Annotated in this window: 54 protein-coding genes and 2 riboswitches (1 of these 56 cut by a window edge); of the genes, 32 read left to right on the forward strand and 22 right to left on the reverse strand. The window is 64.0% G+C overall.

Features of this window, described 5'->3' with window-relative positions; genetic code table 11:
• Positions 1-755, reverse strand: a 755-nt coding sequence (locus NMQ16_RS11610) for a phosphomethylpyrimidine synthase ThiC (RefSeq protein ID WP_257080828.1), incomplete at its 3' end; no start/stop codon positions are given.
• A gap of 38 nt (positions 756-793) precedes the next feature.
• A riboswitch (TPP riboswitch) is annotated at positions 794-895 on the reverse strand.
• A 116-nt stretch (positions 896-1,011) separates the two neighbouring features.
• Between NMQ16_RS11610 and NMQ16_RS11615 the strand changes: the two genes are divergently transcribed.
• Positions 1,012-2,559 carry a carbonic anhydrase gene (locus tag NMQ16_RS11615; RefSeq protein WP_257080829.1) on the forward strand — a complete coding sequence of 516 codons (1,548 nt, stop codon included), beginning with the start codon at positions 1,012-1,014 and terminating at the stop codon, positions 2,557-2,559.
• A 183-nt stretch (positions 2,560-2,742) separates the two neighbouring features.
• Here the strand turns inward: NMQ16_RS11615 and ahcY are convergent, their stop codons facing one another.
• Entirely contained in the window at positions 2,743-4,152 is a 1,410-nt protein-coding gene (gene ahcY / locus NMQ16_RS11620) for an adenosylhomocysteinase (RefSeq protein ID WP_257080830.1), read from the reverse strand.
• A gap of 70 nt (positions 4,153-4,222) precedes the next feature.
• Positions 4,223-4,321, reverse strand: a riboswitch (S-adenosyl-L-homocysteine riboswitch).
• 139 nt (positions 4,322-4,460) lie between these two features.
• Between ahcY and NMQ16_RS11625 the strand changes: the two genes are divergently transcribed.
• Entirely contained in the window at positions 4,461-6,002 is a 1,542-nt protein-coding gene (locus tag NMQ16_RS11625) for a C13 family peptidase (protein WP_257080831.1), read from the forward strand.
• Positions 6,003-6,062: 60 nt separating this feature from the next.
• Here NMQ16_RS11625 and NMQ16_RS11630 read toward each other — a convergent pair whose 3' ends face one another.
• The 7 genes from NMQ16_RS11630 to NMQ16_RS11660 all read right to left on the reverse strand — a co-directional run bounded on the left by NMQ16_RS11630 (position 6,063) and on the right by NMQ16_RS11660 (position 14,891).
• Entirely contained in the window at positions 6,063-6,437 is a 375-nt protein-coding gene (locus NMQ16_RS11630; RefSeq protein ID WP_257080832.1) for a hypothetical protein, read from the reverse strand.
• Positions 6,438-6,573: 136 nt separating this feature from the next.
• Complete coding sequence (locus tag NMQ16_RS11635; protein WP_257080833.1) at positions 6,574-7,035, reverse strand: VOC family protein; 462 nt, start codon at positions 7,033-7,035, stop codon at positions 6,574-6,576.
• A gap of 11 nt (positions 7,036-7,046) precedes the next feature.
• Positions 7,047-7,850 (reverse strand): prolipoprotein diacylglyceryl transferase, encoded by an 804-nt coding sequence (gene lgt / locus NMQ16_RS11640; protein ID WP_257080834.1) that lies wholly within the window; start codon positions 7,848-7,850, stop codon positions 7,047-7,049.
• Positions 7,851-7,961: 111 nt separating this feature from the next.
• Entirely contained in the window at positions 7,962-8,522 is a 561-nt protein-coding gene (locus NMQ16_RS11645) for a hypothetical protein (RefSeq protein WP_257080835.1), read from the reverse strand.
• A 157-nt stretch (positions 8,523-8,679) separates the two neighbouring features.
• Positions 8,680-9,864, reverse strand: a complete 1,185-nt coding sequence (locus tag NMQ16_RS11650) for an EAL domain-containing protein (RefSeq protein ID WP_257080836.1) — start codon at positions 9,862-9,864, stop codon at positions 8,680-8,682.
• Between the two features lie 28 nt (positions 9,865-9,892).
• The gene (locus NMQ16_RS11655; RefSeq protein ID WP_257080837.1) at positions 9,893-14,059 is read right to left on the reverse strand and encodes a PAS domain S-box protein; all 4,167 of its coding nucleotides are present in this window, start codon (positions 14,057-14,059) and stop codon (positions 9,893-9,895) included.
• Positions 14,060-14,201: 142 nt separating this feature from the next.
• On the reverse strand, positions 14,202-14,891 hold the full coding sequence (locus NMQ16_RS11660) for a YggS family pyridoxal phosphate-dependent enzyme (RefSeq protein WP_257080838.1): 690 nt from the start codon (positions 14,889-14,891) through the stop codon (positions 14,202-14,204).
• Between the two features lie 86 nt (positions 14,892-14,977).
• Here NMQ16_RS11660 and NMQ16_RS11665 point away from each other — a divergent pair, with 86 nt between their 5' ends.
• Positions 14,978-16,021, forward strand: a complete 1,044-nt coding sequence (locus tag NMQ16_RS11665) for a type IV pilus twitching motility protein PilT (protein WP_069039183.1) — start codon at positions 14,978-14,980, stop codon at positions 16,019-16,021.
• Positions 16,022-16,101: 80 nt separating this feature from the next.
• Positions 16,102-17,235 (forward strand): PilT/PilU family type 4a pilus ATPase, encoded by a 1,134-nt coding sequence (locus tag NMQ16_RS11670; protein ID WP_257080839.1) that lies wholly within the window; start codon positions 16,102-16,104, stop codon positions 17,233-17,235.
• Positions 17,236-17,279: 44 nt separating this feature from the next.
• Here NMQ16_RS11670 and NMQ16_RS11675 read toward each other — a convergent pair whose 3' ends face one another.
• From NMQ16_RS11675 to NMQ16_RS11715, 9 genes are all read right to left on the reverse strand, one after another.
• Positions 17,280-17,657, reverse strand: a complete 378-nt coding sequence (locus tag NMQ16_RS11675) for a diacylglycerol kinase (RefSeq protein ID WP_257080840.1) — start codon at positions 17,655-17,657, stop codon at positions 17,280-17,282.
• 29 nt (positions 17,658-17,686) lie between these two features.
• The gene (gene tpx, locus NMQ16_RS11680; RefSeq protein WP_257080841.1) at positions 17,687-18,190 is read right to left on the reverse strand and encodes a thiol peroxidase; all 504 of its coding nucleotides are present in this window, start codon (positions 18,188-18,190) and stop codon (positions 17,687-17,689) included.
• Between the two features lie 48 nt (positions 18,191-18,238).
• Entirely contained in the window at positions 18,239-19,669 is a 1,431-nt protein-coding gene (locus tag NMQ16_RS11685; RefSeq protein ID WP_257080842.1) for a DUF3426 domain-containing protein, read from the reverse strand.
• Positions 19,669-20,595 (reverse strand): 50S ribosomal protein L11 methyltransferase, encoded by a 927-nt coding sequence (prmA, locus tag NMQ16_RS11690; RefSeq protein WP_257080843.1) that lies wholly within the window; start codon positions 20,593-20,595, stop codon positions 19,669-19,671. The genes NMQ16_RS11685 and prmA overlap by 1 nt, the downstream gene beginning before the upstream one ends.
• The gene (gene accC / locus NMQ16_RS11695; RefSeq protein WP_257080844.1) at positions 20,592-21,953 is read right to left on the reverse strand and encodes an acetyl-CoA carboxylase biotin carboxylase subunit; all 1,362 of its coding nucleotides are present in this window, start codon (positions 21,951-21,953) and stop codon (positions 20,592-20,594) included. The genes prmA and accC overlap by 4 nt, the downstream gene beginning before the upstream one ends.
• Before the next feature lie 137 nt (positions 21,954-22,090).
• Positions 22,091-22,543 carry an acetyl-CoA carboxylase biotin carboxyl carrier protein gene (accB, locus tag NMQ16_RS11700; protein ID WP_257080845.1) on the reverse strand — a complete coding sequence of 151 codons (453 nt, stop codon included), beginning with the start codon at positions 22,541-22,543 and terminating at the stop codon, positions 22,091-22,093.
• A 55-nt stretch (positions 22,544-22,598) separates the two neighbouring features.
• Positions 22,599-23,117: a type II 3-dehydroquinate dehydratase gene (aroQ, locus tag NMQ16_RS11705; protein WP_257080846.1), complete on the reverse strand. Its 519-nt coding sequence runs from the start codon at positions 23,115-23,117 to the stop codon at positions 22,599-22,601.
• Between the two features lie 53 nt (positions 23,118-23,170).
• Complete coding sequence (locus NMQ16_RS11710; protein ID WP_257080847.1) at positions 23,171-23,710, reverse strand: TlpA disulfide reductase family protein; 540 nt, start codon at positions 23,708-23,710, stop codon at positions 23,171-23,173.
• The gene (locus tag NMQ16_RS11715; RefSeq protein ID WP_257080848.1) at positions 23,707-24,264 is read right to left on the reverse strand and encodes a nucleotidyltransferase; all 558 of its coding nucleotides are present in this window, start codon (positions 24,262-24,264) and stop codon (positions 23,707-23,709) included. Before NMQ16_RS11715 ends, NMQ16_RS11710 begins: the two co-directional genes overlap by 4 nt.
• Positions 24,265-24,352: 88 nt before the next feature.
• On the opposite strand from NMQ16_RS11715, the gene mpl reads away from it, so the two are divergent.
• From mpl to NMQ16_RS11755, 8 genes are all read left to right on the forward strand, one after another.
• The gene (gene mpl, locus NMQ16_RS11720; protein WP_257080849.1) at positions 24,353-25,705 is read left to right on the forward strand and encodes a UDP-N-acetylmuramate:L-alanyl-gamma-D-glutamyl-meso-diaminopimelate ligase; all 1,353 of its coding nucleotides are present in this window, start codon (positions 24,353-24,355) and stop codon (positions 25,703-25,705) included.
• Positions 25,706-25,838: 133 nt separating this feature from the next.
• On the forward strand, positions 25,839-26,300 hold the full coding sequence (locus tag NMQ16_RS11725; protein ID WP_257081071.1) for a DUF2244 domain-containing protein: 462 nt from the start codon (positions 25,839-25,841) through the stop codon (positions 26,298-26,300).
• A gap of 172 nt (positions 26,301-26,472) precedes the next feature.
• Positions 26,473-27,525 (forward strand): cytochrome c oxidase subunit II, encoded by a 1,053-nt coding sequence (coxB, locus tag NMQ16_RS11730; protein WP_257080850.1) that lies wholly within the window; start codon positions 26,473-26,475, stop codon positions 27,523-27,525.
• Positions 27,526-27,577: 52 nt separating this feature from the next.
• Complete coding sequence (ctaD, locus tag NMQ16_RS11735; protein ID WP_257080851.1) at positions 27,578-29,164, forward strand: cytochrome c oxidase subunit I; 1,587 nt, start codon at positions 27,578-27,580, stop codon at positions 29,162-29,164.
• Positions 29,165-29,172: 8 nt separating this feature from the next.
• Positions 29,173-29,292 carry a cytochrome oxidase small assembly protein gene (locus NMQ16_RS11740; protein WP_257081072.1) on the forward strand — a complete coding sequence of 40 codons (120 nt, stop codon included), beginning with the start codon at positions 29,173-29,175 and terminating at the stop codon, positions 29,290-29,292.
• Positions 29,289-29,882 (forward strand): cytochrome c oxidase assembly protein, encoded by a 594-nt coding sequence (locus NMQ16_RS11745; RefSeq protein WP_257080852.1) that lies wholly within the window; start codon positions 29,289-29,291, stop codon positions 29,880-29,882. Before NMQ16_RS11740 ends, NMQ16_RS11745 begins: the two co-directional genes overlap by 4 nt.
• Before the next feature lie 2 nt (positions 29,883-29,884).
• Positions 29,885-30,073 (forward strand): DUF2970 domain-containing protein, encoded by a 189-nt coding sequence (locus NMQ16_RS11750; RefSeq protein WP_257080853.1) that lies wholly within the window; start codon positions 29,885-29,887, stop codon positions 30,071-30,073.
• A 27-nt stretch (positions 30,074-30,100) separates the two neighbouring features.
• Complete coding sequence (locus tag NMQ16_RS11755; RefSeq protein ID WP_257080854.1) at positions 30,101-30,967, forward strand: cytochrome c oxidase subunit 3; 867 nt, start codon at positions 30,101-30,103, stop codon at positions 30,965-30,967.
• Positions 30,968-31,138: 171 nt separating this feature from the next.
• Here the strand turns inward: NMQ16_RS11755 and NMQ16_RS11760 are convergent, their stop codons facing one another.
• Complete coding sequence (locus tag NMQ16_RS11760) at positions 31,139-31,333, reverse strand: twin transmembrane helix small protein (RefSeq protein WP_257080855.1); 195 nt, start codon at positions 31,331-31,333, stop codon at positions 31,139-31,141.
• A 51-nt stretch (positions 31,334-31,384) separates the two neighbouring features.
• Here NMQ16_RS11760 and NMQ16_RS11765 point away from each other — a divergent pair, with 51 nt between their 5' ends.
• The 5 genes from NMQ16_RS11765 to NMQ16_RS11785 are packed head-to-tail and all read left to right on the forward strand — an operon-like array spanning position 31,385 to position 35,138.
• Entirely contained in the window at positions 31,385-32,107 is a 723-nt protein-coding gene (locus tag NMQ16_RS11765; protein WP_257080856.1) for an SURF1 family protein, read from the forward strand.
• Positions 32,104-32,661 (forward strand): hypothetical protein, encoded by a 558-nt coding sequence (locus NMQ16_RS11770; RefSeq protein WP_257080857.1) that lies wholly within the window; start codon positions 32,104-32,106, stop codon positions 32,659-32,661. The genes NMQ16_RS11765 and NMQ16_RS11770 overlap by 4 nt, the downstream gene beginning before the upstream one ends.
• A complete protein-coding gene (locus tag NMQ16_RS11775; RefSeq protein WP_257080858.1) occupies positions 32,661-33,677 on the forward strand; it encodes a heme A synthase in 1,017 nt (338 codons plus the stop codon). Before NMQ16_RS11770 ends, NMQ16_RS11775 begins: the two co-directional genes overlap by 1 nt.
• Entirely contained in the window at positions 33,658-34,557 is a 900-nt protein-coding gene (gene cyoE / locus NMQ16_RS11780; protein ID WP_257080859.1) for a heme o synthase, read from the forward strand. Before NMQ16_RS11775 ends, cyoE begins: the two co-directional genes overlap by 20 nt.
• Positions 34,554-35,138, forward strand: a complete 585-nt coding sequence (locus tag NMQ16_RS11785) for an SCO family protein (protein ID WP_257080860.1) — start codon at positions 34,554-34,556, stop codon at positions 35,136-35,138. The genes cyoE and NMQ16_RS11785 overlap by 4 nt, the downstream gene beginning before the upstream one ends.
• A 63-nt stretch (positions 35,139-35,201) precedes the next feature.
• Here NMQ16_RS11785 and rpoH read toward each other — a convergent pair whose 3' ends face one another.
• Positions 35,202-36,089 carry an RNA polymerase sigma factor RpoH gene (gene rpoH, locus NMQ16_RS11790; RefSeq protein WP_069039206.1) on the reverse strand — a complete coding sequence of 296 codons (888 nt, stop codon included), beginning with the start codon at positions 36,087-36,089 and terminating at the stop codon, positions 35,202-35,204.
• A gap of 183 nt (positions 36,090-36,272) precedes the next feature.
• On the opposite strand from rpoH, the gene NMQ16_RS11795 reads away from it, so the two are divergent.
• From NMQ16_RS11795 to gloA, 12 genes are all read left to right on the forward strand, one after another.
• Entirely contained in the window at positions 36,273-36,584 is a 312-nt protein-coding gene (locus tag NMQ16_RS11795; RefSeq protein ID WP_257080861.1) for a hypothetical protein, read from the forward strand.
• A gap of 32 nt (positions 36,585-36,616) precedes the next feature.
• Positions 36,617-37,966, forward strand: coding sequence for a tRNA (N6-isopentenyl adenosine(37)-C2)-methylthiotransferase MiaB (gene miaB, locus NMQ16_RS11800; RefSeq protein WP_257080862.1), 1,350 nt, complete (start codon positions 36,617-36,619; stop codon positions 37,964-37,966).
• Positions 37,963-38,946: a PhoH family protein gene (locus NMQ16_RS11805; protein ID WP_257080863.1), complete on the forward strand. Its 984-nt coding sequence runs from the start codon at positions 37,963-37,965 to the stop codon at positions 38,944-38,946. Before miaB ends, NMQ16_RS11805 begins: the two co-directional genes overlap by 4 nt.
• Positions 38,946-39,398: an rRNA maturation RNase YbeY gene (gene ybeY / locus NMQ16_RS11810; protein WP_257080864.1), complete on the forward strand. Its 453-nt coding sequence runs from the start codon at positions 38,946-38,948 to the stop codon at positions 39,396-39,398. Before NMQ16_RS11805 ends, ybeY begins: the two co-directional genes overlap by 1 nt.
• 168 nt (positions 39,399-39,566) lie before the next feature.
• Positions 39,567-40,367, forward strand: a complete 801-nt coding sequence (locus NMQ16_RS11815; protein ID WP_257080865.1) for an HlyC/CorC family transporter — start codon at positions 39,567-39,569, stop codon at positions 40,365-40,367.
• A complete protein-coding gene (lnt, locus tag NMQ16_RS11820; protein ID WP_257080866.1) occupies positions 40,364-41,830 on the forward strand; it encodes an apolipoprotein N-acyltransferase in 1,467 nt (488 codons plus the stop codon). Before NMQ16_RS11815 ends, lnt begins: the two co-directional genes overlap by 4 nt.
• A gap of 30 nt (positions 41,831-41,860) precedes the next feature.
• Entirely contained in the window at positions 41,861-42,811 is a 951-nt protein-coding gene (gene glyQ, locus NMQ16_RS11825) for a glycine--tRNA ligase subunit alpha (protein WP_257080867.1), read from the forward strand.
• Positions 42,812-42,862: 51 nt separating this feature from the next.
• Positions 42,863-44,968, forward strand: a complete 2,106-nt coding sequence (gene glyS, locus NMQ16_RS11830; RefSeq protein ID WP_257080868.1) for a glycine--tRNA ligase subunit beta — start codon at positions 42,863-42,865, stop codon at positions 44,966-44,968.
• Between the two features lie 3 nt (positions 44,969-44,971).
• Positions 44,972-45,514: a D-glycero-beta-D-manno-heptose 1,7-bisphosphate 7-phosphatase gene (gene gmhB, locus NMQ16_RS11835; protein ID WP_257080869.1), complete on the forward strand. Its 543-nt coding sequence runs from the start codon at positions 44,972-44,974 to the stop codon at positions 45,512-45,514.
• Positions 45,514-46,257: a 1-acyl-sn-glycerol-3-phosphate acyltransferase gene (locus tag NMQ16_RS11840; protein ID WP_257080870.1), complete on the forward strand. Its 744-nt coding sequence runs from the start codon at positions 45,514-45,516 to the stop codon at positions 46,255-46,257. Before gmhB ends, NMQ16_RS11840 begins: the two co-directional genes overlap by 1 nt.
• Positions 46,196-47,005, forward strand: coding sequence for a SprT family zinc-dependent metalloprotease (locus NMQ16_RS11845; protein WP_257080871.1), 810 nt, complete (start codon positions 46,196-46,198; stop codon positions 47,003-47,005). The genes NMQ16_RS11840 and NMQ16_RS11845 overlap by 62 nt, the downstream gene beginning before the upstream one ends.
• A gap of 23 nt (positions 47,006-47,028) precedes the next feature.
• Positions 47,029-47,427, forward strand: a complete 399-nt coding sequence (gloA, locus tag NMQ16_RS11850) for a lactoylglutathione lyase (protein ID WP_257080872.1) — start codon at positions 47,029-47,031, stop codon at positions 47,425-47,427.
• A gap of 13 nt (positions 47,428-47,440) precedes the next feature.
• Here the strand turns inward: gloA and NMQ16_RS11855 are convergent, their stop codons facing one another.
• Both NMQ16_RS11855 and NMQ16_RS11860 read right to left on the reverse strand, forming a co-directional pair.
• On the reverse strand, positions 47,441-50,548 hold the full coding sequence (locus NMQ16_RS11855) for a response regulator (protein ID WP_257080873.1): 3,108 nt from the start codon (positions 50,546-50,548) through the stop codon (positions 47,441-47,443).
• Positions 50,549-50,551: 3 nt separating this feature from the next.
• A complete protein-coding gene (locus tag NMQ16_RS11860; protein ID WP_257080874.1) occupies positions 50,552-51,589 on the reverse strand; it encodes an HD domain-containing phosphohydrolase in 1,038 nt (345 codons plus the stop codon).
• 144 nt (positions 51,590-51,733) lie between these two features.
• Between NMQ16_RS11860 and NMQ16_RS11865 the strand changes: the two genes are divergently transcribed.
• From NMQ16_RS11865 to NMQ16_RS11875, 3 genes are all read left to right on the forward strand, one after another.
• Positions 51,734-53,143, forward strand: coding sequence for a TAXI family TRAP transporter solute-binding subunit (locus NMQ16_RS11865; RefSeq protein WP_257080875.1), 1,410 nt, complete (start codon positions 51,734-51,736; stop codon positions 53,141-53,143).
• Positions 53,144-53,271: 128 nt separating this feature from the next.
• On the forward strand, positions 53,272-54,465 hold the full coding sequence (locus NMQ16_RS11870; protein ID WP_373566784.1) for an efflux RND transporter periplasmic adaptor subunit: 1,194 nt from the start codon (positions 53,272-53,274) through the stop codon (positions 54,463-54,465).
• 14 nt (positions 54,466-54,479) lie between these two features.
• Positions 54,480-56,530: the 5' portion of an efflux RND transporter permease subunit gene (locus NMQ16_RS11875; protein ID WP_257080877.1), read on the forward strand. 1,060 nt of this gene lie beyond the right edge of the window; only the first 2,051 of its 3,111 coding nucleotides appear in the window; its start codon is at positions 54,480-54,482; its stop codon lies beyond the right edge, outside the window.

Raw genomic sequence — 56,530 nt, forward strand, 5'->3', positions numbered from 1 at the left:
TTGATCTTCACGAGGAAGTTGCGGCCGATGATCATCGGCTCGCTCTCCGGGTGATTGATGTTGGCCGGGATGATGGCGCGCCCGCGGGCGACCTCATCGCGCACGAACTCGGGGGTGATTTCGGCAGGGATGGCGGCACCGAAGCTCTGGCCCGGGTGCTGACGACCGAGCAGGGCAGCCATCTTGGCACCGGTCGGGCCGGACGCTTTCAGTGACTCGATGTATTGGCGCCGCTGCAGGTTCTCGCGGATGGCGATGTATTCCATCTCGGGCGTGATGAGGCCCTGACGGGCGTAGTGCATCTGGGAGACATTGCGCCCCGGCAGCGCGCGGCGCGGTGCGCGGTGCAGGCCGGGGAAGCGCAGATGGGCGGTGGCCGCATCCATTGCGCGTTCGGTGCCGAAGGCGGACGAGAGGCCGGAGAGCTGTTCGGTGTCGCCGCGCTGGGCAATCCAGCCCGAGCGCACGCCGGGCCGGCCGGAGCGGATGTCGATGGAGGCGGCAGGGTCGGAGTAGGGGCCGGAGCAGTCATAGACATAGACCGGCGGGTTCTTCTCGGCGCCGAAGGAGGCGGGGGTGTCGGACTGGGCAATCTCGCGCATGGGCACGCGGATGTCCGGGCGCGACCCTTCGATGTAGACCTTGCGCGAATTGGGCAGCGGCGCGATGGCCGCCGAGTCGACGTGCGCCTGCGCGGCGAGGAAGGTGTCGCGGGTATCGCGCGAGTCGTGGGAAAGCGGGTCTTTGGCGTTCATAGAAGCTCCTGTGGGGCGACGGGAACGCCAGCGCCCAGAGGTGGAGCTGCCCGTTTCCCTACGCCGGCATGATCCGGATCAGGTGTTGAGGGTGTGTCTCAGCCGCCAGCCTGCGCCGGGCGGCACCCCTAACGTGTGCAGGCTGAAAGTACCCTGCCCGCTGCGCCAGCGCAAGCGGCGTCGTTCAAGCGGGCGGTCTCGCGTGCCGTAAACCCCTCATCGTCCCGAACGGGACAGGGCTGATACGAGACCTGCCATGCAAAAGATCCACGCTCTGACTTCCTCCGTGATCGCCGCCGCGCTGTGCAGCGCGCTGGGCGTTGCCCATGCGGCTGACTGGCACGTCGTGTCGACCGACCGCGGCAAAACCATCGAAATCGACCGGGACAGCGTGCTGCGTGCCGAAAGCGGCAAGAAGGTGGCGTGGGGACGGCTGGTGCTGAGCGACGCCGACGCCCAGAAAACTGGCTATGCGATGGTGCAGGCGCTGAACCGCTACGACTGCCAGAGCCTGCGCTTTGCCACGATCAAGCGCGTCTACCTGGATGCCAACCACAAGATACTGCGCGAGGAACGCGCTGGCTCGGACAGTGACATCGCGTTGCTGCCCGGCACCCTGGACGAAAAGCTGTTCCGCGAAGTGTGTCAGCCGCCGGGTGCCGAGGAATTGCGGCAGGTCGCCGAGCAGGCGGGTCGCGCCGCACAGACGGCGGCGAACGCGGCCGAGGGGCAGGGCGGTATTCAGCGTACCGAAATGGTCAGCATCAAGCCCGATCTGCGGGAAGCTGCGGCGCAGGCGCGCAGCGAAATGGCTGCGGCACCGAAAGCTGCTGCTCCGAAGCCGGACAGCGCCGAGAAGGTGACTACCCCGGCCGGTCTGAAGGAAAAACTGGCGGCGGCGGACAAGCCGGCGCCAGCCCGGTCGGTCGAACCGGTCGCTGAAAAGGTGGCTGCCCCGGTCGCGAAGCCCGCTCCGCCTGTCACGCGCAGTGAGATTCCCTTGCCGCCGGCGTACCGGCCAAAACCCAGGCCGATGCAGATGGCAGCCCTGGCGCCGGACGTACATGCGGGACCCAAGCCGAAAACCAAGGCAGCGGCGGAAGAAACCCCGCATCCTGCTGCGCACGGCGACATTCACTGGGCTTACGAAGGCGAGTTCGGACCGCAGAACTGGGGCAAGCTCAAGCCCGAATGGGCGCAGTGCAGTGAAGGCCGCACGCAATCGCCGATCGACATCCGCGAAGGCATCAAGGTCGACCTGCCGCCGATCAGCTTCGACTACAGGACGAGTTACTTCACCATCATCGACAACGGCCACACGGTGCAGGTCAATGTCGGCGAGGGCAGCAGCTTTACCCTGTCGGGCAAGCGCTATGACCTGGTGCAGTTCCATTTCCACAAGCCGGCCGAGGAACGCATCAACGGCAAGAGCTACGAAATGGTGGTCCATCTCGTGCACCGTGATGTAGACAACAAGCTGGCGGTGGTCGCGGTGCTGCTCGATCGTGGCGACGAAAGCTCGATCTTCAACACGCTCTGGGCCTATCTGCCGCTGCAGAAAAACGTGGAATCGACGCCGGATGTGAGCATCGACCTCGCGAAGCTGCTGCCGGAAAAGCGCGAATACTTCACCTACATGGGGTCGCTGACGACGCCGCCGTGTTCGGAGGGCGTGACCTGGATCGTGCTCAAGCAGCCGCACCTCGTGTCGGCCGAGCAGATCGGTGTGTTCGGTCACCTGTACAGGAACAACGCGCGGCCGGTGCAGGCCGCGAATTCGAGACTGATCAAGCAATCGCGGTAGAGACCCACGGCGCGAGCGGGCGCCCGCCGTCCCGGCTCTGCGTCGACTCCGGCCCGTGCTGCCTTCAAGGCGATCGGCTTCGTCGAAAACGAAAAAGCCTCCATGACGGGTCCGCTGGAACCGTCATGGAGGCCATCCTTCCGCAGGTCGATCCGGGCCGGGAGCCTCCCGGCCGCCTGTCGATCAGTAGCGGTAGTGATCCGGCTTGTACGGACCTTCGCGATGCACACCGATGTAACGCGCCTGAGCGTCGCTCAGTTCGGTCAGCTGCGCGTTCAGCTTCTTCAGTTGCAGGCGCGCGACCTTTTCGTCGAGATGCTTGGGCAGCACATAGACGCCGACCGGATACTTCTCGGTTTCGGTGAACAGCTCGATCTGGGCGATGGTCTGGTTGGCGAAGGAACTGGACATCACGTACGACGGATGGCCGGTGCCGCAACCCAGATTCACCAGACGACCCTTGGCCAGCAGGATGATGCGACGGCCCGACGGGAAGATGACGTGATCGACCTGCGGCTTGATTTCGTCCCACTCGTATTGCTCAAGCGCAGCGACGTCGATTTCGTTGTCGAAGTGGCCGATGTTGCACACGATGGCCTGATCCTTCATCTTCAGCATGTGTTCATGCGTGATGACGTGATAGTTGCCGGTGGCGGTCACGAAGATGTCGGCGTGTTCGACCGCGTAATCCATCGTGACGACGCGGTAGCCTTCCATCGCGGCCTGCAGTGCGCAGATCGGGTCGATTTCGGTGACCCACACCTGGGCTGACAGCGCGCGCAGCGCCTGCGCCGAGCCCTTGCCCACATCGCCGTAACCGGCGACGACGGCGACCTTGCCGGCGATCATCACGTCGGTGGCGCGCTTGATGCCGTCGACCAGCGACTCGCGGCAACCATACAGATTGTCGAACTTCGACTTGGTGACCGAGTCATTGACGTTGATGGCCGGGAAAGCCAGACGGCCTTCCTTGTGCATCTGATACAGACGATGCACGCCGGTGGTGGTTTCTTCGGTCACGCCCTTGATGTGCTTCAGGCGCTTCGAATACCAGTTCGGGTCACGCTTGAGCGTTTCGGTGATCGAATTGAACAGGCAGACTTCCTCTTCGCTCGCCGGGTGGTGCAGCGCGGTCGGATCGGTTTCCGCCTTGGTGCCCAGATGCAGCAGCAGCGTGGCATCGCCGCCGTCGTCGAGGATCATGTTGCTGAAACCGCCATCCGGCCATTCGAAGATGCGATGGGTGTAATCCCAGTAATCGACCAGCGACTCGCCCTTGACCGCAAACACCGGCGTGCCGGCAGCGGCGATCGCTGCAGCGGCGTGGTCCTGCGTCGAGTAGATGTTGCACGAGGCCCAGCGCACTTCGGCACCCAGCGCTTCGAGCGTCTGGATCAGCACTGCGGTCTGGATCGTCATGTGCAGGCTGCCGGTGATGCGCGCGCCGCGCAGCGGCTGCTGTGTCGCGTACTCTTCGCGGATCGCCATCAGACCCGGCATTTCGGTCTCGGCGATGGCGATTTCCTTGCGTCCCCAGTCGGCCAGCGACGGGTCGGCAATCACGTAATCCTTCAGATCATTGGGGGCATTCATCTACGGGCTCCTTTGCAAGGGCAGGTGTGCTCACCTGCCATCCGCCACCGGACAATTCCGGCACTGCGGGTTCAGGTGAGCGCCGTTACAAATGTGCCCGCGACCGGCGACGGTCTGGCGGGGTCCGAGCCTGGGGGCCTTGCGGCACCTCGCAGCGCTCCTCGGAAGCTTTCGATTATAACGTCGCACTGTTCAGCGGTCCGGGCATTTGCCCGCTCCAGTGATGCGACGCCGGCAACAGAGTGGCGAAAACCGCAATACGTTCCCGCCACGTCCGCATTTACGGTCTTTCCGAACGCAACTTGAGCATGAATCACGAAAATCACGAACTTTCCGGCACCCCGACACCCGTGGAGCCGCCGGGCCCGGCCAGCCATGTCATCGGCGACCTGCTCCGCAACCTCGCCGCCGGGCTGGGCAGTCTGCTGCTGTCCGCCCGCGCGCCGGCCGCTGCGCGTGCCGGCGTACTGGCGTGGATAGCGCTGGAATTTGCCGGTCTGCTCAACAGTCTTGGCTTCGAAGTCGCCCGCACCGGCAGCGATGGACGGATCGACCCCGGCGCGCTGCCCGGTCAGCTGTTTCACCTGCCCTGGCTGCTGCTGTGTGCCTGGCTGGTGACCCGTCGGCAGTATCGGACCGACGCGTTGTTGCAGGCCGTGGTGGTGCTGGCCGCGTTGTGGATATGGATCGACGTGTCGTGGAATCTGGTCGCCATGCTGCCGGCCGGGATCTGGGACAGTCTGGGCGATGACAGCCAGTGGCTGTGGTGGGCGCCGCTGGGCTGGGGCATCCTGGCGTCGACCGTCGCGCTGTGCCGGCTGCAGGGCGCTACCGGCATCCAGCGTGCCGGTGTGCTGGGTGCGGTGCTGCTGGTGCTGGTGGTGCCGCAGATTGCGGTCGGTCCGCAAGCCCCGCTCTGGCTGGCGAGCGAGCCCGCACAGGACCCGGCCGAAGCCGCACGCTGGCAGCAGGCGCGCAGCGAAACCGTGATCTACCGGCAGCCCTTGCTGCTGACCGAGGCGCTGGCACGGCTGGAACCCGGCCAGCCGGGCAGGACCGATCTGTTCCTGCTGGCGGTCGCGGGTCATGGCGCGCAGGACGTGTTCCTGCGCGAGGTGGAGAAGGTCGAGCGCCTGTTTGCGGAACGCTTCGGCACCGGTGGGCGCAGCGTGGTGCTGGCCAATAACCCCGGCACTGTGCTGACCCGCCCGCTCGCCACGGTCAGCGCGCTGGATCGAAGTCTGCAGATCATCGCGCAGCGGATGGATGGCGATGAAGACGTGCTGTTTGTCTTCCTGACGTCACATGGCGCCGAAAACCACCTGTTCGACCTCAGCTTGTGGCCGTGGGAACTGGAACAGCTGACGCCGCAGCGGCTGGCCGGACTGCTCGATGCGGCGGGCATTCGCAACCGCGTCATCCTGGTGTCGGCCTGCTATTCGGGCGGCTTCGTGCCGCCGCTGGCCGGGCCCGACACGCTGGTGATGTCGGCATCGCGTGCTGATCGCAATTCGCACGGTTGCTCGCACGAGGCAGACTGGACCTTTTTCGGTCGCGCCTTCTTCGACGAGGCGCTGCGCGAAACCACCTCGTTCGCCGACGCTTTCGAGCGCGCGCGCGCCGCGGTGGCGCAACGCGAATCTGCCGAGGGGCTGGAGCCGTCGGAGCCGCAGATTGCCGTGGGCGAGACGATCAGGTTGCGGCTCGCCGATCTGGCCGCCGGGTGGCAAGCCAGGCCGGATTTGTCGTCCACGCAGGCCGCGAGCGACGCGAGCATCGACATTTCACAGCCGCCCTGCGATGGCGTGACAGCGCAACGAAAGTGCGCCCACCCTGCTCACCGGCGTTGAATCGGCAGCCGGTCGTGTTCGACTGCCGATCCTGACGGGGGCATGGCCCCCGCCTGACGCTCACTTCTTGCGTGTGGCCTTGAACGGGAAGTCCAGGCCGGACACCCACATGGCCCCGGTGATTTCGTCGCCACTTTCGTGCTGCTTGGCGTCGACCTTCACCTTCATGCCCGAATAGATGAATTCGCCATCGATCTTGTTCGTTTCGCTGTCGAACGTGAATCGATCCATGGCCAGTTCGCTGCCATTGGCCTTCATCAGCACCGAAAAGGACTTGGCATCGGCGTTCGGGCCGGTGATCGTCAGCGTGCCGGTCACGTCGCCTTCCGGCGTTTCGAGGACCTGATAGTCCCACTGCCCGGCCGGCGTGGGTTTCATCGGCGAACAGGCGGCAAGCGCAAGGACGCTGAACAGCAGGCAGAGCAGTTTTTTCATGGTCAGTCAGTCTCCGTCGTTATGAAGGTCACCCTGTCCCGCGGTGATCCGGGCGGCGCGTGTCGCACCGCTGCAGCCTCATGGTGCCGCAGGCTTGACGAAGCAGCAAGCCTGCGTCCTGCACATCGACTTCGTCTCAACCCAGTGCCGCAACGACTTCAGGTGGCGCCTGCACCAGCTCGATCAACACGCCTTCGCCGCAGAGCGGGAACTGTTCGTTGCCCTTCGGGTGGATGAACACGATGTCGAAGCCGGCGGCGCCACGGCGGATGCCGCCCGGCGTGAAACGCATCCCCTGCGCGGTCATCCACTCGACCGCCTTCGGGAGATCGTCCACCCACAGGCCGATGTGGTTCAGCGCAGGTTCGTCGACACGCGGCTTCTTCGACGGGTCGAGCGGCTGCATCAGATCGACCTCGACCCGGGTCGGTCCCGTGCCCAGCACCGCGATGTCCTCGACGACGTTCTCGCGCTCCGACGTGAAGTCGCCTTCCAGACCGAGGCCGAACACATCGACCCACAGATGCCGCAGCTTCATGCGGTCCGGACCGCCGATGGCGATCTGCTGCACGCCGAGGATGCGGAAAGGTCGGTTCATGGATTCACTCCTCAAGTACGGCGATAAGCCAGGATCATCATTACGATGCCTGCCGCGACCATCGGCAGGCTGAGCCACTGGCCCATCGACAGCCCGCCGGCCAGCAGGCCCAGAAAATCGTCTGGCTCGCGGCCGAACTCCGCCAGAAAGCGGAAGCCGCCATAGCCGATCAGGAACATGGCACTGACCGCTGCCATCGGTCGCGGCTTGCGTGCAAACCACCACAGCAGCGCGAACAGCGCGAGCCCCTCGCCGGCAAACTGGTACAACTGCGACGGATGGCGCGGCAGCGCATCGACAGTCGGAAAGATCATGGCCCAGGGCACATCGGTCACGCGCCCGACAAGTTCCGCATTGATGAAATTGCCCATGCGTCCGGCAGCCAACCCGAGCGGCACCAGTGGCGCGATGAAGTCGGTCAGCTGGAAGAAACGCCAGTCCATGCGGCGTGCAAACAGCGCCGCCGCGATCAGCACGCCGAGAAAGCCGCCGTGGAAACTCATGCCGCCGGACCAGACGGCCGGAATCTCATGCCAGTTCTCGAAATAATACGCCGGCTTGTAGAACAGCACGTAGCCCAGCCGTCCGCCCAGCACCACGCCCAGCACGCCGAAAAACAGCAGGTCATCGATCTGCTTCGTGTCGAGCGTGGGCACGCCCTGCGCGGCCAGTCGCCGTGCATGCATGCGACCGAGCAGCATGAAGCCGACAAAGGCCAGCAGATACATCAGCCCGTACCAGCGCACGGCAAGCGGGCCCAGTTCGAAGGCGATCGGGGAAATCGTGGGGTGGATCAGGAAGTCGGAGGCGGGCACGTCGGGTCTTGATCGGGGAAGTGCAACAAAGGGCGCAGTCTAGCCGGTCAGCCCCTTGGACAGTGCGGGCGGGCGCTTACGGCGCTGTGCCGTCGGCGCAGCTGTTCGGCCCTAGCCGTTGCAGCCAAGCGTGAATCGCTCGTCCATCAGGGACTTGCGCCGGGCACGGAAGTGGTCTGCCGCCGATACGTCGTGCGGCTGTCGCGTGGCGGCGTCGATCGTCTTCACGGTGTCATCGATCGACGCACAGCGGTTGTCGGACGATGGGCGGCGGGCGATGTCTGCGCTCGGCGCGGGTTGCGTCGCGGCATGCCGGGCACGCTCCGCGCGCACCCGGGCCAGCTGTTCGGCGTAGCTGCGGTCTGGCGACAGGCCTGCACTGGGCGGAGGAAGTGCGACGGTCCTGGCCTGCTCGCCGCAGGGGGCGTCGGCATACACCGTGCGGCCGGCCAGCGTGCATTTGTAGATCGCGTCGCCGCGAACATCCGGTTCCACCTGCGGCATCGGACGGGCATTCGCCTGTGGCGGCGAAGCGGCAGGTACCGGTGATTCCGGCGCGATTCCGGCCGGCTGTGTGGTGGTATCCGGCCGGTGGGCATGTGCCAGCCATTCGATGGTCAGCCACACGGCCACGACCGTACCGATCGCGGCAATCAGCGCCAGCGTGTGCACGTGGCGGTCGTGAAGCGGAGTCGGTGAATGATCGCTTCGGTGCATGGGCACGGGTATGTGTGGTGAGCGATTCGACTTGCAGCGTGCGACGATAATCGATGTCTTCGGAATATGTCAAAGCGCCTTCGTGGGCCGGTTCAGCAATCCGGTGCGGTGCTCAGGCCGGGCTGGTCGCAGGCTGCCAGTGCCGGGCCGCGTCACCGCTCATCGGGCGGGCAATGAAATAGCCCTGTGCCAGGTCGCAGCCGATCGACGTCAGGTAGTCGAGCGCGCCCTGATCCTCGACGCCTTCGGCGGTGAGGCGCAGGCCGAGGCTGTGGCCGAGGTCGACGATGGAACGTATGACTGTGCGCGATTCCTGCGATGCCATGGCGTTCATGACGAAGGATTTGTCGACCTTCATTTCCGAGAACGGCAGGCGGACCAGCTGCACCATTGATGAGTAGCCGGTTCCAAAGTCATCGATCGACAGCTGAAAGCCGCGCATGCGCAGCCTTGTCAGCAGGTCGAGCGAAGTGACCGGGTCGTCCATCGCACTGGTTTCGGTCAGTTCGAGAATCAGCTGTCCGGGAGACACGCCGCAGGTGGTGCACAGGCTGGAAATGAATTCCGCCAGCTGGAAGTCGGTCAGGCTGCGGGCGGACAAGTTGACCGACAGCGATAGCCGGGTGCCCGGGCAAATACCGGAAAACCATGCCAGTGCCTGTTCGAACACCTGTTCGGTCAGCGGGTCGATCAGACCTGTGGTCTCGGCAAGCGGAATGAAGCGGTCCGGCATGACCAGCCCCGCCTGCGGGTGCTGCCAGCGCACCAGTGCCTCGAAACCCGCGAGCTGGTGGCCGCCGCAGACGATCTTGGGCTGGTAGGCGAGCGCGAACTCGCGGGCTTCGAGCGCCCGGCGCAATTCGGCCCGATCAGGGACGAAGGCCGAGTCACCGGCGGCGGTACCGTCCGGTGTCCTTGCGGTCGGCGGCTCGATGGCGAGCAGGTTGCGCAGCGCCGCTGGCGAAAAGGGCTTGGACACAATGCCGGTCACATTCAGGCCGTGTTCGGTGGCCGACCGCTTGGCGGCATCGAGAATGCGGCCGCCGACGCCGCTGGTGATGATGATCTGGGCGCGGCAGCCCTTGATGGCCAGCACGCGCATGACTTCGACGCCATCCATGTCCGGCATCACGAGATCGATCGCGATATGGGTCGGCTGCCACTGATCGCATGCTTCGAAGAATTGCACCGGTTCGCAGGCGATCCGGGTTTCCAGCCCGGTTTCTTCAGCGATCCAGGCAATCGTCTGTGCGACCGCGAGGTCGTCGTCAAGTACCAGCAGTCGGCCGATCAACATGGTGCGGTGCTTTCGGACAGAAGAGTGTTCATCGCGAGCCGGACAGTGCCAGCCTGACTTTGCGCGCCAGTTCGGCGCGCCGGTACGGCTTGTTCAGCAGGTGTACGCCCTTGTCGAGTCGCCCCTGATGCACGATCGCGTTTTCGGTGTAGCCCGAGGTATACAGCACCTTGAGCTGCGGTCGCACACCGTGCGCCGCTTCGACGAGCTGCGGACCGTTCATGCCGCCCGGCATGATGACATCGGTAAACAACAGGTCGATGTGCGACCGGCCACGGATGATCTGCAATGCATCCGGTCCGTTGGTCGCTTCGATCACCGTGTAGCCGAGGCCGAGCAGCACATTTCTCGCATGCTGACGGACCAGTTCGTCGTCTTCGACCAGCAGCACGGTTTCGTCGCCGCCATGGGCATCGCGGTCGGCACCGGCGTCGGGCGACCTATCCTCCGACCATTCGTCCGACAGGTCGGCGCGCGGCAGGTACATCTTGACCGTGGTGCCCTGGCCGACCTCCGAGTAAACCTTCACGTGGCCGCGTGACTGCTTGACGAAACCGAACACCATGCTGAGCCCCAGTCCGGTGCCCTTGCCCTTTTCCTTGGTGGTGAAGAAGGGTTCGAACACGCGTGCAAGGTGGTCCGGCGCAATGCCGGTGCCGGTGTCCGACACGGCGACCAGCACATACTGACCCGGCGACAGGTCAGGATAGGGGGTGCCGTGCGTGTCATCGAGCCAGGCGTTGGTCGTTTCCATCGTGAGCCGCCCGCCGCCCTTCATGGCATCACGCGCATTGATGCACAGGTTGAGTACGGCGCCTTCGAGCTGCGACGGGTCGACCAGCGCGCGCCACAGTCCGGAGCCGTGGCGGTATTCGATTTCGATGTTTTCGCCCAGCGTGCGGCGCAGCATGTCGTGCATGCCGAGCAGCACGCCATGGGTATCCACCGATCTGGGTTCCAGCGCCTGCCGGCGCGAAAAGGCGAGCAGTCGATGCGTGAGATCGGCGCCGCGCTGGGCGGCCGTACGGGTCATTTCTGCCAGCATGCGCAGGCGATCGTTATCGGCCAGCTTTTCCATCAGCAGTTCGGAATTGCCGAGGATGACGGTCAGCAGATTGTTGAAGTCATGCGCCACGCCACCGGTCAGCTGACCGACGGCTTCGAGCCGCTGCGCCTGTTCGAGCTGCGCTTCCACGGCAAGGCGGTGCGTGATGTCGGTGTTGATCGCCAGTATCGATTTGGGTTTGCCGTCGGCATCGGCCAGCAGCGTCCAATGGCCTTCCACCGTCAGCAAACTGCCATCCTTGCGACGCTGTGTGATTTCGCCCGTCCATTCGCCGGTGGCGATGACCTGCTGCGTGGCGATCCGGAAAGCCGTGTCGTCGAGATAGAACAGATCGCTCACCCGCTGCCCGATCGCTTCGTGAGCCGGCCAGCCGTACAGGCGCTCGGCACTCTTGTTCCAGTACAGCACCCGATGATCGATGCTGCGTACGATGATCGCGTCCTGCGCCTTGTCGAGCAGTGACGCCTGTTCGCGAATGCGCGCATCGGCGTGCTGCCGGTCCAGTTCTGCGGCGGCACGTGTCGAAAAGATCCGCAGCGTCGAGGTCACGAAATCGGTGTCCTCGAGGCGGTGATCAAACAGCACGAACAGACAGCCGATCACCCTTCCTTCGCAATCGACCAGCTGACGACCGATACAGGTTTCCACGCCAGGGGCGATCAGCGATTCGGCCATGCCTGGAAGCGCCGAGATTCCGCTGTGGGTCACCGACAGTTCATCGTCAAGAAGGGCTTCGCAAGGCGTCTGGCGGATGTCGTATTCGGCCGCCGGCATGGCCTGTCCGTCACGCACGCCGGCGATGATGCGTACGCTCGGTGGATCACCGGGTTGCAGGACTGCCATGAAGCCCGCGTCGGCGCCGAGCGCCTCCGTCATGTTGCGCACGAGCTGCTCGAAGAACTCGTTGCCGGAGCTGGCCGACACGGCGGCGGCTACCTTCAGCACCGCCGACTGCAGGCGACGGCGTTCATCCTGCACGCGGATGCTGCAGATGCCGAATGCAAGGTCATTGGCCAGCCCCTGCAGCAGCGCCACTTCTTCGTCGGAAATCAGCCTCACTTCGTCGGCGTAAAGCGAAAGTACGCCGAACGTCCGCCGCTCGTTCTTCAGCGGCAGCCATACGCCACCCTTGTAGCCGCGTGCCGCAGCCGCAGCCGCCCACGTGCGGAAGCTTTCGTCACGGCTCAGGTCATTGCTGAAGATGGCCTCGCCGCCGCGAATCACGCGACCGGCCGGCCCCTTGCCATCGATGCGGTTTTCATCCCATGACAGATGAATGCTGTTCAGGTAACCATCCGTCCAGCCCGCGTGGCATTGCACGCTGACCGGCTTTTCCGGGCTATCCACTGCATAGCCGACCCAGGCCATCCGATAGCCAGCGCCGTCGACCGCGATGTTGCAGATTTCGTATAACAGGTCTTTTTCGTTCTGGACGCGGATCAGCGCTTCGCTGCAGCGGCTGCGCAGATGCAAGGCACGCGTGCGCTGCATCAGCAGTCGCTCGTAACGGTCGCGTTCGGTGATGTCGTGCATCGCCACCACGGCGCCGAGTTTTCGCCCGGACACCGTTGCGATGGCCTGTCCGTTGCACTGGACCAGCCGTGGCGGGCGGCCGACCGGTGCGATCACCATGGCCGCGTCCTTGACGATTTCGCCACGCAGCGCGCGGAACAGCGGAATGTCTGCCGTGGCAAGCGGTGTCACGCCATCGGCCGCGAACAGGTTGTAGCGCGTCCCCCACTCTTCCGGCGGGAGCGCCTCGTGCGGCAGGCCGTGCAGATCGCGGGTCACCCGGTTGAACACTGACAGCGTGCCATGTTCGTCGCAGGCAACGATGCCTTCCGACAGGCTTTCGAGCAGCGCATCGAGAAATTCACGTTCGTGCTCGCGCTCCTGTTCAATCTGCTTGCGCTGGGTGATGTCGCGGAAATAGACCGTCAAGCCGTCCTCCGACGGATAGGCATGGACTTCGAACCAGATGCCCATCGGCGCGTAGAAGCTGTCGAATTCCACCGTCACGTTGTGCGCGATGGCACGCCGGTAAGCGTCGCCGATCTCCGAAGTTTCGCTGCCGGGAAATTCGTCCCACAGCCGCTTGCCGACGACGGCGTTCGTGTCGCGCGCCAGCAGGCGACCTGCTTCGCGGTTCATGTAGGTGAAGCGCCAGTCTTCATCGAGCGCGAACACGCCGTCCGTCATGCTTTCCAGCGTGGCCGACAGTCGGCTGGCCAGCCGCCTCGTCTCTTCGGTAGCACGCTTGCGCGCGGATATGTCCTGGAATGCGCCGTGCACCTGAGCCACGCGACCCTGCTGGTCAAGGCCGGCACTTCCGATGGAACGCACCCAGACCCGCTGCCCGCGGGCCGTGATGATCTGCAGTTCCTCGTCGAATGGCCGACCCTGTTCAAGGCAGGCATCGAAGGCATCCGTGATGAGCGAGCGCCACTCCGGCGCATAGAAATCCAGCGCCTGGCCGACCGTGAACCGGGTACCACGCGGCACTTCGTGGATGGCATACACCTCGTCCGAACAATTCAGCTGCTGCGTCGCAATGTCGAACGCCCAGGTGCCGATTCCGGCCATCCGCTGCGTGGCCTGAAGCTGGTCGGCGAGGCGCTGTCGCTGCGCCTCGATCTGTTTGCTCTGCTGCTGAAGCTCGACGTGCGCCATGATCTGGGCCGCCAGCGTCTCCAGCGCCTCGAGTGCCTCCGGCGAAAGAGTGCGCGGCCGGGTGTCCATCACGGCCAGCGTTCCGACCGCAAAGCCAGTGAGCGTGCGCAGCGGTACGCCGGCGTACATGCGGACATGTGGATCGCCGCGCACCAGCGGGTGGTCTGAAAAACCGGCCGACTGATCGATGTCGGAAACCATGAACGAACTGCCGGTGGCTATCGTGCGCTCGCAGAAGGCGGTTGCGCCGGGAAGCTCGCGCAGTCCGGGAAGTCCGACTGTCGATTTGAACCACTGGCGCGATGCGTCGGTGAAGCTCGTGAATGCGATCGGCGTGCCGCATACCTGGGCAGCGAGCCGGGTCAGCCGGTCTATCTGTGAGTCCGGAGGGGTGTCGAGCACTGCGCAGGCTTTCAGTGCATCAAGCCGGCGGCATTCTGCATGATCGGTCTGGCTCATGGCGCTTCCGTGAATGAATATCGACAGATCCCGCGCCCCGGAATGGAGGGAACGCGCCCCTCGCTTACGCCTAATCTACCTTGAATCGGCCCACTGGCTTCGTGATTTGGCTACGCTCTGCGGCCTGCCATCGCCAGCGGGGTCATACGCGCGCACCAAACAACGCGCTGCCGACCCGCACGATGGTCGCGCCTTCTGCGATGGCGGCTTCCAGATCCTGCGACATGCCCATCGACAAGGTGTCGAGACCATGTCCTGCTGCATTCAGTTCTTCGAGCACCTGCCGTAAATGGGCAAAACGTTGACGCTGGAGAACGACATCGTCGCTCGGTTCGGGAATGGCCATCAGGCCGCGCAGCTTCAGCCGGGGCAGTCGCGCGACCGCGTCGGCGAGCGCGCCCACGTCGGCTGGCGCCACGCCGCTTTTCGACGCCTCGCCGCTGACGTTCACCTGTATGCATACGCAGAGCGGCGGTTTTTCAGGCGGTCGCTGTTCGGACAGGCGCTGCGCGATCTTCTCGCGGTCGATGGCGTGCACCCAGTCGAACCAGGTCGCCACCGGCCGCGTCTTGTTGCTCTGGATCGGCCCGATGAAGTGCCATTCGAGTGCATGGCCCGCGGCGGTCAGCCGTTCCGCCTTGTCGCAGCCTTCCTGCACGTAGTTTTCGCCGAACGCATGCTGACCTGCCGCCGCGGCGGCCAGGATGTCCGAATCCGGTTTGGTCTTGCTGACCGCAAGCAGCGAAATGCTCGCCGGATCGCGACCGCAGGCGTGAGCCGCGGCCGCAATGCGGTGCCGAACTGCTTGCAGGTTGTCTGAAATGTTCATCATAATGCCCTGAATTTCATCGATTTATCTCTGGCCGGAAAGCACCTCTTCGTGCTGCCCGGCGCGTCGCAACAGCTCCGAGGTTACGCATGGACATCACCGAACTGCTCGCGTTTTCCGTCAAGAACAAGGCGTCCGACCTGCACCTGTCGGCCGGCCTGCCACCGATGATCCGCGTGCACGGCGACGTGCGACGCATCAATCTGCCGCCGATGGAGCACAAGGATGTGCACGGCATGATCTACGACATCATGAACGACACCCAGCGCAAGGTGTACGAAGAGCACCTCGAGTGCGACTTCTCGTTCGCAGTGCCCAATCTGGCGCGTTTCCGGGTCAATGCCTTTGTTCAGAACCGCGGCGCCGGCGCGGTGTTCCGGACCATTCCGTCCAAGGTGCTGACGCTGGAAGAATTGAACGCACCCAAGATATTCAAGGAGATCGCCAACACGCCGCGCGGCATCGTGCTGGTGACCGGACCGACGGGTTCCGGCAAGTCCACGACGCTGGCGGCCATGGTCGATTACGTCAACGAAAACGACTACGGCCACATCCTGACGGTGGAGGATCCGATCGAGTTCGTGCATGAATCGAAGCGCTGCCTGATCAATCAGCGCGAAGTCGGGCCGCATACGCTCAGTTTCGCCAACGCGCTGCGTTCGGCGCTGCGGGAGGATCCGGACGTGATCCTGGTGGGCGAAATGCGCGATCTGGAAACCATCCGGCTGGCGCTGACCGCTGCCGAAACCGGTCACCTGGTGTTCGGCACCCTGCACACCTCGAGCGCCGCCAAGACGATTGACCGTATCGTTGACGTGTTTCCGGCCGAAGAGAAGGAAATGGTGCGGGCCATGCTGTCGGAGTCGCTGCGCGCCGTCATTTCGCAGACGCTGCTGAAGACCAAGGATGGCGCCAGCCGCGTTGCGGCGCACGAAATCATGGTCGGCACGCCGGCCATCCGCAACCTCATCCGCGAGAACAAGATCGCCCAGATGTATTCGGCGATCCAGACCGGCCACAACGTGGGCATGCAGACGCTGGACCAGAACCTGACCGACCTGGTGCGCCGCAATGTGATATCGAACGCCGAAGCGCGCACCCGCGCACAGAACAAGGACGCCTTCGCCGGGTGACCGGCGTCGGCCGGACGTGCAGCCGGCTACACTGGACACGTCGGCAGCATCAATCGCGTCAATCGCAGCGGAGAGCGTAGATGGAAAGAGATCAGGCACTGAAATTCATGTACGACCTGCTGCGCCTGATGGCGACCAAACGCGGGTCGGACCTGTTTGTGACCGCAGGATTTCCGCCGGCCATCAAGGTGGACGGCCGCATCATTCCGCAGTCCAACCAGTCGCTGACGCCGCAGCACACGGCCGAACTGGCGCGCGCCATCATGAATGACCGGCAGGCGGCCGAATTCGAATCCACGAAGGAATGCAATTTCGCGATCTCGCCGGCCGGCATCGGCCGCTTCCGCGTCAATGCCTTCGTGCAGCAGGGCAAGATCGGCTGCGTGCTGCGCACCATCAACGCCAAGATTCCGACGCTCGACGAACTGGGACTGCCGACCGTGCTGAAGGACGTGGCGATGGCCAAGCGCGGCCTGACCATCTTCGTCGGCGGCACCGGTACCGGCAAGACCACGTCGCTGGCGGCGCTGGTCGACTGGCGCAACACCAACAGCTACGGTCACATCATCACGATCGAAGACCCGATCGAATATGTGCACGAACACAAGAACTGCGTCGTGACGCAACGCGAGGTCGGGCTGGACACCGCCGACTGGGAAATCGCGCTGAAAAATACGCTGCGCCAGGCGCCCGACGTCATCCTGATGGGTGAAATCCGCGATCGCGAAACGATGGAGCACGCGATCCAGTTCGCCGAAACGGGCCACCTGTGTCTGGCCACGCTGCACGCCAACAGCGCCAATCAGGCGATCGACCGCATCATCAACTTCTTCCCCGAGAACAAGCGCGAGCAGTTGCTGATGGATCTGTCGCTGAATCTGCGCGCGATGATTTCGCAGCGTCTGGTGCCGATGAAGGAAGGCAAGGGGCGCGCGGCCGCGATCGAGGTTATGCTGAACTCGCCGCTGATCGCCGATCACATCTTCAAGGGCAATGTGGGCGAGATCAAGGACGTGATGAAGCGCTCGCGCGAGATCGGCATGCAGACCTTCGACCAGGCGCTGTTCGACCTGTATGAAGCCGGTCGCATCAATTACGAAGACGCGCTGCGCAACGCCGACTCGGTCAACGACCTGCGGCTGCAGATCAAGCTCAACAGCAAGGAAGCGCAGGACCGCAACCTGAATGTGACGTCAGGGCTGGATCTGGTCTGAGCCGGCGCCCGTCGAGGCGTTCGCGCCGCCAGCGCCCGTGATCTTCAGATCCGCTGCACCAGTATCAGTCCCCACACCAGACCCAGGTTCAGCAGCGTCAGCATCACCGCCGCCGAGCCGATGTCCTTGGCGCGCTTGGCGAGACGGTGGTTTTCGAGCGAGATGCGATCGACGGTCGCTTCGATCGCCGAATTCAGCAGTTCCACGATCAGCACCAGCAGCACCGCAAAAGCCATCAGCGAGCGCTCGATGCCGGTATTGCCCAGCCAGATCGCCAGCGGAATCAGCACCATGGCGGCGATCACCTCCTGCCGGAAGGCGTCTTCGTGGCGGAACGCTGCACCCAGCCCTTCGGCGGAGTAACGCGTGGCATTGAGCAGCCGGCGCAGGCCGGTCTTGCCCTTGAACGGACTTTCTTCCATCTGCGGTGACCGGGTGGTTGGGTAGTCGCCTACCTCAGCGCAGCCAGTGCGGCGTCGTAGTCGGGTTCCTGCTTGATTTCCGGCACCAGCTCGGCATGCAGTACCCCGTTGTTCGGGTCGAGCACGATGACGGCGCGGGCGGTCAGCCCGGCCAGCGGTCCATCGAGTATCTCCACACCGTAGTTCGCCATGAACTCGCGACCGCGCAGCGTCGACAACGACACCACGTTGGACAATCCCTCGGTTTCGCAGAAGCGCTTCATCGCGAACGGCAGATCGGCCGAAATGACCAGCACGACGGTATTGTTCATCTGCCCGGCCTGCTCGTTGAAGCGGCGAGTCGATGCCTGGCAGACCGGCGTATCGAGGCTGGGTACGATGTTGAGCACCTTGCGCCGGCTGCCGAAACTGGCCAGCGCAACGTCGGCCAGATCGGTTCCGACCAGCGTGAACGACGGTGCCCGCGACCCCCGCACGGGGAAATGTCCGGCGAGATGGATGGGCGTGCCTGCCAGCAATACGGTCTGGGTCATCGCAGTGTCCTCGGTGTCGGTGTAGGGGCCGGCGCTGACGCGCCGGGGTCAGGGATAGAAGGCGTACAGGCGGTAGCCGCTGGCACCGGATTCCGCCGGGTCGACCAGCACGCCGACCGTCTGTTCCGAAGCCGGAGCGAAACCCTTCGCGCGGGCGTCCGGAGGCAGAAATTCCGACGGCGTCAGCACGCGCCGCACGACGGCGCGGTCGCCGGTATCGGTCAGCGTCAGTTCGAGATGCGGCCATTCCTGCTCGAATGCGGCGGTGTTGCGCAACAACGCCGACAAGCGCAACAGCGGCTCGCGACCAGGTTCCGGCGTCAGTTCCGACGCCTCAATGCTGACCTTGTCCGGTTCGCGCGGCGCCGGCACGCTGCAGCCGATGCGCGCGCACGCCTGCTCGAACAAGGGCTTGAGCGCGGGCTGGGCAACCGCAAGCTCGGTGCGGAAGTGATAGGCCAGCTGGCTCGTTGCGACCAGCGCGAGCAGCAGGCAGCCGGCGGTCCAGAGCAAGGTCTGAAGTCCGCTGCGCGTTGCCGGCTCTTCGTCGCCGTACAGTTCGCGCCGGATGCGCTGCATGGCCGGGTCGCGCACCGGTTCGAGCGCCGGCGGCGGATCGAGCAGCGGGTCACGCGCGGGCGCAGGGGGTGGGGCAGACACCTCGACGGTTGTGTAGCCGCTGGGACCGGGTTCGGGGGCGGTTCCGTCGATGGCGTCGTCTGGCGAGGGGGCCGCAGGGCCTGCAGGCCCCTCAAGGGTTGCCGCGACCAGCGCGTCCTCGGCCGGCAAACTGTGCGAAGGCGGCGCATCCGCCGAATCCGCCGATGGGCCCGGTTCGTCCGCAGGGTCGGGTTGGGGCCCGGCCGCAGCGTCCAGTTCGAAAATGTCGAGCGGCTGCGTGACGTCCGGGTCGAGTTCGTGCGTGGCAGCCGGTTCGGGAAATGTGACGGCCGACGGTTCGGACGGCGAGGGCATGCCCCAGTAGTCGGTGGTGCGCGCGACCAGCGCGTCCATGCTGCCACCCGCTTCGGGCATTGGCTGGCCGGTCGGCTCCGTGAGGTGCGCCGGGTCGGTGAGCAGGTCGGCCGTGACGGCAGACGGTTCGGTGCTCACCCGGACTTCGGGCGCATCGACCACATTCAGCGTGGCATGGCTTTCTTCGCGCGGTGCAGGCGGGCGGTCAGTCTCGTCAGTCGCTGCAACTGCGAAGATGCGTGAATAATCGCTGATAGGCGCGTCGTCGACTACAGGGGTCTTGTCCGCAACGAACGTGGCCGACGCCGGCGACAACGGTGGGGTCTCCGGCGTGATCCCGGTGGCGACCGGCCCGGCCGCACGCAGGGTGGCGATGTCGACCATCGCGTCCAGTGCATCGAATACGGCATGGCAGCGGCCACAGCGCACGCGGCCTTCGCGTGCCCGGATCTGCACCGTATCGACGCGGAAGACGGTGGCGCAGGCCGGGCAGCGGGACAGCATCAGAGGCGTGTCCCGGTCAGCAGCACCCAGCCGTCGCGCTCGCCGGCAACCTCCAGTTCGAAGGCCGGGCGATAGGCGTCGCACACCATGTCGGTCTGGGCGGACAGGATGCCGGACAGCGCGATGCGCCCGCCACCCCGCATCAGGCCGCATAACAGCGGCGCCAGCACGGTCAGCGGGTTGGCGAGTATGTTGGCCACCACGATGTCGGCCTGATGGTCGATGGTTTCGCGCGAATGCATCAGTTCAAGTATGGCGCCATTGCGCTCGGCGTTGTAGCGCGCGGCGTCGAGTGCGTGCGGGTCGATGTCGGTGCCGGTCACCCGCGCCGCGCCGAGCCGCGAGGCCGCCAGTGCAAGGATGCCCGAACCGCATCCGTAGTCGATGACGGTTTCGCCGCCGGTGATTTCGCGGTCCAGCCATTCCAGGCAGAGCCGGGTGGTCGGGTGCGAACCGGTGCCGAAGGCCATGCCCGGATCGAGCGTGATGTTGATGGCCGCCGGGTCGGGCTGGGCGTGCCAGGAGGGCACGATCCACAGTCGGTCCGACACGCGGATCGGGTCGAACTGGGCCTGCGTGATGCGCACCCAGTTCTGCTCGTCGAGTTGCGATGTCGTATAGGGAGGCGGTGCGGTCAGACCTGCCGCCTCGGCTGCTTCGACCATTGCGGAGGCGAGATCGGCGTCGTGTTCGAACAGCGCATGAAGGCGCGAATGCGGCCACAACTCGACCGCCACCGGCAGCCCGGGCTCGCCAAACTGGGGTCTTTCGTCCGGCGTGCCGGCATCGGCGTCCTCGATGTCGACCGACAGCGCGCCGGCGTCGAGCAGCGCGTCCGACAGTGCTTCGGCGTGAAGCGAATCAGCCAGCAGCGTGACGGTGATCCAGCCGCCTGCTGCACCCACGGGCTGGTCGTCGGTGCTCATTTGGCTTTGGCCAGGACCTGATCCGCCAGCTTCTGTTCGAGGTAGTGGATGCTGGTGCCGCCGTCGACGAAGCGCGCGTCCTGCATCAACTCCTGGTGCAGCGGGATGTTGGTCTTGATGCCGCTGACGATCATTTCCGACAGGGCAATGCTCATGCGGCGGATTGCCTGGTCGCGGGTGTCGCCATAGGTGATCACCTTGCCGATCATCGAGTCGTAATAGGGCGGCACGGTGTAGCCCTGATAGACGTGCGAATCGACGCGCACACCCGGGCCGCCCGGCGGGTGATACCCGGTGATCTTGCCCGGGCTGGGTGTGAACTTGTACGGGTCTTCGGCGTTGATGCGGCATTCCAGCGCATGGCCGGTCAGCTTGATGTCGCGTTGCTTGAAGCGCAGCTTTTCGCCTGCAGCCACGCGGATCTGCTCCTGCACCAGGTCGATGCCGGTGATCAGTTCCGTCACCGGATGTTCCACCTGGATGCGGGTGTTCATTTCGATGAAATAGAACTCGCCGTTCTCGAACAGGAACTCGAAGGTGCCGGCGCCGCGATAGTTGATGCGCCGGCAGGCTTCGGCGCAGCGTTCGCCGACGCGCGCGATGATGCGGGCCGGAATGCCGGGCGCCGGTGCTTCCTCGATGATCTTCTGGTGCCGCCGCTGCATGGAACAGTCGCGCTCGCCCAGATAGACCGCGTTGCGGTGTGCGTCTGCCAGCACCTGGATTTCGATGTGGCGCGGGTTTTCGAGAAACTTCTCCATGTACACCGAGGGGTTGTTGAACGCTGCCCCCGCTTCCGTCCGCGTCATCTGTACCGCATTGAGCAGGGCCGCTTCGGTATGTACGGTACGCATGCCGCGTCCGCCGCCGCCGCCGGCGGCCTTGATGATCACCGGATAGCCGATGCCACGCGCGATACGGATGATTTCCTTCGGGTCATCGCCGAGCGCGCCTTCCGAGCCGGGCACCACCGGCACGCCCGCTTCCTTCATCGCATCCTTGGCCGATACCTTGTCACCCATCAGCGTGATGGTTTCCGGGCGCGGGCCGATGAATACGAAACCGCTGCGTTCGACCCGCTCGGCAAAGTCGGCGTTTTCGGACAGGAAACCGTAGCCCGGATGAATGGCTTCCGAATCGGTCACCTCGGCCGCCGAAATGATGGCCGGGATGTTCAGGTAGGACTGGCTGGACGGCGCCGGGCCGATGCATACCGATTCGTCGGCAAGCTTGACGTACTTCGCTTCGGTGTCGGCTTCGGAATGCACCGCCACCGTGCGGATGCCCAGCTCGCGGCAGGCACGCAGGATGCGCAGGGCGATTTCGCCGCGGTTTGCGATCAGTATCTTTTCAAACATGGGTAACCTCCGCGGCGAAACCGCCCTGACGGCCCCTGGCCGTCGTGCGATTTGACTTCGTCGCTGTGCTGCCCGAGGGCAGCTGGTCGCCGCGGTTTGCGATCAGTATCTTTTCAAACATCGTTCTGGGTCCGCGCTCAGCCGATGATGAACAGAGGCTGGCCATATTCGACCGGCTGGCCGTTCTCGACCAGCACTGCCTTCACGACGCCGGCAGCGTCCGACTCGATCTCGTTCATGAGCTTCATCGCTTCGATGATGCACAGCGTTTCGCCGACCACGACAGTCTGGCCGATATCGACAAATGATTTTCCGCCCGGGGAGGACGAGCGGTAGAAGCTGCCCACCATCGGCGACTTGACCACATGGCCTTCAGGCTGAGCCGCCTCGACCGGCAGGACGGGCAGGGAGGCAACGGCAGCGGCCGGTGCCGCCTGCTGCGGCGGCTGGCTCGATACATAGGTGGTCTGCATGGTGGGGGGCATGTGCTTTGCAATACGCACCTTTTCTTCGCCCTCGGTGACCTCGAGTTCCGAAATACCCGATTCCTGTACCAGATCGATCAGCTTCTTGAGTTTGCGCAAATCCATGATTTTCCCCGCAAGAACCGCCCACGTGCGTGGCGCGGTGTTTGTGCATGTTTAATTATTGTGTGGTGTCGAGCCGGCGGAGTGCGAACTCCAGAGCGGCTTCATAACCGTAAGCACCGAGTCCGCAGATGACGCCCACGGCGATGTCCGACAGGTAAGAGTGGTGCCTGAACGCTTCCCGTGCGTGGACGTTCGACAGGTGAACCTCGACGAACGGGATGCTGATCGACGCGAGGGCGTCGCGAATGGCCACACTGGTGTGAGTGTAGGCGGCCGGGTTGATGAGGATGAAATCGATGTGTTCGGCACGCGCGTGCTGGATGCGCGTGACCAGTTCGCCTTCATGGTTGCTCTGGAAACATTCGATGACCACGCCGCGCTCCAGCGCAGTCACTTTCAGCCGGGCATCGATGTCGGCCAGTGTCAGATGACCGTAGATGTCGGGTTCCCGCGAGCCCAGCAGATTCAGGTTGGGCCCGTGCAGGACAAGCAAGCGACGCGTCGTGGCAGGCTTTACGACACTGTCGGGCTGCGCGGCAGTTTTTGACGCCTTGCGGCGAGTTGTAGGCTGCATGGCTGCAAGTTTGCCGGACTTGGCTGCAATTTGTCCAGCCGACGAAAGTGCGCTCAGCGCAACCTTGCCAGCAGGATGGCTTCCAGTTCCGCTTCCTTGTAGGTGCCCAGCTTGCGTTCGACCACGCTGCCGTCGGGTGCGAAGATCACGGTGAATGGCATGCCCTGCGCTGAATTCCCCAGTTCTGCGGAAATCTGTATGGCGTCTGAACCGCCGATGAGCAGCGGATAGTCGATCGCTTCTTCCTGCAGGTATTGGCGCACGTTGTCTGCACTGTCGATGCTGATGCCGACAAATTGCACGCCGCGATCGCGCAGTCGTCCGGCAATGCGCGAAAAACCGGGCATTTCCTCGCGGCACGGCGGGCACCAGGTGGCCCAGAAATTCACCACCAGAAGCTTGCCGCGCCAAGCCGAGAAGGGCATGCCTGTGCCGCTGGCGTCGGCCAGCTGGAGCACTTCGAGACGGTTGGCGCCGATGGCGGTCGACGCTGCGTCCAGCTTCGGTTGCCGCGACATGGCGCTCCATACGCCAGCGGCGCCGGCAGCCAGCACGACGGCGGCGATCAGGGTGCGTCGCAACCAGATGTTCATTCCTCGATCTCCTCGTTGTCCAGCAGGGCGCGCAGCGATTCGGCGCGCAGCCTCTCGCGCCCTCTCGACCGTTCAAGACCGGCCGGGAAAACCGCCAGTTCCACCGGCAGGTCATCCCACTCGAAAAGCAGCGTGGTTTCGGGGCTGTTCCGGTCGGGTCGGCGCGGGTCACGCGAATCGAAATCGACACCGTTGTTGAGCAGGAACAGTTCGACTTCCTTTGCACTGTCGGCGAATACCTGCAGTTCGATCGCCGTGAAGCGTCCTGCTGTCCCATCCACCAAGCCGCCGGTGGCGTAGGGGTTGAAGCGTACGAGTTCGGCCATCAGCGTAATGGCTGCGCTGCGCAGCATGCGCAGCTGTTCCGGCTGTTCGTCGGCCAGATACAGTGACTGGTAGGTGCGCACCGCCTCCTCGATCTCGAGGTTGGTCGGCAGTTCCTCGTTCGGGCCGATGCCGAGCTGACGTGCTGCCTTGCGTTTGGCGAGCCCGTAGTCACGGATGCCTTCTTCGGCGATCAGTCGCGCGGCAGTGCTTGCGATCTGCCGTCTCATGTTGCTGGGGCGCATGGCGGATGCTGCAGAGGATGGGCACGGGCCCGGGTTGATAGAATCTGCGGCCATTCTGTCACATCACCCAGCCATGCACATTCACATCCTCGGCATCTGCGGCACCTTCATGGGCGGTGTTGCCGCACTGGCGCGCGAGGCCGGACATCAGGTCAGCGGTTGCGATGCCGGCGTCTATCCGCCGATGAGCACACAGCTCGAACAGCTGGGTATCAATTTGATCGAGGGCTACGATCCGGCGCAGATCGATCTCGAACCTGACCTGTTCGTCGTCGGCAATGCCGTGTCACGCGGCAATCCGCTGCTGGAAGTTTTGCTGGATCGCGGATTGCCTTATGTGTCCGGGCCCCAGTGGCTGGCGGAACACGTGCTGGCCGGGCGGTGGGTGCTCGCGGTCGCCGGCACGCACGGCAAGACGACAACGACTTCGATGCTGGCCTGGATGCTCGAGGACGCCGGACTGAAGCCCGGTTTCCTGATCGGCGGCGTGCCGCTGAATTTCGGTGTGTCGGCGCGACTGGGCGACGCGCCGTTCTTCGTGATCGAGGCCGATGAGTACGACACTGCGTTCTGCGACAAGCGGTCGAAGTTCGTTCACTACCGGCCGCGTACCGCCATTCTGAACAATCTCGAGTTCGATCACGCCGACATCTTCGCTGATCTGGCTGCTATCGAGACCCAGTTCCACCACCTCGTGCGCACCATGCCTGAAAGCGCCCGCATCATTGCCAATGGCGCCGAAGCATCCCTGCACCGCGTGCTGGCGCGCGGCGTCTGGAGCGAAGTCGAGTGGTTCAACACGCCGTCTGGCTGGCAGGTTACGGGGGCCGGACAGGCGTTGCACGTGCGCGGTCCTGCCGGCGAGGATGTTGCGGGCCGGCTTGAGATGCCCGGAATGCACAACGCGAACAACGCGCTGGCGGCCATGCTCGCGGCGCGCCATGTCGGCGTGCGGCCAGAACATGCGCTCGAATCGCTCGCGACATTCCGGGGCATCCGTCGACGGCTGGAGCGGATTGGCGAGGCGGCCGGCGTGACGGTCTATGATGACTTTGCGCACCACCCGACCGCCATCGAGGAAACGATCCGCGCCCTGCGCACGGAGGTGGGTACGGCGCGCATCCTTGCCGTCATCGAGCCGCGTTCGAACACGATGAAGCTCGGTGTGATGAAGGCACGCCTGCCCGCTGCACTCGAATCTGCCGACCTGACCTTCTGTCTCGGGGGTGATTCCCTGGGCTGGGATGCTGTCGCTGCACTGGCGCCGCTCGGGCAGCGGGCGCGGGTCGCGTTGTCGATCGATGCGCTGCTCGATCAGTTGATGAGCGTGGTGCTTCCCGGCGACCACGTGCTCGTGATGAGCAATGGCGGCTTTGGCGGCGTCCACCGCAAGTTGCTGAATCGACTTGATCCGTCGGCGATGTGAGGAACGCGTCTTGCGTTTTGCGCCGCTGCGATATTGATAAGCGAGGGGGCGTGTGCTAGCTTATCGATTGCCAAGCGGCCCGCAGTGGTCGTATCAGGGGAGCTCCACTTCCGAGGCAGTCCACTTGTCTGCAGTGCTCAGCCAATCCAGCGAGTTCAGCATTGAAGCCCGCCGCAATTGTTCGATGTCGCCGCGCGCGCTACTGACTTTTTTCCTGGTCACCTGTGCGCTGTCGATGGCGATCGCGGCTGCGTGGGCGGCAGTCGGCGTGTGGTGGGTGTTCCCGTTTGCCGGGCTGGAAATCAGCGCGCTCGGGCTTGCGTTCATTGCGTACGGGCGCAGGGTAGGTGACTTTGAACGCATTCATCTCGACGACGAGCGTTTGCTTGTCGAGGTCTGCGAAAAAACGCGTGTGAGCCGATACGAGTTCGCACCGGCATGGGCAAGAGTTGAAACGCGGAAGGTAGGTTTCGGTTCGGAAGTCGTTGTACGGTGTCGCGACAGACAAGTGACGGTCGGTCGCTACCTGGACGAAAAAGGTCGCGCGAAACTTGCGCGTGATCTTGCTGGAAGATTGCGGGAAAGACGTGTTTAGCTGTTTTGCTGTTTGTTGCTCGGCCGTTGTCTGGAATCACCGTTTCACAGAACCAATCACAACATAAATCTGGGGTTGCATTATGGCGCTATCAAGAGGTGGCTTGCCCATTGCCCGTCGGGCTTGGGCAGCGATGGGTTTGTTTCTGCTTTCGGGTGTTTCCCAGGCAGAGATGAAACTGAATCTGCAGGAGCCGATCACGGCGCTCGGTCGCGACGTCTACGACCTGCACCTGCTGATGACCATCGTCTGTGGCGTCATTTTCGTCGCCGTGTTCGGTGTGATGTTCTGGTCTGTGTTTGTGCATCGCAAGTCCGCCGGTTACAAGGCTGCGACCTTCCACGAAAGCACGACGGTTGAAATTCTCTGGACCATCGTTCCGGTTTTCATCCTGCTCGGCATGGCATGGCCCGCGACGAAAACCATTCTCGCGATGCGCGATACCACCAATGCGGACATCACGATTAAGGCGACGGGGTATCAGTGGAAATGGGGTTATGACTACCTGAAGGGCGAGGGCGAAGGCATCAGCTTCGTCAGTACGTTGTCCACGCCGCAGCCGCAGGTGCGCAACGAAGTCGCCAAGGGCGAGAACTACCTGCTGGAGGTCGACAATGAGCTTGTCGTTCCTGTCGGCAAGAAGATCCGCATCCTGACGACCGCAAACGACGTCATCCACGCGTGGTGGGTGCCCGCGCTGGCGGTCAAGCAGGATGCGGTGCCGGGCTTCATCCGCGATACGTGGTTCCGCGCCGAGAAGACGGGCACCTATCGCGGGCAATGTGCGGAGCTGTGCGGCAAGGAACATGGCTATATGCCCATCGTCGTCAAGATCGTGACCGAAGAAGAGTACGCGGCATGGGTTGACGGCAAGAAACAGGCGATGGCTGCCGCCGCTGACGACCCGAACAAGATGTATCTCGTCGAAGAACTGACCCCGCGCGGAGAGAAGGTGTTTGCTGCCAACTGCGCAGCCTGTCATCAGGCCAACGGTCAGGGTCTGCCGCCTGCCTTCCCGGCACTCGTGGGTTCCAAGGTCGTGCTCGGCCCGCAGGACGGACAGATCGACATCCTGTTGAACGGCAAGTCGGGTACGGCGATGGCTGCTTTCAAGCACCTGAGCGATACCGAATTGGCAGCCGTGATCACGTACACCCGGAACAGCTGGGGCAATGCCACAGGTGAAGTCGTTCAGCCGTCGGACATCAAGGTGGCGCGCGAATAAGCGACCGTCTCCGAACCTTCAGTCAACATTCTAGATTTTCAGGAGAGCAACAATGGCTGCGATTCCGGGCGGTGCCGACCACGCACACGATCACGACCACCATCAGCCCAGCGGCATCATGCGCTGGGTGACCACAACGAATCACAAGGACATCGGCTCGATGTATCTGTGGTTCAGTTTCGCGATGTTCCTTGTTGGCGGCGTCATGGCGCTCGTCATTCGCGCCGAGCTGTTCCAGCCCGGCCTGCAGGTGGTTGATCCCGACCGCTTCAACCAGATGACGACGCTGCACGGTCTGATCATGGTGTTCGGCGCGATCATGCCGGCCTTTGTCGGCTTCGCGAACTGGATGATTCCGCTGATGATCGGCGCATCCGACATGGCGTTCGCACGCATGAACAACTGGTCGTTCTGGCTGCTGCCGCCGGCGGCCATCCTGCTCACCTCGTCGCTGCTCGTGCCGGGCGGTGCCGCTGCTTCGGGCTGGACGCTCTACCCGCCGCTGACCGTGCAGATGGGCATCGGCATGGACATGGCGATCTTCGCGGTCCACATCCTCGGCATTTCGTCGATCATGGGTTCGATCAACATCGTGACGACGCTGCTGAACATGCGGGCGCCGGGCATGACGCTGATGAAGATGCCGCTGTTCTGCTGGACCTGGCTGATCACCGCCTACCTGGTCATCGCGGTGATGCCGGTTCTGGCTGGTGCGGTCACGATGATCCTGACCGACCGTCACTTCGGCACCAGCTTCTTCAACGCTGCGGGCGGCGGTGACCCGGTGCTTTACCAGCACATCTTCTGGTTCTTCGGCCATCCCGAGGTGTACATCATCGCGATCCCGGCTTTCGGAGTCGTGTCGCAGGTGATTCCCGCCTTCTCGCGCAAGCCGCTTTTCGGTTACGCTTCAATGGTCTACGCGACCTCGTCTATCGCCATCCTGTCCTTCATCGTGTGGGCACACCACATGTACACGGTGGGCATGCCGGTTGCCGGTCAGCTGTACTTCATGTTCGCCACGATGCTGATTGCCATTCCGACCGGCGTGAAGGTGTTCAACTGGGTGGCCACCATGTGGCGCGGTTCGCTGAGCTTCGAAACTCCGATGCTGTTCTCGATCGGCTTCCTGTTCCTCTTCACGCTGGGCGGCTTCTCCGGCTTGGTGCTGTCGATGACGGCGGTGGATATCCAGCTGCACGACAGCTACTACGTCGTGGCGCACTTCCACTACGTGATGGTCGCGGGCGCGCTGTTCTCCGCCTACGCCGGCGCCTACTACTGGCTGCCGAAGTGGACGGGCCACATGTACGACGAAAAGCTGGGCAAGCTGCATTTCTGGCTGTCCATCGTGTTCTTCAACATGACCTTCTTCGTTCAGCATTTCCTCGGCCTAGCAGGCATGCCGCGCCGTATCCCGGACTACTCGCTGCAGTTTGCCGAGTTCAACATGATCTCGTCGATCGGTGCCTTCGGCTTCGGTCTGTCGCAGCTGGTGTTCCTGGTCGTCGTGCTGAAGTGCATCAAGGGTGGCGAGAAGGCCTCTGCCAAGCCGTGGGATGGTGCCGAAGGTCTTGAGTGGACGGTGCCGTCGCCGGCGCCGCATCACACCTTCGAAACGCCTCCGGTCTTCAAGTGAGCGCCGCTGTGACCTCAAGTGATGACGAGCTCCGCCGCCGCAACGTACGTACTGCGGTGTGGCTGGCGGGGACTGCGATTGCCGTGTTCGTGGCGTTTGTGGTTCGTTACGGGTTGTCCGGCCAATGACAACGCCGGAACAGGGCGGAACGGTGTCCGAAAGACGCAACCGCTCGACGCTGGTGCGGCTGATCGTGTCTGCATTTCTGATGTTCGGCTTCGGCTATGCGCTGGTGCCGTTCTACGAAAAGCTCTGCCAGGTGCTGGACGTCAACAACCTGAACAAGCAGGACAACAGCCTGCCTCTGAACACCCAGGTTGACCGTTCGCGCAGCGTGACGGTCGAATTCGACGCCAACCTGCACAAGCTGCCGTGGAATTTCAAACCGGTGACGGGTTCAATGGTGGTACACCCGGGTGAAGTCGTGACGATCGAGTACGAGGTGTCGAACACGCGTCAGAACGCGGTTACGGGGCAGGCGATTCCGAGTTACACGCCGTCGGCTGCGATGCAGTACTTTCAGAAGATGGAGTGTTTCTGCTTCAAGCAGCAGACGCTTTCGGCGGGTGAGGTGCGGCGGATGCCGGTGGCTTTCCTGGTATCGCCTTCGCTGCCGAAGGACATCAATACCATCACCCTGTCGTACACCTTCTTCGAGGTTCCCGGTGCGACGGCTTCGGTGCCCGCACGCGACGCCAGTGCTGGCGCAGGAGGTTGAACATGGCCAGCGTGTTCCGCAATGTAGTGACCGTGTTGTCCGCGTTCGCCGGTGTGCGGGGAAAGCGCAATCATGACGCAGCAGCGGCGTCTCTGACACCGGTGCAAGTTATCATCACGGGCGTCGTGGCCGCCGCGTTGTTCGTGATCACGTTGCTGGTGGTTGTGAGAGTTCTGATCAGTATTGCTTGAAAGAATAACGGGAAGGAAAATTACAAAATGAGTTCGAATACGCCTCACCAAGCACCGTATTACTTCGTGCCGTCGCCATCGACCTATCCGATCACCGGCTCGGTTGCGCTGCTGTTGTTTGCACTGGGTTCAGTGCTGACGATGAACGCGATCCAGGGTGGCCCTTACGTTCTGGGTGCCGGCATCCTTACGCTGCTGTACATGATGTTCATCTGGTTCCGCAAGGTTGCCCACGAGTCGGAAGGCGGGTTGTACAACAAGCGCGTCGGCATGTCTTTCCGCTGGAGCATGGGCTGGTTCATCTTTTCGGAGGTGATGTTCTTTGCGGCCTTCTTTGGCGCGCTGTTCTACGCGCGTGTGCTGGCCATCCCTGATCTCGCGTCGCTCGAACATCAGGCCTTGCTGTGGCCTGAGGCGACGAACGCCTGGCCGAACCCCGGCCCGGCGTACGATGGCGGCCCGTTCACCCCGATGGGCGCATGGGGCATACCGGCACTCAACACCTTCCTGCTCCTGACTTCAGGCGCCACGCTGACGTGGGCGCATCACGGCCTGCTGCACGACAACCGGGGACAGCTGAAGTTCGGTCTGTTTCTGACCATCCTGCTCGGCGTCGTATTTCTGGGTTTCCAGGTCTACGAGTACACGCACGCCTACAGCGACCTGAACGTCAAACTGACGACCGGCGTGTTCGGATCGCTGTTCTACCTGCTGACGGGCTTTCACGGTTTTCACGTCACCATTGGTGCAACGATGCTGATCGTGATACTGTGCCGCGTCTTTGCCGGACATTTCACGTCGCAAAACCATTTCGGCTTCGAAGCGGTTGCCTGGTATTGGCACTTTGTTGACGTCGTCTGGCTGCTGCTTTTCGTGGTGGTCTACTGGATCTGACGGAACGGAATTAGCGAGGAGGAGAGTGGGCCGGTATCAAACAAGAGCCCTTAAAAAATAAATACTCGGCGCCGCACATCGTGCGGCGCTTTTTTTCGTGGATCCGATCCACTGCTGAACCGCTTGATGAAACGAGCGCTGCTGGGCACGGCAACGCCACGAAGCCGTCGCTCAGAGTTTTCCTTCGATGAGCCCGAAGCGGTAGCTCAGCGTCAGTGCGACGAACAGCGCGATCGACAGACCGACACGTAGCGCCAGCGCGCGCATCATCCGGCTTGAGTTCCCCGTATCGCGGAACAGGAAGAACAACGCCGAACCGAGGCTGGCAATGATGAACAGCAATACGACGATTACGAGATAGCGCATCAAACGATTCCCTTTTCAAGATGTCCAGTGTATCCCGGACATCTCATCGCAATGACCCAGTTCACTTTCGCCCGTCGTACTTTCGTGATCCGATTCTGGCCCGCGCTGATCTGCGCGCTGGTCATCGTCGTCACGATCGGTGCCGCACAATGGCAAACCGCTCGCGCGCACTACAAGCAGGGTCTTTTGGCCGACTTTGAACGTGCCCAGGCCGCACCTGCGCTCGACGTCACCCAATGGGGGCCGGTCGCTCCGCCCGAATATTCGAATGCCACGATCGAAGGGGTGTGGCACGCCAGCGTGCTGATCTACGCCGATAACCGGGTACGCAATGGTCAGGTAGGTTACGGCGTATTCATGCCGCTTTGCCAGACGGCTGTGCGCTGTGTGCTGGTCGATCGTGGCTGGGTACGCGGCGGTCGCCTGCGCGAAGACCTGCCGGCTGTTGTGACCGAACCCGGAGTGCAGCGCATCGAAGGCGTCGTAGTGCGTGCCGAGTCGAAGTTCGTCGAGCTGTCGGCGGATTCGGTCGAGGGCAAGGTGTGGCAGAACGTGACGGTTGATCGCGTTGCACGCGCCAGTTCTCTGGAACTGGCGCCATTCATTTTCGCGCAGCACGGTGGGCCTGCGGACGGTCTGACGCGCGAGCGTCTGAAGCCAGAGTTCGGCATCGACAAACATGTCGCCTACGCAGGCCAGTGGTACGCCTTCGCCCTCGTCACGGCGTTGTCCGGACTGTTCGCCGCCATGAAGAAAACAGGAGAGAAGTCTTGAACGGCAAGAAGACGCTGGTTGTAATCGGTCTGGTGTGCACGCTGCCGCTGATCGCCTCATACGCGCTTTATTACCTCTGGCGACCTGACAGCACGGTCAACTACGGGCAGCTGTTGTCACCGGAGCCCCTGCCGAAAGAGGCGCTGACGTCGATCGCCGGCAAGTCATTCGATTTCGACAGTCTGAAGGGTCGCTGGACGCTGGTGCTCGCCGACAGCGGCGCTTGCGATGCTCGCTGCGAGCAATCGCTCTATTTCATCCGCCAGGTACGCAAGGCGCAGGGCGAGCACCAGGACCGCATCGAGCGCGTGTGGCTACTCAATGACGCGACATCGCCGCAGGCGAAGCTGGTCGAAGCCGTCGAAGGCATGCACATCGTGCGCGCCGAGGGCTCCGCCACCCTGGCTGCGTTGATCCGGGAGCCGGCGCATGCCCGAGCAATCTACCTCGTCGATCCGCTCGGGCAGTTGATGATGCGCTATCCGGATGAGCCGGACCCGAAGAAGATGATCAAGGATTTCCAACGACTGATGAAGTACTCGAGGCTCGGCTGATGAATACCTACCGCAAGCTGCTGCTCGCCACCCTGGCGATGACCTTCGCGCTGATCGTGCTCGGCGCCTACGTGCGACTGTCAGACGCCGGGCTGGGTTGTCCTGACTGGCCCGGCTGTTACGGCCACGCTACCGTGACCCAGGCGTCCGATCACATATCCGCTGCGCAGGAGGCCGACCCGCACGGTCCGGTGACCTTTGCCAAGGCATGGAAGGAAATGATTCACCGCTATTTTGCGGGCATCGTCGGCTTGTGCATCGTCGGCATCGCCGCGCTTGCGTGGCGCAACCGGCACGATCCTGCGGCGTCGCCCTGGCTGGCGACAGCCCTCATAGGCGTTGTAGGCCTGCAGGCGATGTTCGGCAAATGGACGGTCACCATGCTGCTCAAGCCGGCCATTGTCACCGGCCACCTTATCGGCGGCCTGACCGTGCTCGCACTGCTGGTCTGCCTGTATGCGCGCACGCTCGCGCCATCCCGCATCACCGTCAGTCCGGCGCTGCGCCTGTTCGCCATGTCGGCCTTCGTGGTGCTCGCAGCGCAGATCACGCTGGGTGGCTGGGTCAGCACGAATTACGCGGCGCTGGCCTGTTCCGACCTGCCGACCTGCCGTGGCGCCTGGGTGCCGGAAATGGATGTCGCCAACGGATTCCACGTCATCCGTGAGCTGGGCGTCGGTGCCGATGGCGAGACGCTAACCATCGAAGCCTTGACGGCGATTCACTGGATGCATCGAGTTGGCGCCGTCGTCGCGACGTTCGTGCTGGTGTCCCTGGCGTTTGGTCTGCGCAGAGCCGGCCATGCAGCGCTTTCGACAGTGCTGCTGGTGATTCTGGTGCTGCAGGTGTTGCTCGGCCTGGCAAATGTCTGGTTCAGCCTGCCGCTTCCGCTGGCTGCAGCACACAACGGTGGTGCCGCGGCGCTGGTGATCGTGATGGTGCTGATAAACTATCGCCTTCGCGCGACCGCGCAGCAACGCTATCCCGGAGTTTTCCATGAAAGCCATGCGGCTTGATCTACCGCCCCTGTCGCTGAGGCTGGCCAATTACCTGCAGCTGACCAAGCCGCGCGTCGTCCAGCTCATCGTTTTCTGCGCGGTGATCGGCATGTTCCTCGCGGTGCCGCAGGGGCTGCCGCCGATGGGGGTCGTGCTGGCTGCCACCGTGGGGATCGGGCTGGTGGCGGGCGCCGCCGCTGCAATCAACTGCCTGGTGGAACAGAAGATCGATGCCGTGATGGCGCGCACGCGGGCGCGTCCGTTGCCGCGTGGCGAGGTCAATTCGCTCGAAACGTTGATCTTTTCGGGTGTGGTCGGCGGTGTCGGCCTGACCCTGCTTTACCACTGGGTCAATCCGCTGACCATGTGGCTCACGCTGGCGACCTTCATCGGCTACGCCATCATCTACACGATCGTACTCAAGCCCGCGACGCCGCAGAACATCGTGATCGGCGGTGCTTCCGGCGCGATGCCGCCGGTGCTGGGCTGGGCCGCGGTGACCGGCGAAGTGTCTTCCGACGCACTGCTGCTGTTTCTGATCATATTCGCATGGACGCCGCCCCATTTCTGGGCGCTGGCGCTCTACCGCACGCAGGAGTACGCCAAGGCCGGCCTGCCGATGCTGCCGGTGACCCATGGTGCCGAATACACCCGGCTGCAGGTGTTTCTTTACACCCTGATCCTTTTCGCGGTTACCTTGCTGCCGTTTGCCTCGCGCATGAGTGGCTGGATCTACCTCGCGGCAGCGGTGGTGCTCGGCGGCATCTTCATCGCCTACGCCTGGCGCCTGATGCGCAATTACTCCGACGATCTCGCCAGGCGCACGTTCCGCTTTTCGCTCTGGCACTTGTCCCTGCTGTTCGCAGCGCTGCTGGTCGATCACTACATCCCGCTATGAACCGCCGCCTCTTCGCGACCGCGCTTTTTGCTGTCGCACTGTCGGGTTGTAGTCCGTCCGGCCCCAGTTATCGAAGCATCGACGTGACCGGTGCCGAATACGGCCGGGGTTTCACACTGACCGACCACACCGGTCAACCGCGTACCTTGGCCGATTACAAGGGCAAGCTGGTCACGCTGTTCTTCGGTTTCACGCATTGTCCTGATGTTTGCCCGACCAGCCTGGCGACGATGAAGCAGGTGCTCGATCTGCTCGGACCGGACGCGGCGAAGGTGCAGGTGCTGTTCATCACGATCGATCCGGAACGCGATACGGCAGAGCTCCTCGCGGGTTATGTGCCCAAGTTCGACTCGTCCTTCGTCGGCCTGCGCGGCGACGCCGAGACGACCGCCGCCACGGCCAAGGAATACAAGATCTTCTACCAGAAGGTTGCCGGCAATACGGAAGGCCAGTACGCGATGGATCATTCCGCCGGGACCTATGTCCATGATGTGCAGGGCCGCCTGCGGCTGTTCATCCGACACGGCGAGACGGCTGCCAATATTGCGCAGGACCTGAAAACCCTGCTCGCAGCCGGCTGAAAAAAAAGCGACCCGAAGGTCGCTTTTTTTTCCAGCCGAGATCGGTCGCGGCCGTGCTACGGGTCAGGCGGCCATGCCCAGCGCACGGTGCATGGTGGCCTTCATTTTCTGCATGGCCTTCGCTTCTATCTGCCGAATGCGTTCGGCCGACACGCCGTACTCGTCGGCCAGTTCATGCAGCGTGGCCGATTCACCTTCCTGAGCCAGCCAGCGGCGCTGCACGATGGTGCGGCTGCGGTCATCGAGCGCGGCAAGTGCCGACTGCAGGCCTTCTTCGCGCAGACGCACGTCCTGCGCCGCTTCCATCACTTCCAGCGGTTCGGCCGCGCTGTCAGTCAGCCAGCTGATCGGCGCCATGCGGGCACTGTCGCGGTCGTCGTCGTCGGTATTGCCCTCGAGCGCGATGTCCTGCCCGGTCAGACGGGTTTCCATCTCGACGACTTCCTCCGGCTTGACGCCCAGCGTCTTCGCCACTTCGCGGACTTCAGCCGGATTCAGCGTGTTGCTGCTGTGCTTGAGGCTGCGAAGGTTGAAGAACAGCTTGCGCTGCGCCTTGGTTGTTGCCACTTTCACGAGGCGCCAGTTGCGCAGGATGTACTCGTGTATTTCGGCCTTGATCCAGTGGATCGCGAACGACACCAGGCGCACCCCGCGATCCGGATCGAAGCGCTTCACTGCCTTCATCAGGCCGATGTTGCCTTCCTGGATCAGGTCCGCGTGCGGCAGGCCGTAGCCAAGATAGCCGCGTGCGATGGCGATCACGAGGCGCAGATGGGACATCACGAGCGCGCGCGCGGACTCGAGATCTTCCTCGTCGCGGAAACGCCGGGCAAGCGCCTGCTCCTGCTCTTCAGTGAGCAGCGGCACGCGGTTCGCGGCCTGGATGTAGCTGTCGATGTTGCCGAGGGCGCCCGCCACCGGCAGATTCGGAACAATCAAAGCATGGGTCATGGTGCATTCCTCCCTTGCGTGCAAGATTAGCACTCCTCGCTATTGAGTGCTAACGGTCGAATCGGTTCATTGCGTCGCAATATGTAACGGGTCACTGCACGCCAACTGCGACGGCTCGCTTTGGGATTGGCGCGGGGGGCACGCTACAATCCGTTCATCAGTCACCGCCCTGTCAAACCGCCGATGCGCATTCCGACTGCCCTGTTGCTGCTGATGTGCTGTCCGGTGATCGCGCTCGCCCAGCTGCGGGCGATTCCACCGGACGCGATCAAGGCGAAGATGCAGCCGCCGCAGGACGGTCTGGTCGGGATGGGCAAGCATGTCTTTCGGCTGGCGCCCGGTGCGCACATACGTTCGACCGACAACCGCATCATGCTGCCGGTCATGATCACATCCGAACAGGTCGTGCGTTATCAGCTCGACGCCAATGGTGATTTGTACCGCGTGTGGATCCTGTCGCCGGACGAAATCGACCTGCCGGCCCCCAAACAGTAAGCAAGCATGATGATCCGGATGAATTCGCCCCGATGAGCCGCAAGATTTACATCAAGACCTTTGGCTGCCAGATGAACGAGTACGACTCGGACAAGATGGCCGACGTGCTCGGCGAGTCCGAAGGCCTGACGCCGACCGATCGACCGGAAGAGGCCGACGTGATCCTGTTCAACACCTGCTCTGTGCGCGAAAAGGCGCAGGAGAAGGTGTTTCATGACCTGGGTCGGGTCAAGCACCTGAAGAAGGACAACCCGCGCCTGCTGATCGGCGTCGGCGGTTGCGTCGCCAGTCAGGAAGGTGCGGCCATCGTCGACCGTGCGCCCTATGTCGACTTCGTATTCGGTCCGCAGACCCTGCATCGACTGCCCGACCTGATCGCGAAACGCCGCGAGAGCGGCCTGCCGCAGGTGGATATCAGTTTTCCCGAGATCGAGAAGTTCGACCACATGCCGCCGGCGCGCGTCGAAGGCGCCACCGCCTTCGTATCCATCATGGAAGGCTGCTCGAAGTACTGCACCTTCTGCGTCGTGCCCTACACGCGCGGCGAGGAAGTGTCGCGTCCGCTGGACGATATCCTGACCGAGGTGGCGACCCTGGTCGGCCAGGGCGTGAAGGAAGTGACCTTGCTCGGCCAGAACGTCAATGCCTGGCGTGCGCCGATCAGTCGTGGCTCGGACGACATCGGTGACTTCGCCTTCCTGCTCGAATGCGTGCATGACCTGCCCGGCATCGAGCGTATCCGCTACACGACCTCGCACCCGCGCGAAATGACGCAGCGGGTGATCGACGCCTATGCGCGCCTGCCCAAGCTGGTGTCGCAGTTGCACCTTCCGGTGCAGAGCGGTTCGGACCGCATCCTTGCGGCGATGAAGCGCGGCTACACGGCGCTCGAATACAAGGCGGTGGTGCGCAGGCTGCGCGCAGCACGCCCCGACCTGTCGCTCAGTTCCGACTTCATCATCGGCTTCCCGGGCGAAACCGACGACGACTTCGAAAAAACGATGAAGCTGATCGAAGACGTCGGTTTCGACAACAGCTTCAGCTTCGTCTACAGCGCACGGCCCGGCACGCCGGCCGCCGACATGGCGGACGACACACCGGCCGAGGTGAAGCAGGCGCGACTGGCGCGACTGCAGAAGCGCATCGAGGAACACACGCAGGCGATCAGCCAGTCCATGGTGGGCACGGTGCAGCGAATCCTGGTCGAGGGGGAGTCGCGCAAGGACGCCCGCGAACTGGCGGGCCGCACCGACAACAATCGCGTCGTGAATTTCGGCGGCCCGGCCCGGCTCATCGGACACTTCATCGACGTGCGCATCGAAACCGCGCTGCCGCACAGCCTGCGTGGCGCGGTGCTGACGCGAGAGGCGGTCGGCGCTTGAAAACCAAACCCCTCGAGTTGCTGCTCGAACCGCTGGACAACACGCGGCTGGCCAATCTGTGCGGCGTGCTGGACGAAAACCTGCGCCAGCTTGAAACCGCCTACGACGTCGAGATCGCGCGCCGCGGTGAAAATTTCCGCGTCAGCGGTGATCCGGTGCAGTCACAGCGGGCCGTCGTGGCGCTGCGCCACTTCTACAGCGTCGCCAAGGAACACCTGAGTGTCGATGCCATCCAGCTCGGCCTGATCGAACTGTCGAACCGCGGGCTGCCGGAACCGGGGGCGCCGACGCTGCTGACGCGCAAGAGCAATCTGCACAGCCGCACGCCGCGTCAGGCGCAGTACCTGAAGCAGATACAGGAACACGACATCACGTTCGGCATCGGTCCGGCCGGTACCGGCAAGACCTATCTGGCCGTGGCCAGCGCGGTCGATGCGCTGGAACGCGAAACGGTCGCGCGCATCGTGCTGACCCGACCGGCGGTCGAGGCCGGGGAGCGGCTCGGTTTCCTGCCCGGCGATCTGGCGCAGAAGGTCGATCCCTATCTGCGGCCGCTGTACGACGCGCTGTACGAGCTGATGGGCTTCGAGCGCGTGGCGCGCGCCTTCGAGCGACAGGTGATCGAGATCGCGCCGCTGGCCTACATGCGCGGCCGCACGCTGAACAACGCCTTCATCATTCTCGACGAGGCGCAGAACACCACGCCGGAACAGATGAAGATGTTCCTGACCCGCATGGGCATCGGCTCCAAGGCGGTCATCACCGGCGACCTGACGCAGGTCGATCTGCCGCGCGGCCACAAGAGCGGGCTGGGCGAAGCGCGCAAGGTGCTGCATGACGTGCGCGGCATCGCGACGACCGAGTTCCTCGCCGAGGATGTCGTGCGCCATCCGCTGGTGGCGCGCATCGTGTCCGCCTACGAACGGTTCGACGCGCAGCGCGAGGCCGAAGAAGCCATGCGCAGGGGACCGCGCGGCTGATGCGGCTGAATCTGTCGGTGCAGTACGCCTGCGCGCGGGAAGGCTGTCCGCCGCGCGCAGATATCCTGCGCTGGGTGCGTGCCGCACTCGACGCGGAGGTCGTGGCGCGTGCCGACATCACGGTGCGCTTCGTCGACGCCGATGAAGGCCGTGCGCTCAATGTCGACTACCGCGGCCGTGACTACGCGACCAACGTGCTGTCGTTCCCGTACGAGCAGGGCGCGCATCTGGCGGGCGATCTCGTCGTCTGCCAACCGGTTCTTGCGACCGAGGCGACTGCACAGCGCAAGCCGCTTGCGCAGCATGCGGCCCACCTGATCGTGCACGGCACGCTGCACCTGCAGGGCCGGGACCACGAAACGTCGGACGCCGACGCCGAGGCGATGGAAGCGGAAGAGCGGCGCATCCTGGCCGGTCTGGGTTTGCCCGATCCATACGCCGACGACCGCTGAAACCGGGCATGCGCCGGTTCGCTCGCGGCCTGCGACGCACGCCTGACTCGAAACCTGCACGCGGCTCGGGTTACACTTGGGCTGTGTTCGTTCTCCTCTCCCCGCATGGACAGTAGTCCTTCTGCCCCGCATCGCCCGGGTTTCCTCGAACGGCTGAGCCATCTTCTGATGCGCGAACCGGAAGACCGGGACCAGTTGCTGGCGCTGCTGCACTCCGCCTTCGAACGCAATCTGCTTGATGCGGATGCCCTGTCCATCATCGAAGGCGCGCTCCAGGTGTCCGACATGCCGGTGCGCGACGTGATGATTCCGCGCGCCCAGATGGATTGCGTCGACATCGAAGACCCGCTGGAAAAGATCGTCGATACCGCGCTGCGCACCGCGCACTCGCGTTTCCCGGTCATCGGCGACAACCGCGATGACGTCATCGGCATCCTGCTCGCCAAGGATCTGCTGCGTCTGGTGGCCGGCCACGACGACAGTCTGCGCGACATGCTGCGACCGGCCGTGTTCATCCCGGAATCCAAGCGGCTCAACGTGCTGCTGCGCGAGTTCCGCGCCAGCCGCAACCACATGGCGATCGTCGTTGACGAATACGGCGGTGTGGCGGGGCTGGTGACGATCGAGGACGTGCTGGAACAGATCGTCGGCGACATCGAGGACGAGTACGACTTCGACGAGTCGGCCGACAACATCCGGATCGATCAGGCCGGACGCTATCGCGTCAAGGCGGCGACCGAGATCGAGGATTTCAACGAAGTTTTCGCGACCGAGTTCGAAGACGACGCCTTCGACACGGTCGGCGGTCTGGTCATCCACCAGCTCGGGCGCCTCCCCAAGCGCGGCGAAGTCATCCAGCTGCAGGATCTGCGTTTCACCGTGTTGCGCGCCGACAGTCGTCGCGTGCATACGCTGATGGTGGATCGCATCAAGCCGGCCACGCCGATCGCCGCATCGCAGGCCGAATGAAGCCAGCGGTCAGGCTGGCCGCAGCCGGTGCGGCCGGTCTGCTGGCGGTTGCCGGATTCGCGCCGCTCGGTCTTTTCCCGCTCCCGCTGCTTTCGCTGGCCACGCTGCTGTGGCTGACCGACCGCTGCGCCCCGCGTGCCGCAGCGCTGACCGGTTTCGTGTTCGGCCTTGGCTGGTTCCTCGGCGGTGTGTCCTGGGTACACGTCAGCCTGCACGACTTCGGCGGCATGCCGATGATCATTTCGCTGCTCGCCACCTTCCTGTTCTGCGTTTACCTGTCCTTCTTCCCGGCGGTGGCCTGCGCAGCACAGTGCTGGCTGCGCCCCGGTCGCGTGCTGTACGCGCCGCTGTTTGCCGGTCTGTGGGCGCTGACCGAATGGCTGCGCGGCACGCTGCTGACCGGGTTCCCGTGGCTGGCCAGCGGCTATGCGCACGCACCGCCCAGCCCGCTTGCAGGGTACGTGCCCGTGTTCGGCGTGCACGGCGCAGGCTGGGTCGCTGCATTGATTGCCGCCCTGCTCGCGGCGGCGGCGCTGCAGCGGATGACCTGGCGGCCGGCCATTGTGTCGCTGGTCGCACTGCTGGCCGGTGGCGCGCTGCTCGGAGCCATTCGCTGGACCGAGCCCACAGGTCGCACGCTGACCGTGAGCCTGCTGCAGGGCAATGTGCCGCAAAGCCTGAAGTGGGTGCCGGAACGTCTGCCCGATTCGATGCAGACCTATCTGGACCTCGCACGCACCTGGCCCGCCGATCTGGTCGTGCTGCCGGAAACCGCAATCCCGCTGCCGTATGACGAAATCGATCCGGACTGGCTGGCCGACGTGCGACGCACCGGCCGCGATGTGCTGATGGGCGCGATCACCATCGGTCGCGATGGCGATGGAGCCGCCCGCTACTTCAACAGCGCGGTCGCACTGGGTCGTGACGATGCGCGCTACAGCAAGTCGCATCTGGTGGCGTTCGGCGAATTCACGCCGCCGCTGTTCGCGTGGACGCTGTCGCTGCTGTCCATCCCGATGTCCGACTTCGGTCGCGGTGCGGCGGTGCAGCCGCCGCTCGATCTGGCGGGCGAGAAGGTCGCGGTGAACATCTGCTACGAAGACGTGTTCGGCGAGGAACTGATCGCCGCCGCGCGCGATGCGACGCTGCTGGTCAATGTGTCCAACACCGCCTGGTTCGGCGATTCGCTGGCACAGCCGCAGCATCTGCAGATCGCACAACTGCGCGCGCTCGAGATGGGCCGACCCATGCTGCGCGCCACCAATACCGGCATGACGGCAGCCATCGGCGCCGACGGTCGCGTCATCGCTGCGCTGCCGCCGTTCCAGCGCGCCGGACTGCGCGTCGAACTGTCCGGTCATCAGGGCCTGACGCCCTTCATGCGCTGGGGCAATGTGCCGGTGGTGATCGGCGCGCTGCTGCTGATCGGAGCGGCGATGGTGCGGCGCAAGGCGAGCCGGTAGAATCCGCGCTTTCCGATTCGTTCAGTGCCCATGTCCGCCGCACCCACATTCCAGGAAGTCCTGCTGCGTCTGTCCCGCTTCTGGGGTGACCAGAACTGCGCTCTGCTGCAGCCTTATGACATCGAGGTCGGTGCCGGCACGTTCCACACCGCGACTTTCCTGCGCGCCATCGGCCCCGAGCCCTGGCGCGCCGCCTACGTGCAGCCATCGCGCCGCCCGAAGGACGGGCGCTACGGCGAGAACCCGAACCGGCTGCAGCACTATTACCAGTTTCAGGTCGCGCTGAAGCCGTCGCCACCGAACATCCAGGAGTTGTACATCGACAGCCTGCGTGCGCTGGGGCTGGACCCGTCGCAGCACGACATCCGCTTCGTCGAGGACGACTGGGAATCGCCGACGCTGGGCGCCTGGGGGCTGGGCTGGGAAGTGTGGCTCGACGGCATGGAGGTGACGCAGTTCACCTATTTCCAGGAGGTCGGCTCGATCCCCTGCAAGCCGGTGCTCGGTGAAATCACCTACGGCGCCGAGCGCCTGGCGATGTATCTGCAGGGCGTCGAGAACGTGTATGACCTGGTGTGGGCGCCGGGCATCCGCTACGGCGACGTCTATCACCAGAACGAGGTCGAACAGTCGACCTACAACTTCGAGCACTCGAACGTCGAATGGCTGTTCAGGCAATTCGGTGACTACGAGTCGGAAGCGAAGCGCCTGATCGAAATCGGACTGCCGCTGCCCGGTTACGAAATGGTCATGAAGGCGTCGCACAGCTTCAATCTGCTCGATGCGCGCGGCGCGATTTCGGTCACCGAGCGCGCCGCCTACATCGGTCGCGTGCGCGCACTGGCGCGACTGGTGGCGCAGGCCTACTACGCGTCGCGCGAGCAGCGCGGCTTTCCGATGGCCGACCTGACGAGCCCGCGCCTGCGCGCGCTGCTGGGCGAAGAAGAGTGCAGCCGCATCGAAGCGCTGCGCGCCGCCTGATCACCGATTGCTTCGACACCGCCGGTCATGGCGGCTGATTCTGGACTGACTATGCACGCCACATTACTGGTCGAACTGCTGACCGAAGAGTTGCCGCCGAAAGCGCTTTCGCGACTGGGCGAAGTGTTCGCCGACGGCGTGTTCAAGGCGCTGGTCGAGCGCAAGCTGGCCACCGCCGATGCGCGTATGGACCGCTACGCCAGTCCGCGCCGCCTCGCACTTACATTGCAGAACGTGACCGACCGAGCGCCGGATGCCGTGGTCGACGAAAAGCTGATGCCGGTCGCCGTCGCGCTCGACGCCGATGGCCGGCCGACACCGGCATTGCTGAAGAAGCTGCAGGCGAAGAACATCCCGGCCGAGGCGCTGCCGCAGTTCACGCGCCGGATGGATGGCAAGAGCGAAACGTTGTTCCACGCGATGACAGTTGCAGGCGCTGCGCTTGATGACGTGCTCGCCGGCATCGTGCTCGACGCCTTGAAGAAGCTGCCGATTCCGAAGCTGATGCGCTGGTCCGACTGCGACTTCCAGTTCGTCCGCCCGGTGCACGGACTCGTCATGCTGCATGGCGACCGCATCGTGCCGGGTCAGGCTTTCGGTCACGCATCCGGCCGGAGCACGCGCGGCCACCGCTTCATGGGCGAGGGCGAGGTGACGCTGGCGGGCGCTGACGAGTATGCCCGCACGCTGTATGAGCGGGGTTCGGTCATGGCCTCATTCGAGGCGCGCCGCGCGCTCATCACGCAGAAGCTGGCCCAGGCCTGCGCGGCACTGGGCGAGGGCGTGCACCACGTCGACGACGCAGCGCTGATCGACGAAGTGACGGCGCTGGTCGAGTATCCGGTCGTCTACGTCGCCCAGTTCGAACCGGAATTCCTGGCGGTGCCGCAGGAATGCCTCATCCTGACGATGAAGGCCAACCAGAAGTACTTCCCGCTGCTCGACGCCTCGGGAAAGCTGCTCAACCGCTTTCTCGTCGTGTCCAACATGCAGGTGGCCGATGCGCACAACATCGTGTCCGGCAACGAACGCGTGGTGCGCGCCCGCCTGTCCGATGCGCGCTTCTTCTTCGAGCAGGACAAGAAGACGCCGCTGGCCGGACGCATCACGAAGATGGAATCGGTGGTCTATCACAACCGTCTCGGCAGCCAGTTCGACCGCGTCATGCGCATCCAGCGGCTGGCGACGGAAATCTCGCATCTGCTCGATGCGGATGTGATGGCAACGGCGCGCGCCGCACTGCTGGCCAAGGCCGACCTGATGACCGACATGGTGGGCGAGTTTCCCGAGCTGCAGGGCGTCATGGGACGCTATTACGCGCAGCATGACGGCGAAACCGATACCGTGTCTGCGGCGGTCGAGCAGCACTATCGCCCGCGCTTTGCCGGCGATGCATTGCCGGAAGGCGATGTCGCCTGTGCCGTATCGCTGGCCGACAAGATCGATGCGCTGGTCGGTTTCTTCGGCATCGGCCAGATTCCGACCGGCGACAAGGACCCGTTCGCGCTGCGTCGCGCCGCACTCGGCGTACTGCGCATCCTGATGGACGCGTCGCTGCCGCTCGATCTCGGTCAGCTGGTGCAGATCGCTGCCGGAGGTTTCCGTGCCGGCCAGATCGGTGTCGGCGACACCGCCGAATTCGCCGCGCAGCTGCTCGATTTCATGCAGGAGCGCCTGCGCAACCTGCTGAAGGATGGCGGCCATGACGCGCGCGCAATAGATGCCGTGCTGGCGCTCAGGCCCACGCGCATCGATCTGGTGCCGGCCAAGCTCGCCGCCGTGGTTGCGTTCTCCGAACTGGCCGAGGCGCAGTCGCTTGCAGCGGCCAACAAGCGCATCGTGAACATCCTCAAGAAGGCGGGTGAAGTCGGCGATGTCATTGATCCGGCGCTGTTCGCGGACGATGCGGAGGTGGAACTGAACCATGCGCTGAGCACCGCGAACATGATGGCTCATCAGTATGTCGAACGCGGCAACTATGCGGGCGCACTGAGTGCGCTGTCCATGCTGCGTGCGCCGGTCGATCGTTTTTTCGACGATGTCATGGTGAACGCCGACGATTCAGCCGTGCGTGCGAACCGGCTTGCGCTGCTCGGTCAGCTGGCCGTGGCGATGAATGCCGTGGCGGATATTTCGCGGCTCGAACTGAAAGACTGACGGATGAAACTGATCATCCTCGACCGCGACGGTGTCATCAATTACGACTCCGACCAGTTCATCAAGTCGCCGCAGGAATGGCGACCGATAGAAGGGTCGCTCGAAGCGATCGCGCTGCTGAACCAGTTCGGCTGGCGCGTCGTGGTGGCGACCAACCAGTCGGGCGTCGGTCGCGGGCTGTTCGACATGGACACCCTGGCTGCGATCCATGAAAAAATGCACCGCTCGCTTGCCCAGACCGGGGGCCGCATCGACGCCATCTTCTTCTGTCCGCACGCGGCCGATTCGAAATGTGCCTGCCGCAAGCCCAAGCCGGGCATGCTGCTGGAGATCGCCAGTCGCTTCAACGTGGATCTGGCGGACGTACCGGTGGTCGGTGACAGCCTGCGTGACCTGCAGGCGGCCGATGCGGCTGGCGCACAACCGGTGCTGGTGCGCACCGGCAAGGGCACGAAGACCGAAGCCGATCCGGCGCTGCCGCGCGGTGCCCGGATCTATGACAATCTGGCCGCCATGGTGCGCGCACTCACGGTGACTGCCGACTGATGACCTTCGTTCGTTCCGTCCTGTTCTTCCTGTTCCTCGCCGTCATCACGCCGCCGTTCTCGCTGATTGCCATCCTGGTGAGGCCTCTGCCGCCGCGCGTGCGCTATCGCATAATCGGCGCCTGGACGCGCCTCACGATGTTCGCGCTGCGTTTCATCGTCGGCCTGCATTATCGCGTCATCGGCCGCGAGCACCTGCCTTCTCGCAGTGCGGTCGTGCTGTGCAAGCATCAGTCGGCGTGGGAGACATTGAGCCTGCAGGTGATCCTGCCGCGCGTCGCCTTCGTATTCAAGAAGGAGCTGTTGCGCATTCCGTTCTTCGGCTGGGGACTGGGTTGCATGCCGATGATCGCGATCGACCGCTCGGCCGGCAAGGACGCGCTGGTGCAGGTCGAAGAGCAGGGCCGCGTGCTGCTCGAACAGGGATTCTGGGTGACGGTTTTTCCGGAGGGTACGCGCATGCCACCCGGGCAGACACGACGCTACAAGGTCGGCGGTGCGCGGCTTGCGCAGGTGACCGGTGCGCTTGTGGTGCCGATCGCGCACAATGCGGGTGACTACTGGAAGCGCAACGCCTTCCTGAAGTATCCGGGCGAAATCGTCGTGAGCATCGGCCCCCCGATCGCGACACAGGGCTTGACGACCGAACAGATCAACGGGCACGCTCAGGCCTGGATCGAAAGTGAAATGCGTCGACTTTTTCCGCATCACTATGAAGCCGAACACCTGTCCGCAGCAGCTTGAGTTGGCCCTCGATACGCCGGAACACGCCGCGTCGCCACCGCTGCGCGGGCGTCACATCGTGCTTGGCCAGCAGATCGTCGAGTACGCGCTGCGTCGTTCGCGTCGCCGCTCGATCGGTTTTTCGATCGGCGAATCAGGGTTGCGCGTGACCGCGCCGCACTGGGTGACGCTGCCGCAGATCGAAGAGGCATTGCGCGAGAAGCAGCGCTGGATCTTCACCAAACTGGGCGAGGTGCGTGCGCGCCGTGCACCGGTGCGCACCGACTGGCGCGATGGTGCCCGACTGCCCTGGCTGGGCGCGCATGTGACGCTGCGGCTCGGCGATACCTGCGCCCGGCCGATGATCGACGATGACATGCTGCGCCTGCCGCTGCCGGCCGATGCCGACCACGACCGCGTGCGCGACGCAGTGTGTGCCTTTCTGCAGCGCGAAGCACTCATCCGCTTTACCCAACGTGCAACCGAGCTGGGTGCGCGCATCGGCGTGTCGCCGTCGCGCGTCATGCTCAGTTCGGCCAATACGCTGTGGGGCACATGCACCGCTCAAGGCGTGATCCGGCTCAATTGGCGACTCATTCACTTTTCGCCGGCGATGATCGACTACGTGATCGCACACGAGCTGGCACACCTGAAGGAACTGAATCACTCGCGCGCCTTCTGGGATACCGTGGCGCTGATCCTGCCCGGCTTCGAAGCCGCGCGACGCGAACTGCGTACCCAGCATCCGGGTCGCATCGTCGCCCACTGAAACCCCAACTGCGAGGTCACACCATGAGAATCCTGCACACCATGCTGCGCGTCGGTCAGCTCGACCGCTCGATCGAGTTCTACACCAAGGTGCTCGGCATGCGCCTGCTGCGCCGGCAGGACTATCCGGACGGCAAGTTCACGCTCGCCTTCATCGGCTATCAGGACGAATCGGAAGGCGCAGTGCTCGAACTGACGCACAACTGGGACACCGACGCCTACGAGATGGGCAACGCCTATGGCCACATTGCGCTGGAAGTCGATGACGCCTACGCAACCTGTGATCAGGTGAGGACACTGGGTGGTCGCGTGGTACGCGAAGCCGGTCCGATGAAGCACGGTACGACCGTAATCGCCTTCGTCGAGGACCCGGACGGCTACAAGATCGAATTCATCCAGCGCGGCACGTCGGGCGCCAGCTGAATCCGGGCGTCGCTCACGCGACCTTGCGTGCCGCCTGCTGCTCGGCGCGCAGCTCGGTGGCCAGCGCCTCGGTCTCGTCGACCAGCTGCTCCACCCATGCGGCGCACTGGGGATCTTCCGATGGTGTGCCGCTGCCTCCGCGTTCCAGTTGCGCGGCAATGCCGGCGCCCCGCGTGGCGCCGAAGTTGCGCACGATTCCCTTCAGTGTATGCGCCTGCGTCGCCAGTTCTTCCCGGGTGCCGCCGGCAAAGGCCCGCACCAGCGCGTCCAGTGTGCTGCGATAGTCGCGCAGAAAAAGCGTGATGATGTCATGCATCAGCGCTTCGTCACCGCCGAGGTTGCCGAGCATGAACAGGCGGTCGAACCGTGTTGCGTCCGCTGGCGTGTCGGGCGGGCCGCTGACCGATGGTGCAGCGGACGGACCCAGTGCTTCGTCCAGCGCGCGCAGCAGCGCCGGTACCTGTACCGGCTTCGATACATAGCCGTCCATGCCTGCTTCGATGCATTTTTCGCGGTCGCCAGCCATTGCGTGTGCGGTCATCGCGACGATGGGTGTGTGCCGCTGGCCGTCCTGGGCGCGGATGTGCCGCGTCGCCTCGAAGCCGCCCATCTGCGGCATCTGCACGTCCATCAGGATCACGTCGAAGCGCTGCCGGGCGGCCAGTTCCACGGCTTCGGCGCCATTGCTGGCCAGTTCGACGTGATGGCCGAGCCGTTCCAGCAGACGAAGCGCGAGCGTCTGGTTGATCGGATTGTCTTCGGCCAGCAGGATGTTCAGCGGTCGGTTGTCGCGCAGCGGGGGCAGCGCATCGGACGGCAGTCCGGCTGGCTTTTCGGGGCCCATGCCGAGCGCGGCCATCAGTGTATCGAGCAGCAGTGCTGACTCAACCGGCCGTGCGATCAGGCCGCTCACGCCGGCCGGCACCGTCCTCGCGTCCGGCGCTGCGCCGTCGTGCAGCACGATGATGGGGAGGTCCGGGCTGTATTCGCTGCCCAGCGTATGCACCAGCGCCCATTCGTCACGACATGCGATCTGCAGGTCGACCAGCAGTGCCTGGAAGCAGCGTGCCTCGGTTTCCGCCGACACGATGGCACCGATGCCGGCGTCGAGGTCGGCGCACAGTTTCGGTACGACATGCCAGTGTGCCAGCCGGGCCGCCAGATCCTCGCGCGCGGCTGCGTCCGGCTCGATCACCAGCACGGACACGTTGTCCAGTGAGCGGGTATCGGACTGTGCAAGCTCGCTGCCGAGGGCGCGCGGAAAACGGGCGGTGAAATGGAAGGTCGAGCCCTCGCCGGGCGTGCTGGTGACGCCTATCGTGCCGTCCATGCACTGCACCAGACGCGTGCAGATGGCCAGTCCGAGGCCGGTGCCGCCGAATCTGCGTGTTGTCGAGGTATCCGCCTGCGAAAAGGCGTCGAAAATCAGCTTCTGCTTGTCGAGTGGAATGCCGATGCCGGTGTCGCGAACGGCAAAGCGCAGGCCCTGTGCCTCGGGCGTGATCTCGTCCAGCGTGACCGATACGTCCACCTGTCCGTGTTCGGTGAATTTCAGCGCGTTCGACAGCAGGTTGGTCAATACCTGACGCAGCCGCATCGGATCACCCAGCACCGCGTCAGCCACCGCGGGATCGATGTGGCAGCACAACTCCACCTGTTTCCCCGGCTTTGGTCGCAAGGTGCGCACGACACCACCGATGACGTCGCGCAGGCTGAACGGTATCCGTTCGAAATCCAGATGACCGGCCTCGATCTTCGAAAAGTCGAGGATGTCATCGATCAACGTCAGCAACGCATCCGAAGACTGTTTCACCAGACTGAGGTATTCGCGCTGTTCGGCGGTCAGGTCGGTGTCGAGCGCCAGTTCCGTCATGCCCATGATGGCATTCATCGGCGTGCGGATCTCGTGGCTCATGTTTGCGAGAAAGTCGCTCTTTGCGCGGTTGGCCGCTTCGGCGGCGTCACGTGCGTGCATGATCTGTTCCTGTATTGCCTTGCGTTCGCTGATGTCGGACACGAAAGCAGTGAACAGCGTGCGCCCCTTCATCTGTGACGCGGTGATCGCCAGTTCGGCCGGAAACAGGTTGCCGTCCTTGCGGCACAGATCAAGTTGAAGGTGATGGCCCACAACGGCGTCGAAGCGGCGGCTCAGCCATTGCACCAGATCCGTCTCGTCTCGCAGGCGCTCGCTACGCGTGACCAGCAGCTCGATCACCGGCCGTTGCATCGCCTCGGTCAGGGTCCAGCCCAGCATGCGTTCGGCCGCCGGGTTGTATTCGAGGACGTTGCCGAAGGTGTCGAACGTGATGACCGCATCGATCGCGGCAGTCATGATGGCGCCGGTGTGTGCCTCGCTTTCGGCCAGCGCGCTGCGCTGGTCGTACAGGCTCAGTGATGCCCAGTTCAGTGCCTGTGCCAGCCGGTCGGTTTCTTGCGAACCAGTGCCTGCCGGCAGGGTTTCACCCGTCGAACGGTCGAGTCGCTCGGCAAAGTCGGTGCACTGCTGCAATGCGGCCAGCGGACGGCGCAGCAGCGCGTACAGCGCAACGATGCCGATCAGCATGGCGATCAATCCGTGCAGCAGGCTGTCAGCCAGGATGTGTTGCCACACCTCGCGTGCTTCGGCACTGTCGGTTTCAGTGCGAAGCCAGCGTAGGCCCGCATCGCCGGCCAGCGGAACCCAGCTGACGACGCGCGTCTGGCTGCCTCCGCCGGTGTGGCTTTCGCTCGCCGCCAGGGTGCGGACTTCCGGTTGCGGTCTCGCCGGCGGCGCTTCGAACTGTGTCGGGGCGGTTCCCACCCAGCCGGCTCCGCCGTTGTACCGGAATGCCGCCAGCGTGGTGCCATCGGTGTCGATCAGTACCGCGCCCTGCAGGCGGGTGTCGCCCGGCAGCCGCTGCTGGAGGTTGCTCTGGTCGAGCAGAGTGGCCTGCAGGATCCGTTCGCCGATCACGCGCGTTTCGGCCAGCGCATTGCGGTGCAACTGCTGCAGTGTTTGCTGTGACTGTTCGTGCGCGGTGTAAAGCGCATTGCCCACCACACTGACGCAGAACACCAGAGCGAACAGTCCGGCAATGCGTTGCAGCAGACCTCCTCCGCCCGGAGTCAGTGCGTCATCCATGGCTCAGGTATCGTCCTGAAAGCGGGCGCGAATGCCCAGTACCTGATCCCACTGGCCAAGCAGTGCATCCACGCAGACGGAATCGAAGTGGCTGTCGCGGCCCTCGACCAGGAAGGCCTGCGCCTTGTCCAGTTCCCAGGCTGGCTTGTAGGGACGCGGCGAGGTCAGCGCATCGAACACGTCAGCCACGGCCACGATACGGCCGACCAGCGGAATGTCCTCGCCGGCCAGTCCGTTGGGATAGCCGCTTCCGTCAAACTTTTCGTGATGGGTCAGGGCGATCGTCGCGGCGAGCTGCATGTACGGCGACGCAGAATCCTTCAGGATTTCGTGGCCGATGGAAGCGTGCCTGCGCATGATCACCAATTCGTCCGGGTCGAGCCGACCCGGCTTGAGCAGGATATGGTCCGGCGTACCGAGCTTGCCGACGTCGTGCATCGGCGCGGCAATCAGCAGTGATTCCTCCATGTCGGCATCCAGCCCCATGGCGCGCGCGATCAGTGCAGAGTAGTGCGCCATGCGCAGGATATGGGCGCCGGTTTCAGGATCGCGGAACTCGGCCGCACGCGCCAGCTTGTTCAGCGTTTCGCGCTCGCGCCCGTAGATTTCGGCGGTGGCCCGGCGCACCTCGTCGGCCAGCGTCCGAGCGTGGTTGGCCAACGCGACCTGACTGCGGCGCAGGAACAGCATGTTCTTCACGCGCGAGGTGAATTCGATGCGGTCCAGCGGCTTGTTCAGGAAATCGTTGGCACCCGACTCGAGCGCCCGGTAGCGCACCTCGCGTTCGTGATCGGCTGTCACCATCAGCAGCGGTGTCTGCGAGCGGGCAGGGTGGCTGCGGAAGCGCCGGATGAACTCGATGCCATCCATGTCAGGCATCATGTAATCGACTATCACCAGATCGGGATCTTCGCGCATGCAGTGTTCGAGCGCCTCGGCGGGCGACAGGAAACAGGTCGCCGTGCAGTCGGGCAGCTTGCCCAGCAGCGCGGCCATCAGCACCAGGTTCACCTGGGCGTCGTCAATCACCACTACATTCATCGGACGAACCTCTGGTTTCTGTCAGTGTATTTTGTGGAAGCTTGCGGTGCGCCCGTACATTCAATATGTTGCATCGTGCCCGTTTAACGGATGCAGCCGTCGCACACTTTAGCCCGCCGCAAACTTCGCCTTGATCCGATCCGCATGACTTCGCCTCCCCCGCCCTACACCCTGCGCGCGTCCGCGCTGCGCAACTGGCTGCGTCAGCTTTCCTTCCGTGACATGTTCGTGCTCGTCCTGCCGGCGCTGCTCATCGTCGGTGCCGGCTTCTGGTTCGCCGCGCGCTACATCAAGCCGGCACCGCCCGGTTTCACGACTTTCTCCTGCGGCGCCGAAGGCTCGGCCTACGAAACCTACTGTGCGCGCTACAAACCGCTGATCGAGCCGTTCGGAGTGCGCGTCGACGTGCGGCAGAGCGCCGGATCGATCGAAAACCTGCAGCGGCTGATGGACACGGAGCAGTCGGTCGATTTCGCCTTCGTCCAGGGTGGCAGTGCGGAAGACCATCCGCCCGGCCTGCTGTCGCTCGGTGCAGCGTATTACGAGCCGGTGTGGGTGTTCCATCGCGGCCGGCCGGGCCTGGATCGGCTGGATCAGCTGAAGGGTCTGCGCATCGGAGTCGGTGCCGAAGGCAGCGGCACACGCCATCTGGCTCTGCAACTGCTGGAGGCGCATGCACTTGTCGGCGACGCGAAGCTGCTCAAGCCGCTCGGCGGCACTGCTGGCGTGGCGGCACTGCTGTCGCGCCAGATTGATGCGCTGATCGTCGTCGGCGCGGTCAATTCGGCCAGCGTATGGTCGCTGCTTTACGCCGAGGGGATCTCGCTGATGAGCATGGCGCAGTCGCCGGCTTATGCACGTCGCTTTCCCCACCTGAATGAAGTGACGTTGCCGCGCGGTGCGATCGACTTCGTGCGCGATATTCCGTCGCGTGACATTTCGATGGTGGCGACTCGCGCCTACGTCGTGGCGCGCGAGGACACGCATCCGGCGCTGATCGACCTGATGCTGGGCGCCATGAAGCCGGCGCACGCCGAAGCCACGGTTTTTCAGCATCCGGGCGAGTTTCCGCAATCCGACGGCGGCGACTTCGAACTGCATCCGCGCGCGGCGCGCTTCTACGAGGTCGGCCCGCCGTTCCTGCAGCGCTACCTGCCGTTTTCGATCGCCAACCTGCTCGACCGCATGATCGTGCTGTTGGTGCCGCTGCTTGCCCTGGCCGTGCCGCTGTTCCGCATCCTGCCGCAGCTCTACGTCTGGCGCGTGCGCAGCAAGCTGTACCGCTGGTACGGCGAGTTGAAGGATCTGGAGCGCCAGGCGCTGCAGGAAGACACGACACGCTCGCGCGCCGAATGGCTGCACGACCTCGACCGCATCGAAATCGCGGTCGCGCGCATCGGCGTGCCTCTGTCGCACGCCGACTATCACTATCAATTGCGCGCGCACATCCACATGGTGCGCCGTCGCATCCAGGGGCTGGCCGAGAACGTCGTGCCGGCAGACCTGTCGACCCCCGGTGCCGCTGACGGCGACCCCGTCACCCCGCAGGCCTGACCTCTGCGGGGCGGCGGGGGGGGGCGACAAGGCCCCTGTAATTTACAAACATTCGTGCGTGTATATAATTGCAGGCCGAGATCTGGAGAGCATTGATGCCCGCCTGCCCCGCAGTCCCGTCCGCCGCCATGTCGCCGACGCCCCTGCATCGTTCTCCCGCCGCCCTGCGTTTTTCCCTGTCGATCGTCCCCCTGCTGATTGCGGCGACTTTCCTGAGCGCATGTTCCGGTGACCAGCCGGCCACGGCTGCGGCACCCAAACCGTTGCCGGTGTCCATCGTGGTGGCGGAGAGCACGCGCGCGCCGCTGCTGATCGAATCGGTTGCGCAGGCAGAAGGGGCGCGCGAGGTTGAAGTCAGGGCGCGCGTGACCGGCATCATCGAAAAGCGCTTGTACGGCGAAGGCGAAGCCGTGAAAGCCGGCCAGCCGCTGTTCCGCATCGAGCGGGCGCCGTTCGAGATCGCACTTGCCCAGGCTCGCGCCCAGTTGGCCGAAGCGCAGGCGCTGGACGAACAGACGGCGCGCGAGCTGCAGCGTCTGCAGGGTCTGGTGGCCGAGCGGGCGATCAGCCAGAAGGAATTCGACGATACGAAATCGGCCAGTGCGGTGTCGAAGGCGGCGATGAAATCGGCCGAAGCGGCGGTGCGCCAGGCTGAACTGAACCTCTCCTATACGAATGTGACCGCGCCGGTGTCCGGCATGTCGGGCCGGGCGCAGCGTTCCGAAGGGTCGCTGGTCAATGCCGGAAGTGACAGCCTGTTGACCTCGATTTCGCAGATCAATCCGATCTGGATCCGTTTCAGCCTGTCCGATGGCGACCTGCAGAAGCTGCCGGGTGGCCGCGCTGCCGCGCGCAACCTGCGCGACGTCGAACTGCAACTGCCCGACGGCAGCATTTACCCGCAGCGTGGACAGATCAATTTTTCGGCCAGCCGGATCGACGCATTGCTCGGCACGATGGAAATGCGCGCCGAGTTCGCCAACGCCGACGCACGCATCCTGCCAGGCCAGTTCGTGCGCGCCCGTGTGATCGTCGGCGAGCAGGAAAATGTGTTCCTGGTGCCGCAGGCAGCCGTGACGCAGACGGAGAACGGCCCGGTGCTGATGCTGGTGGGAGCTGATGAAAAGGTCGAGCCGCGCCCAGTCAAGCTGGGCGACTGGCAGGGCAAGAACTGGGTGGTCACCGATGGGTTGAAGCCGGGTGAGCGCGTCATCGTCGACAACCTGATCAAGCTGCGCCCGGGCGCGCCCGTCGCCCCGCGTGCGCCGGGCGAGGCACCTGCCAATGCGCCGCCGGCGGCCGCCGCGCAGCCCAAGACCTGACGGAGCGCGCAGCCATGGCCCGCTTCTTCATCACGCGCCCGATCTTTTCGGGCGTCATTTCCATCGTGATCATGATTGCCGGTCTGGTGGCGTCGTTGTCGCTGCCGGTCGCGCAATACCCTGAAATCTCGCCACCGACTGTCATCGTCACTGCGACCTATCCGGGTGCCAATGCGGAAACGCTGTCGCGCACGGTTGCGGCACCGATCGAGGAACAGTTGTCCGGCGTTGAAGGCCTGCTGTACTTCAACTCGACGTCGACCTCGAACGGCACGGTCAGCATCACGCTCACCTTCGAAGTCGGCACCGACCCCGACACCGCGCTGATCGCGGTGAACAACCGCATTTCGGTGGCCGAATCGCGCTTGCCGGAAGACGTGCGGCGCAACGGGCTGGTCGTGCGCAAGCGCTCGAACAACCTGCTGATGATCGCTGCGCTCAAATCGACCGATGGGCAGCGCGACACACTTTTTCTGACCAATTACGTCGCGGTGAACGTGCTCGACGAACTGCGCCGCCTGCGCGGCGTCGGCGACGCGATCGCCTTCGACGCGCCCTACGCCATGCGCGTGTGGCTCAAGCCGGACGTGATGGCTCGGCTGGGCATCGCCACCTCCGACGTGGCGGCGGCGATCCGCGTGCAGAACGCGCAGAACGCGGCCGGTCGCATCGGGCAGGAACCGGTGCTCAACGGTCAGCAGCTGACTTACACGGTCAGTGCCAAGGGGCGTCTGCTGAGCATCGAGGATTTCGAGAACATCCTGCTGCGCGCCGATGGCCCGGGCGGCGTGGTACGGCTGAAGGACGTCGCGCGCATCGAGCTGGGCGCGGAAAACTATGACCGCACGACCAAGGTGAATGGCACGCCGGTGTCCGGCATGGGCATCTACCTGCAGTCGGGCGCCAATGCGCTGGAGGCGGCGAATCTGGTGCGCGCCAAGCTGGACGAACTGTCGCTGCGCCTGCCGGACGGGCTCGAGTTCATCATTCCGAACGACACCACGCGCTTCATCCGCGAATCGATCAAGGCGGTGGCAACCACGCTGCTCGAAGCCACCGTACTGGTCGTGCTGGTGGTGTTCGTGTTCCTGCAGAACTGGCGTGCCACGCTGATCCCTTTGATCGCGGTGCCGGTGTCGCTGGTCGGCACCTTCGCCGGACTGTGGATATTCGGTTTTTCGATCAATACCTTGACGCTGTTCGCCATGGTGCTGTCGATCGGCATCGTCGTGGATGACGCCATCGTGGTGCTGGAAAACGTCGAGCGGCAGATGCGCGAATTCGGCCGCACGCCGAAGGATGCGGCGCTGGAAGCGATGCGCGAGGTGTCCGGCGCGCTGGTCGCCATGGTGCTGGTGCTGGTTGCGGTGTTCGTGCCGGTCGCCTTCCTGGGTGGCATCGCCGGCAAGCTGTATCAGCAGTTCGCGGCCACGGTGGCGGTGTCGGTCACCATTTCCGGCATCGTCGCGCTGACATTGACGCCCGCGCTGTGCGCGCTGATGCTCAAGCCGCACGATGGTGAATCGAAAATGTTCCGGCCGTTCAACCGCGGCTTCGACTGGCTGACGAAGGTCTACACCGGCACGGTGGCGCTGACGCTGCGCCACGGACTGATCAGCGTGCTGGTGGTCGGCCTGCTGTTCGCCGGCGCCGGCTTCATGTTCCGCGTTGTGCCGGGCGCCTTCGTACCGTCGGAAGATCAGGGCTATCTGTTCGGTTTCGTGACCTTGCCGGATGGCGCTTCGGCCGAGCGCACCGAACAATCGTTCGAGAAGCTGCGCAAGGTGATCAACGACGAGCCGGCGGTGGAAAACCTGTTCATGGTGCGCGGCATCGATTTCATCACCGGCAACAACCGGTCGAGCGTCGCCATGATGTTCGTCGTGCTGCGTCCGTGGGACCAGCGCACCGAAACCGCGGACGACCTGCAGAAGAAGATTGCCGCGGCAGGCATGAAACTGAGCGATGGCATGGGACTGATCTTCAATCCGCCGCCGATTCAGGGTCTGGGTACGGCGGGTGGCTTCGAAGCGTACGTTCAGGCGCGCGAGGAGGCCGATCCGCG

Origin of the sequence: Methyloversatilis sp. XJ19-49, from assembly GCF_024580145.1 — a bacterium.
In the GTDB taxonomy this organism is placed as follows: Bacteria; Pseudomonadota; Gammaproteobacteria; order Burkholderiales; family Rhodocyclaceae; genus Methyloversatilis.

Excerpts from the sequence above, each read along its gene's own strand:
- NMQ16_RS11615 (WP_257080829.1), top strand. The coding sequence starts at position 1,012 with ATGCAAAAGATCCACGCTCTGACTTCCTCCGTGATCGCCGCCGCGCTG.
- ahcY (WP_257080830.1), bottom strand. The coding sequence starts at position 4,152 with ATGAATGCCCCCAATGATCTGAAGGATTACGTGATTGCCGACCCGTCG.
- NMQ16_RS11625 (WP_257080831.1), top strand. The coding sequence starts at position 4,461 with ATGAATCACGAAAATCACGAACTTTCCGGCACCCCGACACCCGTGGAG.
- NMQ16_RS11630 (WP_257080832.1), bottom strand. The coding sequence starts at position 6,437 with ATGAAAAAACTGCTCTGCCTGCTGTTCAGCGTCCTTGCGCTTGCCGCC.
- NMQ16_RS11635 (WP_257080833.1), bottom strand. The coding sequence starts at position 7,035 with ATGAACCGACCTTTCCGCATCCTCGGCGTGCAGCAGATCGCCATCGGC.
- NMQ16_RS11650 (WP_257080836.1), bottom strand. The coding sequence starts at position 9,864 with ATGTTGATCGGCCGACTGCTGGTACTTGACGACGACCTCGCGGTCGCA.
- NMQ16_RS11655 (WP_257080837.1), bottom strand. The coding sequence starts at position 14,059 with ATGAGCCAGACCGATCATGCAGAATGCCGCCGGCTTGATGCACTGAAA.
- NMQ16_RS11660 (WP_257080838.1), bottom strand. The coding sequence starts at position 14,891 with ATGATGAACATTTCAGACAACCTGCAAGCAGTTCGGCACCGCATTGCG.
- NMQ16_RS11665 (WP_069039183.1), top strand. The coding sequence starts at position 14,978 with ATGGACATCACCGAACTGCTCGCGTTTTCCGTCAAGAACAAGGCGTCC.
- NMQ16_RS11670 (WP_257080839.1), top strand. The coding sequence starts at position 16,102 with ATGGAAAGAGATCAGGCACTGAAATTCATGTACGACCTGCTGCGCCTG.
- NMQ16_RS11675 (WP_257080840.1), bottom strand. The coding sequence starts at position 17,657 with ATGGAAGAAAGTCCGTTCAAGGGCAAGACCGGCCTGCGCCGGCTGCTC.
- tpx (WP_257080841.1), bottom strand. The coding sequence starts at position 18,190 with ATGACCCAGACCGTATTGCTGGCAGGCACGCCCATCCATCTCGCCGGA.
- NMQ16_RS11685 (WP_257080842.1), bottom strand. The coding sequence starts at position 19,669 with ATGCTGTCCCGCTGCCCGGCCTGCGCCACCGTCTTCCGCGTCGATACG.
- prmA (WP_257080843.1), bottom strand. The coding sequence starts at position 20,595 with ATGAGCACCGACGACCAGCCCGTGGGTGCAGCAGGCGGCTGGATCACC.
- accC (WP_257080844.1), bottom strand. The coding sequence starts at position 21,953 with ATGTTTGAAAAGATACTGATCGCAAACCGCGGCGAAATCGCCCTGCGC.
- accB (WP_257080845.1), bottom strand. The coding sequence starts at position 22,543 with ATGGATTTGCGCAAACTCAAGAAGCTGATCGATCTGGTACAGGAATCG.
- aroQ (WP_257080846.1), bottom strand. The coding sequence starts at position 23,117 with ATGCAGCCTACAACTCGCCGCAAGGCGTCAAAAACTGCCGCGCAGCCC.
- NMQ16_RS11710 (WP_257080847.1), bottom strand. The coding sequence starts at position 23,710 with ATGAACATCTGGTTGCGACGCACCCTGATCGCCGCCGTCGTGCTGGCT.
- NMQ16_RS11715 (WP_257080848.1), bottom strand. The coding sequence starts at position 24,264 with ATGAGACGGCAGATCGCAAGCACTGCCGCGCGACTGATCGCCGAAGAA.
- mpl (WP_257080849.1), top strand. The coding sequence starts at position 24,353 with ATGCACATTCACATCCTCGGCATCTGCGGCACCTTCATGGGCGGTGTT.
- coxB (WP_257080850.1), top strand. The coding sequence starts at position 26,473 with ATGAAACTGAATCTGCAGGAGCCGATCACGGCGCTCGGTCGCGACGTC.
- ctaD (WP_257080851.1), top strand. The coding sequence starts at position 27,578 with ATGGCTGCGATTCCGGGCGGTGCCGACCACGCACACGATCACGACCAC.
- NMQ16_RS11745 (WP_257080852.1), top strand. The coding sequence starts at position 29,289 with ATGACAACGCCGGAACAGGGCGGAACGGTGTCCGAAAGACGCAACCGC.
- NMQ16_RS11750 (WP_257080853.1), top strand. The coding sequence starts at position 29,885 with ATGGCCAGCGTGTTCCGCAATGTAGTGACCGTGTTGTCCGCGTTCGCC.
- NMQ16_RS11755 (WP_257080854.1), top strand. The coding sequence starts at position 30,101 with ATGAGTTCGAATACGCCTCACCAAGCACCGTATTACTTCGTGCCGTCG.
- NMQ16_RS11760 (WP_257080855.1), bottom strand. The coding sequence starts at position 31,333 with ATGCGCTATCTCGTAATCGTCGTATTGCTGTTCATCATTGCCAGCCTC.
- NMQ16_RS11765 (WP_257080856.1), top strand. The coding sequence starts at position 31,385 with ATGACCCAGTTCACTTTCGCCCGTCGTACTTTCGTGATCCGATTCTGG.
- NMQ16_RS11775 (WP_257080858.1), top strand. The coding sequence starts at position 32,661 with ATGAATACCTACCGCAAGCTGCTGCTCGCCACCCTGGCGATGACCTTC.
- cyoE (WP_257080859.1), top strand. The coding sequence starts at position 33,658 with ATGAAAGCCATGCGGCTTGATCTACCGCCCCTGTCGCTGAGGCTGGCC.
- NMQ16_RS11785 (WP_257080860.1), top strand. The coding sequence starts at position 34,554 with ATGAACCGCCGCCTCTTCGCGACCGCGCTTTTTGCTGTCGCACTGTCG.
- rpoH (WP_069039206.1), bottom strand. The coding sequence starts at position 36,089 with ATGACCCATGCTTTGATTGTTCCGAATCTGCCGGTGGCGGGCGCCCTC.
- NMQ16_RS11795 (WP_257080861.1), top strand. The coding sequence starts at position 36,273 with ATGCGCATTCCGACTGCCCTGTTGCTGCTGATGTGCTGTCCGGTGATC.
- miaB (WP_257080862.1), top strand. The coding sequence starts at position 36,617 with ATGAGCCGCAAGATTTACATCAAGACCTTTGGCTGCCAGATGAACGAG.
- ybeY (WP_257080864.1), top strand. The coding sequence starts at position 38,946 with ATGCGGCTGAATCTGTCGGTGCAGTACGCCTGCGCGCGGGAAGGCTGT.
- NMQ16_RS11815 (WP_257080865.1), top strand. The coding sequence starts at position 39,567 with ATGCGCGAACCGGAAGACCGGGACCAGTTGCTGGCGCTGCTGCACTCC.
- lnt (WP_257080866.1), top strand. The coding sequence starts at position 40,364 with ATGAAGCCAGCGGTCAGGCTGGCCGCAGCCGGTGCGGCCGGTCTGCTG.
- glyQ (WP_257080867.1), top strand. The coding sequence starts at position 41,861 with ATGTCCGCCGCACCCACATTCCAGGAAGTCCTGCTGCGTCTGTCCCGC.
- glyS (WP_257080868.1), top strand. The coding sequence starts at position 42,863 with ATGCACGCCACATTACTGGTCGAACTGCTGACCGAAGAGTTGCCGCCG.
- gmhB (WP_257080869.1), top strand. The coding sequence starts at position 44,972 with ATGAAACTGATCATCCTCGACCGCGACGGTGTCATCAATTACGACTCC.
- NMQ16_RS11840 (WP_257080870.1), top strand. The coding sequence starts at position 45,514 with ATGACCTTCGTTCGTTCCGTCCTGTTCTTCCTGTTCCTCGCCGTCATC.
- gloA (WP_257080872.1), top strand. The coding sequence starts at position 47,029 with ATGAGAATCCTGCACACCATGCTGCGCGTCGGTCAGCTCGACCGCTCG.
- NMQ16_RS11855 (WP_257080873.1), bottom strand. The coding sequence starts at position 50,548 with ATGGATGACGCACTGACTCCGGGCGGAGGAGGTCTGCTGCAACGCATT.
- NMQ16_RS11860 (WP_257080874.1), bottom strand. The coding sequence starts at position 51,589 with ATGAATGTAGTGGTGATTGACGACGCCCAGGTGAACCTGGTGCTGATG.
- NMQ16_RS11865 (WP_257080875.1), top strand. The coding sequence starts at position 51,734 with ATGACTTCGCCTCCCCCGCCCTACACCCTGCGCGCGTCCGCGCTGCGC.
- NMQ16_RS11870 (WP_373566784.1), top strand. The coding sequence starts at position 53,272 with ATGTCGCCGACGCCCCTGCATCGTTCTCCCGCCGCCCTGCGTTTTTCC.